Origin of the sequence: Leptolyngbya sp. FACHB-321, assembly GCF_014695975.1 — a bacterium.
GTDB lineage: Bacteria > Cyanobacteriota > Cyanobacteriia > Leptolyngbyales > Leptolyngbyaceae > Stenomitos.
Genome location: NZ_JACJPI010000052.1, coordinates 1 through 57,011, shown reverse-complemented (window position 1 = coordinate 57,011; position 57,011 = coordinate 1). Strand labels below are relative to the sequence as shown.

General features: G+C 49.3%; 56 protein-coding genes, 1 tRNA gene, 1 pseudogene and 1 other annotated feature. Of the genes and pseudogenes, 32 read left to right on the top strand and 26 right to left on the bottom strand.

Going from position 1 to position 57,011, the window contains the following annotated elements:
* Nucleotides 1-225: 225 nt before the first annotated feature.
* A complete protein-coding gene (locus H6F76_RS09635) occupies nt 226-2,700 on the top strand; it encodes a BamA/TamA family outer membrane protein (RefSeq protein ID WP_190507748.1) in 2,475 nt (824 codons plus the stop codon).
* Nucleotides 2,701-2,769: 69 nt separating this feature from the next.
* On the opposite strand, the gene H6F76_RS09630 is transcribed toward H6F76_RS09635, so the two are convergent.
* Nucleotides 2,770-3,912: a glycosyltransferase gene (locus H6F76_RS09630; RefSeq protein WP_190507746.1), complete on the bottom strand. Its 1,143-nt coding sequence runs from the start codon at nt 3,910-3,912 to the stop codon at nt 2,770-2,772.
* Between the two features lie 60 nt (nt 3,913-3,972).
* Entirely contained in the window at nt 3,973-5,586 is a 1,614-nt protein-coding gene (locus H6F76_RS09625) for a cyclic peptide export ABC transporter (RefSeq protein ID WP_190507744.1), read from the bottom strand.
* A gap of 219 nt (nt 5,587-5,805) precedes the next feature.
* Between H6F76_RS09625 and H6F76_RS09620 the strand changes: the two genes are divergently transcribed.
* On the top strand, nt 5,806-6,831 hold the full coding sequence (locus tag H6F76_RS09620; protein WP_190507742.1) for a glycosyltransferase family A protein: 1,026 nt from the start codon (nt 5,806-5,808) through the stop codon (nt 6,829-6,831).
* An 89-nt stretch (nt 6,832-6,920) separates the two neighbouring features.
* On the opposite strand, the gene H6F76_RS09615 is transcribed toward H6F76_RS09620, so the two are convergent.
* Nucleotides 6,921-7,310, bottom strand: a complete 390-nt coding sequence (locus H6F76_RS09615; protein ID WP_190507740.1) for a hypothetical protein — start codon at nt 7,308-7,310, stop codon at nt 6,921-6,923.
* 145 nt (nt 7,311-7,455) lie between these two features.
* Here H6F76_RS09615 and H6F76_RS09610 point away from each other — a divergent pair, with 145 nt between their 5' ends.
* Nucleotides 7,456-8,184, top strand: a complete 729-nt coding sequence (locus tag H6F76_RS09610; protein ID WP_347276002.1) for an HAD family phosphatase — start codon at nt 7,456-7,458, stop codon at nt 8,182-8,184.
* A gap of 309 nt (nt 8,185-8,493) precedes the next feature.
* Here H6F76_RS09610 and H6F76_RS09605 read toward each other — a convergent pair whose 3' ends face one another.
* The 4 genes from H6F76_RS09605 to H6F76_RS09590 all read right to left on the bottom strand — a co-directional run bounded on the left by H6F76_RS09605 (nt 8,494) and on the right by H6F76_RS09590 (nt 12,964).
* Nucleotides 8,494-8,955 (bottom strand): BON domain-containing protein, encoded by a 462-nt coding sequence (locus H6F76_RS09605; protein ID WP_190507738.1) that lies wholly within the window; start codon nt 8,953-8,955, stop codon nt 8,494-8,496.
* Nucleotides 8,956-9,050: 95 nt separating this feature from the next.
* The gene (locus H6F76_RS09600) at nt 9,051-9,704 is read right to left on the bottom strand and encodes a general stress protein (RefSeq protein WP_190507736.1); all 654 of its coding nucleotides are present in this window, start codon (nt 9,702-9,704) and stop codon (nt 9,051-9,053) included.
* A 203-nt stretch (nt 9,705-9,907) separates the two neighbouring features.
* The gene (locus H6F76_RS09595; RefSeq protein WP_190507734.1) at nt 9,908-10,777 is read right to left on the bottom strand and encodes an aldose epimerase; all 870 of its coding nucleotides are present in this window, start codon (nt 10,775-10,777) and stop codon (nt 9,908-9,910) included.
* A 9-nt stretch (nt 10,778-10,786) separates the two neighbouring features.
* On the bottom strand, nt 10,787-12,964 hold the full coding sequence (locus H6F76_RS09590) for a CapA family protein (RefSeq protein ID WP_190507732.1): 2,178 nt from the start codon (nt 12,962-12,964) through the stop codon (nt 10,787-10,789).
* A 276-nt stretch (nt 12,965-13,240) separates the two neighbouring features.
* On the opposite strand from H6F76_RS09590, the gene H6F76_RS09585 reads away from it, so the two are divergent.
* Both H6F76_RS09585 and H6F76_RS09580 read left to right on the top strand, forming a co-directional pair.
* Nucleotides 13,241-14,647 carry a TldD/PmbA family protein gene (locus tag H6F76_RS09585; RefSeq protein WP_190507730.1) on the top strand — a complete coding sequence of 469 codons (1,407 nt, stop codon included), beginning with the start codon at nt 13,241-13,243 and terminating at the stop codon, nt 14,645-14,647.
* Nucleotides 14,648-14,863: 216 nt separating this feature from the next.
* Entirely contained in the window at nt 14,864-15,085 is a 222-nt protein-coding gene (locus H6F76_RS09580; protein ID WP_190448140.1) for a hypothetical protein, read from the top strand.
* Between the two features lie 120 nt (nt 15,086-15,205).
* Here the strand turns inward: H6F76_RS09580 and H6F76_RS09575 are convergent, their stop codons facing one another.
* Together H6F76_RS09575 and coaE are read right to left on the bottom strand one after the other, a co-directional pair.
* Nucleotides 15,206-15,772 carry a hypothetical protein gene (locus H6F76_RS09575; protein WP_190507766.1) on the bottom strand — a complete coding sequence of 189 codons (567 nt, stop codon included), beginning with the start codon at nt 15,770-15,772 and terminating at the stop codon, nt 15,206-15,208.
* Nucleotides 15,773-15,968: 196 nt separating this feature from the next.
* The gene (coaE, locus tag H6F76_RS09570; protein ID WP_190507727.1) at nt 15,969-16,625 is read right to left on the bottom strand and encodes a dephospho-CoA kinase; all 657 of its coding nucleotides are present in this window, start codon (nt 16,623-16,625) and stop codon (nt 15,969-15,971) included.
* A 465-nt stretch (nt 16,626-17,090) separates the two neighbouring features.
* Between coaE and H6F76_RS09565 the strand changes: the two genes are divergently transcribed.
* From H6F76_RS09565 to cobW, 3 genes are all read left to right on the top strand, one after another.
* On the top strand, nt 17,091-17,432 hold the full coding sequence (locus H6F76_RS09565) for an NAD(P)H-quinone oxidoreductase subunit M (protein WP_190507725.1): 342 nt from the start codon (nt 17,091-17,093) through the stop codon (nt 17,430-17,432).
* 297 nt (nt 17,433-17,729) lie between these two features.
* Nucleotides 17,730-18,446, top strand: coding sequence for a heme oxygenase (biliverdin-producing) (locus H6F76_RS09560; RefSeq protein ID WP_190448135.1), 717 nt, complete (start codon nt 17,730-17,732; stop codon nt 18,444-18,446).
* Nucleotides 18,447-18,732: 286 nt separating this feature from the next.
* Nucleotides 18,733-19,815, top strand: a complete 1,083-nt coding sequence (cobW, locus tag H6F76_RS09555) for a cobalamin biosynthesis protein CobW (protein WP_190507723.1) — start codon at nt 18,733-18,735, stop codon at nt 19,813-19,815.
* Nucleotides 19,816-20,011: 196 nt separating this feature from the next.
* Here cobW and H6F76_RS09550 read toward each other — a convergent pair whose 3' ends face one another.
* Entirely contained in the window at nt 20,012-20,326 is a 315-nt protein-coding gene (locus tag H6F76_RS09550; protein ID WP_190448131.1) for a Mo-dependent nitrogenase C-terminal domain-containing protein, read from the bottom strand.
* A gap of 661 nt (nt 20,327-20,987) precedes the next feature.
* Between H6F76_RS09550 and H6F76_RS09545 the strand changes: the two genes are divergently transcribed.
* A complete protein-coding gene (locus H6F76_RS09545; protein ID WP_190507721.1) occupies nt 20,988-21,191 on the top strand; it encodes a hypothetical protein in 204 nt (67 codons plus the stop codon).
* Nucleotides 21,192-21,214: 23 nt separating this feature from the next.
* Here H6F76_RS09545 and crtH read toward each other — a convergent pair whose 3' ends face one another.
* The gene (gene crtH, locus H6F76_RS09540) at nt 21,215-22,774 is read right to left on the bottom strand and encodes a carotenoid isomerase (RefSeq protein ID WP_190507718.1); all 1,560 of its coding nucleotides are present in this window, start codon (nt 22,772-22,774) and stop codon (nt 21,215-21,217) included.
* 433 nt (nt 22,775-23,207) lie between these two features.
* Here crtH and upp (H6F76_RS09535) point away from each other — a divergent pair, with 433 nt between their 5' ends.
* The 3 genes from upp (H6F76_RS09535) to H6F76_RS09525 all read left to right on the top strand — a co-directional run bounded on the left by upp (H6F76_RS09535) (nt 23,208) and on the right by H6F76_RS09525 (nt 24,753).
* Nucleotides 23,208-23,858, top strand: a complete 651-nt coding sequence (upp, locus tag H6F76_RS09535; protein WP_190507716.1) for a uracil phosphoribosyltransferase — start codon at nt 23,208-23,210, stop codon at nt 23,856-23,858.
* 137 nt (nt 23,859-23,995) lie between these two features.
* Entirely contained in the window at nt 23,996-24,328 is a 333-nt protein-coding gene (locus H6F76_RS09530; RefSeq protein ID WP_190448122.1) for a hypothetical protein, read from the top strand.
* Nucleotides 24,329-24,450: 122 nt separating this feature from the next.
* Nucleotides 24,451-24,753: a YggT family protein gene (locus tag H6F76_RS09525; RefSeq protein WP_190448120.1), complete on the top strand. Its 303-nt coding sequence runs from the start codon at nt 24,451-24,453 to the stop codon at nt 24,751-24,753.
* 123 nt (nt 24,754-24,876) lie between these two features.
* Here the strand turns inward: H6F76_RS09525 and H6F76_RS09520 are convergent, their stop codons facing one another.
* A complete protein-coding gene (locus H6F76_RS09520) occupies nt 24,877-25,311 on the bottom strand; it encodes a hypothetical protein (RefSeq protein WP_190507714.1) in 435 nt (144 codons plus the stop codon).
* Nucleotides 25,312-25,472: 161 nt separating this feature from the next.
* On the opposite strand from H6F76_RS09520, the gene H6F76_RS09515 reads away from it, so the two are divergent.
* Nucleotides 25,473-26,174, top strand: a complete 702-nt coding sequence (locus H6F76_RS09515) for a hypothetical protein (protein WP_190507712.1) — start codon at nt 25,473-25,475, stop codon at nt 26,172-26,174.
* An 18-nt stretch (nt 26,175-26,192) separates the two neighbouring features.
* Here H6F76_RS09515 and map read toward each other — a convergent pair whose 3' ends face one another.
* The 6 genes from map to H6F76_RS09485 form a co-directional block, all read right to left on the bottom strand.
* Nucleotides 26,193-27,017 carry a type I methionyl aminopeptidase gene (gene map / locus H6F76_RS09510; RefSeq protein ID WP_190507764.1) on the bottom strand — a complete coding sequence of 275 codons (825 nt, stop codon included), beginning with the start codon at nt 27,015-27,017 and terminating at the stop codon, nt 26,193-26,195.
* A 301-nt stretch (nt 27,018-27,318) separates the two neighbouring features.
* The gene (locus H6F76_RS09505) at nt 27,319-30,156 is read right to left on the bottom strand and encodes a pitrilysin family protein (protein WP_190507710.1); all 2,838 of its coding nucleotides are present in this window, start codon (nt 30,154-30,156) and stop codon (nt 27,319-27,321) included.
* A 174-nt stretch (nt 30,157-30,330) separates the two neighbouring features.
* Complete coding sequence (locus H6F76_RS09500) at nt 30,331-31,140, bottom strand: ATP-binding cassette domain-containing protein (RefSeq protein WP_190507708.1); 810 nt, start codon at nt 31,138-31,140, stop codon at nt 30,331-30,333.
* A 12-nt stretch (nt 31,141-31,152) separates the two neighbouring features.
* A complete protein-coding gene (gene cbiQ, locus H6F76_RS09495; RefSeq protein ID WP_190507706.1) occupies nt 31,153-31,935 on the bottom strand; it encodes a cobalt ECF transporter T component CbiQ in 783 nt (260 codons plus the stop codon).
* 74 nt (nt 31,936-32,009) lie between these two features.
* Complete coding sequence (locus H6F76_RS09490; protein WP_190448107.1) at nt 32,010-32,366, bottom strand: PDGLE domain-containing protein; 357 nt, start codon at nt 32,364-32,366, stop codon at nt 32,010-32,012.
* 66 nt (nt 32,367-32,432) lie between these two features.
* A complete protein-coding gene (locus tag H6F76_RS09485; protein WP_190507704.1) occupies nt 32,433-33,293 on the bottom strand; it encodes an energy-coupling factor ABC transporter permease in 861 nt (286 codons plus the stop codon).
* Nucleotides 33,294-33,575: 282 nt separating this feature from the next.
* Here H6F76_RS09485 and rplS point away from each other — a divergent pair, with 282 nt between their 5' ends.
* From rplS to rplL, 8 genes are all read left to right on the top strand, one after another.
* Nucleotides 33,576-33,941: a 50S ribosomal protein L19 gene (gene rplS, locus H6F76_RS09480; protein ID WP_190448105.1), complete on the top strand. Its 366-nt coding sequence runs from the start codon at nt 33,576-33,578 to the stop codon at nt 33,939-33,941.
* Nucleotides 33,942-34,051: 110 nt separating this feature from the next.
* Nucleotides 34,052-34,124: transfer RNA gene (locus H6F76_RS09475), tRNA-Trp, on the top strand.
* A 240-nt stretch (nt 34,125-34,364) separates the two neighbouring features.
* Nucleotides 34,365-34,589, top strand: coding sequence for a preprotein translocase subunit SecE (gene secE, locus H6F76_RS09470; RefSeq protein WP_190448103.1), 225 nt, complete (start codon nt 34,365-34,367; stop codon nt 34,587-34,589).
* Complete coding sequence (gene nusG / locus H6F76_RS09465; protein ID WP_190448101.1) at nt 34,586-35,218, top strand: transcription termination/antitermination protein NusG; 633 nt, start codon at nt 34,586-34,588, stop codon at nt 35,216-35,218. Before secE ends, nusG begins: the two co-directional genes overlap by 4 nt.
* A gap of 8 nt (nt 35,219-35,226) precedes the next feature.
* Nucleotides 35,227-35,652: a 50S ribosomal protein L11 gene (rplK, locus tag H6F76_RS09460; protein WP_190448099.1), complete on the top strand. Its 426-nt coding sequence runs from the start codon at nt 35,227-35,229 to the stop codon at nt 35,650-35,652.
* 112 nt (nt 35,653-35,764) lie between these two features.
* The gene (rplA, locus tag H6F76_RS09455; protein WP_190448096.1) at nt 35,765-36,478 is read left to right on the top strand and encodes a 50S ribosomal protein L1; all 714 of its coding nucleotides are present in this window, start codon (nt 35,765-35,767) and stop codon (nt 36,476-36,478) included.
* A gap of 110 nt (nt 36,479-36,588) precedes the next feature.
* Nucleotides 36,589-36,750, top strand: a sequence feature (ribosomal protein L10 leader region).
* Between the two features lie 74 nt (nt 36,751-36,824).
* Nucleotides 36,825-37,358: a 50S ribosomal protein L10 gene (gene rplJ / locus H6F76_RS09450; protein WP_190448094.1), complete on the top strand. Its 534-nt coding sequence runs from the start codon at nt 36,825-36,827 to the stop codon at nt 37,356-37,358.
* 109 nt (nt 37,359-37,467) lie between these two features.
* Nucleotides 37,468-37,860 carry a 50S ribosomal protein L7/L12 gene (gene rplL, locus H6F76_RS09445; protein ID WP_190507702.1) on the top strand — a complete coding sequence of 131 codons (393 nt, stop codon included), beginning with the start codon at nt 37,468-37,470 and terminating at the stop codon, nt 37,858-37,860.
* A 231-nt stretch (nt 37,861-38,091) separates the two neighbouring features.
* Here the strand turns inward: rplL and H6F76_RS09440 are convergent, their stop codons facing one another.
* The 3 genes from H6F76_RS09440 to H6F76_RS09430 all read right to left on the bottom strand — a co-directional run bounded on the left by H6F76_RS09440 (nt 38,092) and on the right by H6F76_RS09430 (nt 41,888).
* Entirely contained in the window at nt 38,092-38,712 is a 621-nt protein-coding gene (locus tag H6F76_RS09440; protein ID WP_190507700.1) for a heme-copper oxidase subunit III, read from the bottom strand.
* Between the two features lie 198 nt (nt 38,713-38,910).
* Entirely contained in the window at nt 38,911-40,671 is a 1,761-nt protein-coding gene (ctaD, locus tag H6F76_RS09435; RefSeq protein ID WP_190448365.1) for a cytochrome c oxidase subunit I, read from the bottom strand.
* 113 nt (nt 40,672-40,784) lie between these two features.
* Complete coding sequence (locus H6F76_RS09430) at nt 40,785-41,888, bottom strand: cytochrome c oxidase subunit II (protein ID WP_190507698.1); 1,104 nt, start codon at nt 41,886-41,888, stop codon at nt 40,785-40,787.
* Between the two features lie 450 nt (nt 41,889-42,338).
* Here H6F76_RS09430 and H6F76_RS09425 point away from each other — a divergent pair, with 450 nt between their 5' ends.
* From H6F76_RS09425 to H6F76_RS09405, 5 genes are all read left to right on the top strand, one after another.
* Nucleotides 42,339-43,325 (top strand): heme A synthase, encoded by a 987-nt coding sequence (locus H6F76_RS09425; RefSeq protein ID WP_190507696.1) that lies wholly within the window; start codon nt 42,339-42,341, stop codon nt 43,323-43,325.
* 140 nt (nt 43,326-43,465) lie between these two features.
* Nucleotides 43,466-44,464 (top strand): heme o synthase, encoded by a 999-nt coding sequence (locus H6F76_RS09420; RefSeq protein WP_190507694.1) that lies wholly within the window; start codon nt 43,466-43,468, stop codon nt 44,462-44,464.
* A gap of 239 nt (nt 44,465-44,703) precedes the next feature.
* On the top strand, nt 44,704-45,723 hold the full coding sequence (locus tag H6F76_RS09415; protein WP_190507692.1) for an ATP-binding cassette domain-containing protein: 1,020 nt from the start codon (nt 44,704-44,706) through the stop codon (nt 45,721-45,723).
* Between the two features lie 151 nt (nt 45,724-45,874).
* Nucleotides 45,875-46,750 (top strand): ABC transporter permease, encoded by an 876-nt coding sequence (locus tag H6F76_RS09410; protein WP_190507691.1) that lies wholly within the window; start codon nt 45,875-45,877, stop codon nt 46,748-46,750.
* Nucleotides 46,751-46,905: 155 nt separating this feature from the next.
* The gene (locus H6F76_RS09405) at nt 46,906-47,304 is read left to right on the top strand and encodes a hypothetical protein (RefSeq protein WP_206754357.1); all 399 of its coding nucleotides are present in this window, start codon (nt 46,906-46,908) and stop codon (nt 47,302-47,304) included.
* A gap of 85 nt (nt 47,305-47,389) precedes the next feature.
* On the opposite strand, the gene H6F76_RS09400 is transcribed toward H6F76_RS09405, so the two are convergent.
* Nucleotides 47,390-49,750 carry a bifunctional serine/threonine-protein kinase/ABC transporter substrate-binding protein gene (locus tag H6F76_RS09400; RefSeq protein WP_190507687.1) on the bottom strand — a complete coding sequence of 787 codons (2,361 nt, stop codon included), beginning with the start codon at nt 49,748-49,750 and terminating at the stop codon, nt 47,390-47,392.
* A 243-nt stretch (nt 49,751-49,993) separates the two neighbouring features.
* Complete coding sequence (locus tag H6F76_RS09395) at nt 49,994-50,368, bottom strand: cytochrome c (RefSeq protein WP_190448076.1); 375 nt, start codon at nt 50,366-50,368, stop codon at nt 49,994-49,996.
* A gap of 278 nt (nt 50,369-50,646) precedes the next feature.
* On the opposite strand from H6F76_RS09395, the gene petG reads away from it, so the two are divergent.
* Entirely contained in the window at nt 50,647-50,760 is a 114-nt protein-coding gene (gene petG / locus H6F76_RS09390) for a cytochrome b6-f complex subunit V (protein WP_075600448.1), read from the top strand.
* A 291-nt stretch (nt 50,761-51,051) separates the two neighbouring features.
* Here the strand turns inward: petG and H6F76_RS09385 are convergent, their stop codons facing one another.
* From H6F76_RS09385 to H6F76_RS09375, 3 genes are all read right to left on the bottom strand, one after another.
* On the bottom strand, nt 51,052-51,543 hold the full coding sequence (locus H6F76_RS09385) for an ureidoglycolate lyase (RefSeq protein ID WP_347276000.1): 492 nt from the start codon (nt 51,541-51,543) through the stop codon (nt 51,052-51,054).
* Between the two features lie 162 nt (nt 51,544-51,705).
* Nucleotides 51,706-52,341, bottom strand: coding sequence for a uracil phosphoribosyltransferase (upp, locus tag H6F76_RS09380; RefSeq protein ID WP_190507685.1), 636 nt, complete (start codon nt 52,339-52,341; stop codon nt 51,706-51,708).
* A 182-nt stretch (nt 52,342-52,523) separates the two neighbouring features.
* Nucleotides 52,524-52,958, bottom strand: a complete 435-nt coding sequence (locus tag H6F76_RS09375; RefSeq protein WP_190507683.1) for a DUF4079 domain-containing protein — start codon at nt 52,956-52,958, stop codon at nt 52,524-52,526.
* 732 nt (nt 52,959-53,690) lie between these two features.
* Between H6F76_RS09375 and H6F76_RS31425 the strand changes: the two genes are divergently transcribed.
* The 5 genes and pseudogenes from H6F76_RS31425 to H6F76_RS30980 all read left to right on the top strand — a co-directional run bounded on the left by H6F76_RS31425 (nt 53,691) and on the right by H6F76_RS30980 (nt 57,007).
* On the top strand, nt 53,691-53,969 hold the full coding sequence (locus H6F76_RS31425) for a helix-turn-helix domain-containing protein (protein ID WP_190507681.1): 279 nt from the start codon (nt 53,691-53,693) through the stop codon (nt 53,967-53,969).
* 421 nt (nt 53,970-54,390) lie between these two features.
* Nucleotides 54,391-55,122, top strand: a pseudogene (locus H6F76_RS09365) (IS1 family transposase).
* Between the two features lie 291 nt (nt 55,123-55,413).
* Nucleotides 55,414-55,581 (top strand): hypothetical protein, encoded by a 168-nt coding sequence (locus tag H6F76_RS09360; RefSeq protein WP_190507679.1) that lies wholly within the window; start codon nt 55,414-55,416, stop codon nt 55,579-55,581.
* Between the two features lie 810 nt (nt 55,582-56,391).
* Nucleotides 56,392-56,604: a hypothetical protein gene (locus H6F76_RS09355; RefSeq protein ID WP_190507677.1), complete on the top strand. Its 213-nt coding sequence runs from the start codon at nt 56,392-56,394 to the stop codon at nt 56,602-56,604.
* Nucleotides 56,605-56,878: 274 nt separating this feature from the next.
* Complete coding sequence (locus H6F76_RS30980) at nt 56,879-57,007, top strand: hypothetical protein (protein WP_277881205.1); 129 nt, start codon at nt 56,879-56,881, stop codon at nt 57,005-57,007.
* Nucleotides 57,008-57,011: the final 4 nt, after the last annotated feature.

Below are 57,011 nucleotides of genomic sequence, written 5' to 3'. Positions count from 1 at the left end.
CAGGTGGTATCCATGTAGCATCCCTGGTCAGGTGCATCGACCCAACCCCTCGATTGCACAGTTGCCAGTGCTTTAGCAAAACTTTTCACATTCTTTTGTAAAGAATGTCGTAATTACAGAGCAACCGTGCAAAATGTTAGGGGCTAATCTAGTAGCTTTTCTACTTTGCCAGCCACTGGTGATAGTAGCGGTTTGAACGCCTTATCGGTTTGCAATGTGACGTTAATGCACCTACAGACACTAGCAGCCTGCACACTCGCGGCGATCGCCGCATGCGAGAGCATTCACACTGCTAGTGCAACGGCTAGCCCACGCTCGTCGTTAAGCCATAACGTACCCAGCAACTTCTCTAACAGCAACGTAACAGTTAGCGCATTGCCGCCCAGCGCAATTACAGAACCAGGCGTAGGCGCGATCGCTCAGGCAACACCAGAAACCCTAAGCAGTCTACAAACCCAAAGTAATCAACAAGCATCAAGTAGTTTAGAGACAGCGGCAGCGGTTGATGCCCAGACAAGCAGTACAACTCAGTATTATCAGGACTATCAGCCGATCGTAGCACCAGCTACAGCCCCTCTAGCGGCTCCTACATCGCCACCATCTGACTCAACGCCAGCAGTAGGATCTGATCAACCAGCGATCAATTTTGGTGCGCCTCTGTCGTCTACCGTTGAGCGACCGCCCACGCAAGCGCTGCCTACTAAGACTTCACTGAGCGAGCCTCTACCGACCGAGATGCCTCCTGGAGCGTCACCTGCGTCAATCAATGCTCCCATCTGGGTCGTGCCATCGCAACAAGCTACGACACCAGAAACAGCACCGATACCAGACATTAAACCGGAGACGATACTAGCCCCAGGTGAGAGAGTAACGGTGCCAGCGTTGCCCAGCGCCACACCAGTTACACCTCCCAGCCAGCGCACCCCTGCCCCTAGAGGCACGATCGCGTTACCTGATCTGGTTGTGACAGCAACAGATGTGCAGATCGTGGGCGCTGAGGCAGAGCTACAGCAAGTGGTTCGCAATACGGTCAAAACACAACCAGGTGGCGGCACCAGCAGTAGCCAGCTTAAGCAAGATGTGGCAGATATTCTAGGCACTGGGCTGTTTGCCAATGCCAGCGTTAGCAGTCGCACTAATCCTCAAGGGTTGAGTGTAGTTTTTCAAGTCGAGCCAATCATAGTGCGATCGCTGCGGCTAACAGGGGCACAAGCGCTGACGGTAGACGTTGCAAATCAACTGTTTGGCGAACAGCTTGGTACAGCAGTTAGACCCACCCTGCTCAACGAAAGTGTAAGACGTATTAATGAGTGGTACGCCCAAAACGGTTATTCGCTAGCGCGGGTCTTGACCTTACAGCCAACACGAGAGGGGGTTATCACCGTTGAGGTTGCTGAAGGCTATGTGGGTGATGTGCAAGTGCGCTTTGTCAACAAAGAAGGTAATCCCGTTGATGAGCAAGGACAGCCGATTCGGGGACGGACTCAACCCGGTTTCTTGCGCCGCCAGATCAAGCTACAACCAGGACAGGTCTTTCGCGAAGACGTAGCCCGTACCGACTTGCGGCGGCTTAGTGAATTGGGCATCTTTGATGGTGCCAACGTTTCCTTTGAGGGCGATGCACGACGGGTTGCCGTTATTTATAACGTGGTTGAGGCATCGGCGCGGCGGGTCAACTTTAGCGGTGGGTATAACGATGAGCAGGGTCTTTTTGCGTCAATCAATTTTCAGGACAACAACTTTGGGGGACTGGGACAACGATTTAGCACCAACATTCAGCCAGGAACGCTAGACACACAGTTTGATGCCCGTTTTGACAGCCCGTACCGCGATACGGACCCGAATACACCTGGTTATGGTGCCAATGTTTTCCGGCGACAGGGACTATCGCGCGTGTTTGACGATGACATCAAGCTGCCAAACGGTAGTCGTGCGCGTGAACGCAAAATTGGTGTCGGGATTGATGCCACTAAACCGCTAAGTCCTACCTGGAGAGGAACGTTAGGGTTGAGCTATACCAACGTGAGCCTACGCGATCGTGAGGGTGACGTTTTTGCCAGAGATGAAAGAGGAAATCCACTCTCGCTGAGCGGCACAGGTACTGATGACCTGACAACCCTATCGTTCACAGCCATTCAAGATTTACGCGATAACATCGTTAATCCCAGCCGTGGCTCAGTTGTGACGCTTAGTACCGAACAATCCATTCCGATCGGTCGCGGCGAAGTACTGGGCAATCGCCTACAGGCAAACTATGCCACATTCATCCCAGTCGGTTTAATTAAGCCGAATGCAGATGCCCAACAGCCTCAAGTGGTTGCCTTTAATCTTCAGGGTGGCACTACGATCGGCGATCTGCCTCCCTACAATGCCTATGTGTTAGGCGGACCGAACTCTGTACGCGGCTATGGCGCAGGCGACCTCGCAACCAGCCGCAGTTACTTTCTAGCCTCTGCCGAATATCGCTTTCCCCTTTATCGCTTCATTGGGGGTGTGGTCTTCGCTGATTTCGCCTCCGATTTAGGCTCTAGCGATGAAGTGCTGGGCGAACCAGGCATACAACGAGGCAAACCGGGCACAGGCGCTGGCTTTGGTTTAGGCTTACGAGTTAACTCACCGTTTGGCATTATTCGTGCAGACTTTGGCGTCAGTAATCAAGGCGATAGTCGCTTTCAGCTTGGCTTTGGGCAACGCTTCTAGAGGCGGAGATCGGGAGAGTTTCGCGTTGATTCTTTCCTCTAACAATCAGCCACTCGAACCCTTTACCCCTTACTCCCATTGGGTTAGCAGCCCATCGCCTTCCACTCGTAGCTGTCGTCCACGCCAGTAAACACTCTGACCAAACGCACCCATCAGCCAGACGAAAAAGGTCAGCACATCTCGAAACGGCAAGAGCCAGAGCCAGCGTGAGAGGCTGGGACACTTGATACTGAAGATAGTAGTCGCCATCTGAAGGTAGCGAACGATGAAGGTAACTAGACTAAGGGCGATCACCCAATTAGCAAAACCCGACAGCAACAGCAACGGCAAACAAAACACTGTGCCATAGCAAAACACCATGCTGTAATACTGGGCACCCCGATTAAAGCGAATGGTGCGTGCCCAGCGTAGCTCCCGCTGAAAGACCTGCCCAACAGTTTCGTTCCCAGTGTCTGATTCCACCACGTAGCGCGATAGTTCGATGCGATAGCCCGCCTCAGCGGCTCGTTTGCCAAGGTTATAGTCTGAGCCAATACGGTTAAAGTGCAGACCACCAAAGCTGGCAAGCGTAGTTTTGCGAGTGGCGATCGTCGCACCAACGGCACACCGCAAACCACGATCAAGCACGCGGGCAATGAGCAAGCTAGGAATAAAGTCAAAGCAGCGACCTAATGAGGCGATCGCAGCTCCCAAGGAGTGTGGCTGGTAGCCAATAAACGCACAGGTTACAAGTCCCACCTTTTCGTCTGCCAGCGGTGCCGTAACGGTGCGAATGTAGTCAGCATGAACCCGAATATCGCTGTCAGCAAAAATAATGACCTCGTGCTGTGCCTGCTCCAGCAGATAGCTTAGATTGCTGTCCTTATAGTTAACGCCCCGTGGCTCCAGTCCGTAGAACAAGCGGGCGCGATCGCTATAGGTTGCCACCACTTTTTGCAGCATCGGAATTGCCGGATCGTGCGGATCGGTGACACCGAACAGCACTTCATAGTTGGGATAGTTCTGAAGGCAGAAGGACGACCAGTTCTCCCAGGCTCCAGCATCAACACCACAAGCAGGTACAAGAATAGAGACGGGCAAATCCAGGTTATCTGCCGTACTAGGGAGAGTAGCAGCGTTAAAGAACTGATAGGTAAAAGTGGCACAGGCAAGATAGAAGACGATCGAACCACTGATGAGCAAGACAAGCAAAAGTTCCAGAAGCGTGATCATGGGTGCTGTAGGTTAGACACGATCGACTGACCGTAATGGTGATGAGTGTGGCTCGTGGTGCTAGTGCGATTCTATCTGTCCATAGTTCAGTTTGAGGGCACGATCGCACAAGTGAAAGTATTGGTCATCATGGCTAATCACAAGCACAGTCTTGCCTTGCTTCTGTAATTGGGGCAAAAATTCTGTATAAAACAGATCCTTAAAGCTTGGATCTTGGTCTGCCGCCCATTCATCAAAGACATAAATCGGGCGATTCTCCAGATAGGCAGTCAGTAAGGTAAGCCGCTTGCGCTGCCCCTGAGACAGGGCCGTGGTCGAAAGCTTCCCGTTTAACACTTTCACTTTACGATCGAGACGTAAGCGTTGCAAATAGAGTTGCGCCTGTGCATCCAGATCCTCCTGATCTAACCCCAGCAGGCGATCGAACAGGTAGAAATCGGCAAACACAACCGCAAAGTGCTGACGATACCACTCCTGGCGCTCAGCATCAATCACCTGTCCATCCAGATAAATCTCACCGCTCTCGGGTTGATACAGTCCGGTGATCAGCTTTGCTAGCGTCGATTTACCGCTACCATTGCCACCCACAATGAAGATGATTTCACCACGCTGTAAGGTCAAGTCGATCGGTCCCAACACAAAGCAGGCATCATCTTGATCGGTCTGATAGGTGTAGGCAACACCTTTGAGCGTCAACGTTTGCCAGTTTTGGTTGGGCGGGGCGGGCACTGCTAGCACTTCCGATCGGGTCGCTAGCGACAAGCCTAACGCCTCAATTTTACCGAGCGCAATCCCAGCACGGCTAATCGTTGGCAGTTGGCTCACCAGGCGATCCATCGGCAACATCAGGTAGGTAAACGTCAGTACGTACCCCGAAATTGTTTGGGGATTCAGCGTCATTATCTTTGGTAGGGCAAACAGTACAAACCCGACCGCAAAGAAAAAGATTAGCTTGCCCCAGCTAGCCGTAATTGCAAACATCATCAGCCCACGCACGCTGTAATGCCGAAACGCCGCTGCCGTTGGTTGCAAATCTTCTTGCAAGAATGCTTGCCGCCGCCAGTAGTGCAGCTTCAGTTCCTTCGTGCCTTCCGTCACAGTGCGAAAGTGCTGAAAGAGATGATCCTGCTCTTCGCGGGCGCGTGCCAGCAGTTGCCGACCCTGCCGCAGCAGCCAGCCACAACTACTCAGTGCTGCGATCGTCACGCCCACAACGAGAAAAAATACCTGCCAGGAGAGCCAGGTAATGTAGACCAGGCAACCTGCCACCGTTGCCAGATCGATGCAGAGGAACGGCACCAAGCGTACTGCATCCGTGACAGCCTGCACATCATCTGTCAGGGTAGCCAACAGACGCGGGGCACCCAGCTTTTCGAGATGAGCTAGCTCAGAGGCAAGGATCTGACGACTAAGGCTAAGACGCAGTTGAAACACTGCCTGCTGTGCAAGCTGGATCAGCATCATCTGCGAAATCACGCTGGTGACCAACGCCACTAGCGCCAGACCGCCAAAGATCCAAGCGAATGCAGCGAGCGATCGCGCATTTTCCTGAGTTAGCGATCGGCTAATCAGCGCGATCAAGCTTGCCGTGCTGCCACCGCTAAGAAAACCTGTCAGGACGGCGATCGCCACCATCCGCCAGGACGACCGTAAAAGAAAAACAACCAGACTCATGCGGTGCTATCAAACTCCATCCTGAACAAGCCGCCTGGAAGGAATGAACTTTTTAAAAAACGCTTAGTCATATTATCCTGTCAACTTAGAATTACATAAAGAAAGATGGGCAAAATTAAGTCACGACCGATGCCCAGTAACCGCTCAAGACATTCTTTTGATTAGCAACGTTTAATTAATCTCTTCATCGCAGCCCCTATCCCTTGAACAGGAGTACTAATGCAATCGGCAAAGATGCCGCCAATGGAGCAGTTTCCAAGCTTTTCTTTGGTGCTGGAGACAGAAAATCTAGCCAATGCTCATCTAGACGGTTTATCGCAGTCTTTGGCCTCATTGGCGCAACAAAATCTACCGCTCACAGTTGCTAACGAAGTTTTGATTATTGATACTGGCAATACGCCAGCCCAATTATTAAAGCAACTGTGCGATCGCTATCCCTGGCTAAAAATACAGCAAGCACCCTCTTCCACAGGCTACTACAAGGCAAAAATGCTGGGAGCCGCACTGGTTACGGGGGAAGTAGTTGTCTACTGCGACTCTGATTGTACCTACGAGCCACAATGGCTACAGCACCTTCTGATGCCCTTTGTAGTCAGGAATGATATCCAGATCGTCGCTGGTGAAACAAGCACTCGTGGCGTTGGGCTCTACGGCACTGCAATGGCAATCGCTTACATTTTTCCGCAGTACTCTGGTAGCCACTCTCTGGCTCCAACAACACAATACTTTCTCAACAACGTGGCGTTCCGGCGCGAATTTCTGCTGAAGCAGCCCATTCCAGTCGCGTTACCGTTATATCGTGGTAATTGCGTCATCCATGCTCGTCATCTACAGCAACAGGGCTACACGCTTTGGCGACAGCCTCAAGCAAGAGCAGCCCACGCACCACCGAGCGATCGCTCACATTTTTTTTGGCGGTTTCTGCTGATTGGGCACGACTATTATTGGCAGCAGCAATTGCTAGCCAAACCGACTAGCACAATGCAGCAACCGAATGCCATGCAGAACCTCAGCGACGATCGCGATCCCACTGCTGGCTTCAAGGGCAAGCTAGAGGTCTTTCGCGATCGCCTCCAAAAAATGGCGCGGCACGATCGTCGCCATGTTTTTTACCTGCCCTTTGCACTGCCGATCGTCATCGCCTCTGCACTGCTGGTTCTTGCCGGATACGTTATCACAGCTCGCCGCCCAGACTACTTACTCAAGTCTTATGCCCATGTACTTGATGGCAGGGAGGAGCTTTAAGTTTTTTGCTCCCCGTTTTAGGTTTTAGCCTTTAGCCTTTGTTTTAGGTTGTAGCCTTCAGCCTTTAGCCTTCCACTCTCTTGCTACTTTTACCGTTGAATCGGAATCTTGACTCCACCCTCTAAAGCAGGCGGCTTGAAGAAATCGATCGGGTCAATCGTAGTTGGCTTTCGCTGAGAGGTGGAAAAGCGTTGGATGAGGGAGTCGAGCGAATTGGTCGCTGACGGCGTTGTAGGTTTGGGATTTGCCTGAAGAATACCTAAAACACCGTTCAATTGGTCAGACGTATAGGATGTGACAGGACGACCAGCGCCACTTGGCATCTGGTTGATTGACGCTGGCTGAGTCACCAGAGGCGCACTTTGAGACGTCATAGGTGTAGTGGTTAGATCTGCCGCACTCGCTTGTGCGTAAGCAGCAGTCCCAGAGGAACCGATCGCGATCGCAGTCAATAGCACTCCAGCTAGCAAACCTTTCATCAGCATAGCTCCTTAATACACTCAGAATAAAACGAGCGTTCCCTCAAAGATAATGCATCTATCAAAAGGCACCTCTAATTACGTGCCAGTCGTCTCCTCTCGCTCAGAGGTGTTACTTTAAGGTGAAGAAATCTTAAGCATCGCTGTGGCAACCACCCAACCTAACTTAGAACAAGCTCTCGCTACTATTGCAGAAACTCAACTTTTAGGCATTCTGTACGATCTAGACGGCACGCTAGTGAACACTGACCCGCTGCATTTCCAGGTTTGGCAAGCTATGTTGCGAGAGTGTGGGCTGGACATTGACGAAGCCTTTTACCAAGCCAAAATCAGTGGACGTTTAAAACCGGCGATCGTGCAGGATTTGCTGCCCCACCTGTCGCCATTGCAACAGCAACAGTTTATTGAGCAAAAGGAAGCTCAGTTTCGTGAGCAAGCACCTCAACTAACGCCGTTACCAGGCTTAATGAAGTTGATGCAGTGGGCAATAGAACAAGGGCTAAGACAAGGCGTTGTCACCAATGCACCATCCGAAAATGTTCACCATGTCCTGCGATCGCTACATCTAGAAGAAGCCTTTGATCAGGTTGTAATCGCTGACATGCTTGGCATTGGTAAGCCCGATCCAGCTCCCTATACTTATGCGCTTCAACAATTTGACCTCGCGCCCAAACAGGCTCTAGCCTTTGAAGATTCACCATCGGGGATACGATCGGCAGTTGGTGCAGGCATTCTCACCATTGGCATTGCTACAAGCTACGACCCCCAAACGCTCTATGCCCTAGGAGCCACGCTAGTTATTCCCGATTTCACCGCGCCTGCTCTATGGGAACTGCTAGACGCTACCGCCACAGGTCTAAGGAACGAGAATTAATTAACCTGTACCCGTTCACAATCTGTAAGGGCAGTAGCCTCTAGCATTGCTGCCCTATGCCAAGGTCAGACTTTACGTCCCACTCTCCCCACTTGCGGACAGTAGAAAATAGCAAAAGGCTAAAGGATTAAGTAGAAGCCTTACCAGAAACAGAACTGGGAACCCTAATCTGTCCTAACTCTCTTCAACTGCTATGGCTGGCACTTTGTTCAAAAAGTGGGTTTATACAGATACTTTAAACCTAAGAAAACTAGCAAAAAAGGGAATGTCAGTAGACATTCCCTTTTCACAATTACTGAAGCGTTCCAGCTAGTTTGTTTTAGCTGGTGCTGCCACTTTTGCTTTCACTGCAACACTCTTAACACCCTTAATTTCCTTTGCCAACGGTTCAATTTTGGCAAGCTGTGCTTGAGTCGGTACAGACCCTGCTACCGTTACAACCCCTTCCTTAGAATCTACAGTCAGCTTGCTGTTGGGGATATTTGCCTCTAGCTTGCCACGCACTTCACTTTGCAAATCACCATCGCTTCGCTTGTCCTGATTGCCGCCAGCATCATTGCGCTGCTCACGTGCCCGAATGTCAGATTCGATCTGCTTTTTACGAACGTCATTAGTTGCGTCATTCTTAGCAGTCTGCGCTTCTTGAGCATCTGGCACCTGACCACTCTTGTCAGTAGCATTGGGGGCATCTGACGTAGTCTTAGCATTGTTGCAAGCGACTGTACTGACTAGCAAAAAGCCGCCCAACAGCAAGGGCATAATCTTTTTCATTTTTTTAATCCTTTGATTGAAATATATTGACTAAAAAGGTTTGCAGAGACGAGCTTCTGCCCGTCCCCACAAAGTACTTAAAGCACTAGCAATAACTACAGCAAAGGATCGCGTCTTGTTGTCGTTTCGCTTGCTGTATAGCCAGCGCCAGAAGGATAGGTTGTACGATCGGCGTTTTCGTGAGCTGTTGCGTTATAAACACCCCATTCCTGAATACCGCGATGGCTTAAGATTGCTTCTGCTCGGCGAATCTCGTCTTCAGAACCATCCACGATCACCAAGTAATCGCCTCTAGAAACGCGATCGTTGTACACCTTGGCACGGTCTTCAGGAATACCCAGCCCAACTAAAGCACCAACGAGACCACCTGCTGCTGCACCAATTGCGCCCCCAGTAAGGGTGGTTGCCAATGCAGTTGCCAGCGCTCCGCCTAACATCACTGGACCAATGCCAGGAATAGCGAGTGCGCCTAGACCAACCAGTAAACCTGTTAAACCACCCAAAGCACCCCCTGCTGTGGCACCTTTCTTTGCACCTTCGTCTGCTTGAGTGTCATGAGCCACTTGCTTGCCCTTGTCACCAGCATGGGTGCCTGCACCAGCAATATCAGCCGCACGATCGGTATCACGACCCACAACTGAAACTCGATCCATTGGAAAACCGCTATCTCTCAATTCACGTACGGAGGTTTCTGCATCCTGATAGCTAGAAAAGGTACCCACTGCACGTTTGTGATGTCCTAAAGCCATTTTTCCCTCCTTCCCACTTGCAGGTCTAAAACGCTACAAGTACGGAATAAATTTGTTATCTACGCTACTATTTTGTCTGATGCGCTTAGCGTTTGTCTCATCCCGAAGAGATGACTTGCACTCAGACTCAAGGAGGGGAAGGATAAAGGCTAAGGACTAAAAATTGTCTGTTCGGTTTCTGCTTCAGCCTTATTCAGCTCAAGTTAAAGGAAATCTGCTGTCAGGCTAAAAACGGTTTCCAGGCTGGCTCCTGGTGCAAGGGAAAGCAGCCGCTCGCCTGTATTCAGCGCATTCCGCCCAGCAGTCCAGGGTTCCAGGCAATAGAATGGCTTGCCCTTCACTGTCCAGAACACAATGATGGAAAACTCATCGCTTTGAGTTAATGTTAGGCGGAAGCCTTGGGCGCGATCGGTGACGCTAGCAGAGTGGCGAGACAGATTGGTAAAGGCAACGTCGATTTCATCCCGCTCAAAGTCAAACGTGCCATCAAACGGATGTTCGATCTTAGTCGGTTGGTCTAGCAGGCGATCGGCAGGGATATCAACTTCTAACTGTGCCTTGTCCACAACTTGAAAGTAGGGATGAAACCCAGCAGAGAAAGGCATGGGGCTATCCGAATGATTCACGTAACGCTGATGAGCAATCAGTTTGTTGCCCTCCAGCGTATAGGTAAAAAGAAGCTGAAAGTCGAATGGGTAGACGGCGCGAGTTTGGTCGTTGCTGGTGAGCGAGAGGGTGATGCTGGCACGATCGTCCGTCGCCTGATCCACTACCTCCCAGGGAAGTTCACGGGCAAAGCCATGCTGCTTGAGCGTATAAGACTGCCCATTGTGAGTGTACGTGTTGTCAGGCAGATTGCCACAGATGGGAAACAGAATCGGAATACCGCCCCGCACCGTCAGCGTTGGGTCTGTAAGTCGGGCTGCGTCCAGATAGAAAATTTCCTGCCCTTGTACGCGCCAGCGAGTCACAATGCCCCCACGCTCTGGAATCACCTCTAACGAGGTCTTCGTCGTCTGATCTGAGAGCGTGTAGGTCTTGTATTGACCTTGTTCAACTGCGATCGCAAACATCCAAAGACCTCACCATGCCATCGCTGCCAATAATGACACATCTGGAATTAATTCGGCACCAACGTGTTCGGAAGCAACCCAATCCTGACGGTGCTTTTTGGCGGTTTGGCGACGGGCAGAAGGCTGCTGTGCTGTCTCGTTTTGCGATCGAGCGCTGGATGCCGGAACCGCAGTGCTAGCTGTAACGGGCTGACGAACAGGTTGACGGTGAGCAACTGGCAGTGCGCTTAAGAGCCGTCCTGGTAACGCTGAGTGGTCTAACGTGGCAGGCGTGGCGGCATCTGGCTGTGCAGGTTCAGTCGCAGGCACCATTGCATCCGAGGGTGAGTTCACTGGTGAATCACTAGATTCTGGCTGGCTGGAGTTAAACGGAGTGCGATCGGGCGAAGTGATGAACGAATCAGTCGGATTGGCGAAGCCAGAACGTTTTTTTGCTGGCAAGGGAGCCGCCTGCTCCATCTGACGATCCGTCTCACTGTCAGTTGAAGCTGGCGCAGTTGATTCGACTGGAAGCGACATATCAGGTGCTGATTCGGTCGCTGGTTCAGTTGCGTCAGAGGGCGTAGTAGCAGGTAAATTCGGTGACTCAGTTGTTGTAGCGGCAGTCGCTCCAGCAACGCCTGGTCGGGCATCGAGCGCAATGGGCGATCGCATTGGTTCCTGAAAACCGCTGGAGCGATCGGCAATCTGGTTCAGAATCTCGGCGCTGCGTTCGCTAGCAACTCTCGGCTGGTAGCCCCGCACTTCCACCGGCACAAATTCGACTTTCATTTGCTTGTCTTTAAGAGCAACCTTCAGAACAGCGGTATCATAATCGCTGCGAGGATTGCCGCCAAAGATAAAATTACCCATTGAGTAGGCGATCGGGCGACCTTTGTAAATTTCTGCACCCTGTAGCACATGGGGATGATGCCCCACGACCACATCTGCACCTTGGTCGATCGAAAAATGCGCCAGGTTTATCTGCCAGTCAGCGGGATGGGTCGCTAGTTCTTCACCCCAGTGGTAGTTCACAATCACCCAATCCACCTGGCTACGAACGGCTTTTATATCTTCTGCAATGCGCTGCTCATCCGCATAGTTGGTGCCAGCCCTGGTTTCACTCGCACTTTCAAAATCCGCGCCATAGTAGCCAAAGTAAGCAACCCGCTGACCTTTCACGTCGATGATTTCGGGGCGACGGGCTTCTTTTACGTTTCGTCCTGCGCCAACGTGGGCAATGCCTGCTTGTTTCAGCGTGTCTAGCGTCTCTACTAGCCCAGGTTCTTGATAATCCATCGCGTGATTGTTTGCCAGGTTCACCAGACTAACACCGCCGCTAGTCAAGACCTTTACTGCATCAGGATCAGCTTTGAAGTTAAATTCCTTATCTGGCAGCGGAATCGTAGCCCGCGTCAACGGGTTTTCCAGGTTCACCATACCTAGATCTGCCTTGCGGTACTCATCCATGTTGGCAAAGGTGCGCTCATAGTCTTTTCCAATCGCATCGGCAAAATGGTCCGACAGCGTTACATCACCCGCAAACGTCAGTGTAACGGTAGGGTCTTTAGGGTCGGGAACGCGATCGTGCTTGACAACAGACACCGTTTCTAACGCTGCCTGTACCGTGTTAGGACGAAGAGATGTAGGGCTGGGGTTTGCTTTTGGTAACGAGGAAGAGGCGGTCGCGTTGGTTTGCTCAGAGGGCGCTTTGGAAAAGCCCAGCACACAGCCAAACACGAACGCAAAAATCGGTGGTCCGCTAATCAGCATTGACCGCATGGTTTTAAGCTGCGATCGCTGTTGCGCGGTTTGACGAAGCTGGGTGCGAAGGTGCTGCGATCGTTGTTTGCGGGCACGACGCGCTGGCGAAACTACCCGTACACTTTGCTCCCACACTGGCGCTTGCTCATGCATCAACTTGCCAGCAATGCGAATGCCCTCAATTTGAGCTGAATTCAGCTTCCAGATGCGATGACAGATGAAGTGGATCAGTTCAGTGCGTCCCGACTCAGCAAGCTCGCGCTGTGAGGGCGGCAGCGGTAATTCGATCAACACTCTCAAACAGCCTGGACGAATGCCACCTACATAGGCACGAATACCATGCGGCAGCAACACAGCGTTGAGCCAATGCGCGATCGCCTGAAAATTTCCCGCCCGTGCCAGTTCTACTAGCGATGGGTGGTGAACGCTATCTGTATAAACCATGAATCTCTGACCTCACTCTGCCGCATCACACCGTAACCTTGCAGCATTCTGCTATCACTCAGCATGAATCACCACAATGGTTAGTTCATTAATACTCTATAATCTCTAACTTTCGGCATACGATCGCCAGCAAACTGCCTAAATCTTAAGGATCGTTCCAGTTCCTCCCCTCATGTCCTACATTAAGCCTTGCATTTAGCGGCGACTGTTTTACTTTTTACTAACCAGCCGTAATTGATTGCAGAATGAAGACTGTTACTATCACAACCGTTTGACATGGCTACATTGCCCGCCAATATCAAAGATTTGCTCTCAGACTTAATTGCACGCTATCGCTCTCGCGTCGATTATCTAGCAGTACGCCTCGAAGCTGCTGAAGGAGCAGACATTTTTCTGCGGAGTGACAAAATTGAAACGTTGACAGAAGGGATTGCGATCGGTGGGCAGGTAAGAGCTTGCCACAAAGGCGGCTGGGGTTTTGCCAGTTTCAATCAGCTTTCGACGTTGAGCGATCGCATTGAAGAAGCGATCGTCGCTGCCCGACTAGTTGGCGAAGAAGAAACCTTGCTGGCACCTATTCCTCCCATTCAAACAACCTGCACCCTACCATTAACGGGCACTGATCCCCGCCATATCCCCTTGGCGCAGAAGAAAGCACTCTGTCAGCATTACAGCGACATTCTTCGCAGCATCAGCCCCCATATTACGACCACCTCGATCCGGTATGGTGACAGCGCCCAGCACGTTATCCTTGCCACCTCAGAAGGCACGTTGCTAGAGCAGTCCTGGGTAGATATGGAAATGCGGTTTGCTGCCACCGCGCGTAATGGCGAAACGGTTCAAACCGGACGCGAGACTACTGGTTCCCGCAAGGCGTACGAAGATTTGGTAGGACTGGATGCTCAAGTTCGCAATGCCGCTCAACGAGCGGTTGATTCACTGGCACTGCCACCCGTGCGGGGCAACACCTACACTGTCGTTATTGACCCTGTCCTCACTGGACTGTTTGTGCATGAATCCTTTGGGCACCTTTCGGAAGCCGACATGACCTACGAAAACCCCGATCTGATGGAAGTTATGAGCCTTGGTCGGCAGTTTGGTCCATCGGATCTGCAAATTTTTGACGGTGCGGCACCTGCTGGTCATCGCGGCAGCTATTTTTATGACGATGAGGGCACGCCTGCAACCACCACTCAGTTGATCAAAGATGGCATGTTGGTAGGACGGCTACACTCCCGCGAAACCGCTGGAAAACTGGGCGAGCTTGCAACAGGTAACGCCCGCTGCCTAAATTATCACTATCCACCGATCGTTCGTATGACCAATACGTGGATCGAACGTGGTCAAACCCCTGTCGCCGATCTATTTAACGGCATTCAAGAAGGGGTATACGCCCGCAACTGGCTAGGCGGTATGACCAACGGCGAAATGTTTACCTTTACAGCTGGCGAGGCATGGATGATTCGCAATGGTGAAGTGGCAGAACCGGTGCGTGACGTAACTCTATCCGGTAATGCCTTCACAACCCTGGGCGACATTGAGGCGATCGGCGACGACTTCTTCTGGGACGAATCAGGCGGTTGTGGCAAAGGTGGACAAAGTGGCTTACCCGTTGGTTGCGGTGGTCCCAGTTTACGCATTCGCAACGTTGTTGTTGGTGGAGAAGCATTAGACGAAGAGTAAGGGCAGAAGCGGCTTTTAGCGTCTATTCACGAAACGTTTGCGTCTGTCTCAACGTAGCCAAGTTGGCAGGAGGTGTCTCAAAAGGTAGAGGCGATCGAGCCAGATTATTACACCATTGGGCACAGCACTAAACCTGGGCAAAACGTGACTGGCGATAGACGCTAATCGCTCTAGCTTGATTAAAAATAAGCAAATCGTGTTGATGCATGAGGTCTTATGTTTAACGTTCTAGAGGCTACCGTCCGCCCTTTGATGCTCAACGGTAAAGTCTTAGATGTTGCCTACGAGCTTTACCTGGCAGCACCACCAGCAAGCTACCCTGTCATCAGCCTTCAAGAGCTTTCGCGCAAAACAGGTGCTAGCTTACTAGAATGTCGCAATGCAGTCGTTGAGGCAAATCGGCACGGGCGTTTTCCTCAGTGTGCACTGGAGACTTAGGTATGCTGGAGAATTAAGTGTGCTGGAGACTGTAAGTAGCGCGATCGTCTACTATCCTACTTTTTCAGCTACCTAGCCTTCTTAATCGTTTAGCCACAGTCATTGTTTAGCCGCAGCCGTTTAGTCCTCGTTGGAAGGTGATAAGCGACCGCGACGTTTCCGGGCTTCCATAGCGCGTTCGAGTACGTCTAGCAGCCCTGGCGATTCTTCTTGCAGCTTTAGCAACAGCCGTTCCCCTTCAGTGACATCACCGGGATCTTCACCCGTTTCCATAACGGTTTTCAGACGTGGCAGTGCAATTTCATCAACTAACTCTACCAGGCTATACAAACAGCGATTGAACTGTCGCTCGGTTAGGGTAGAGTCCTCTAACGGAAATTCAATGATGGCGCGAATTTCACCGTCTGAAGGGTCATACTCCCATTGCAGCATTTTGGTTTCCCAGGAAATGCAGAGCATTGTCTGAAGGATGGCTGCTTTATGTGGATGGTTATTAACCCCAGAAAGGACTCGTGGTGCGAAGAGTTCAAAAAACTCACCGTCTTCATCAAGCTGAATCACGATGAGGAATTCGGGAATGTTTTCAGCATAAACGCCAGTGAGGATATGGCATTCATCCTCGTCAAGCTTATATTTCCAGCCTTTGTTGTCTAAATAGCGAGCAATTTGTTGCAGCGTCGCGCCCATATAAAAGTCTCGATAGAAACCTGCAAGCGTTGGTGTATTCCAGGTTAGTGATTTATAAACGGTAGAAGTGGAAAGGGGCAGCCCCACAGTTTTGTCTTCAGTCAATTATCGTCCAAAGTTCAACCCAAAACAGGAACTGTCGCCATACGCTACAATTGCTGGCGATCGCTCGCCCCTTTTACGCCCAAAGACGCTATTACCCGCGTGGTACGGTCAAGCGAACGGGTATTTGTGCCAGTCCAGCATCCACTTGCTGAAACAGATGCTCCAGCGTCGAGGTGTTATCTAGCACCAGATCAGCATAAGTCGCCTTCTTTTGAATCGACATCTGGCTGTCAATACGGGCACGAGCCTGCTGCAAACTCAGGTGATCGCGCTGCATCAGCCGTTCTAGCTGCTGCTCTGGCGGACAACGCACCACCCAGGTTTCAGTCACCAGATCAGTCATGCGCGCCTCAAACAGGAGCGGAATCACCAGGACAATAGTGGGATGCGGCGGTATCTCTGTAGACAGCGTGTGCATACCTGCCACCAAACGATCGCGGACATAAGGGTGAATCCGCTGCTCTAACCACAGTCGCTCTGGTGGACTGCTAAAGATGATATCGCCCAATCGATGTCGATCCAGCGTCTTATCAGGCAGCAACAACCCAGAACCATAGCGCTCTACCACCTCACCAAGTACAGGCGACCCTGGCGCAACAGCCTCTCTAGAGTAGATATCGGCATCCAGAACAGGCAATTGGTGAACTGTTGCCAAATAATTTGAGACAGTTGTTTTACCCATCCCAATGCCCCCTGCAAGACCAATGATGCGTTGAGGGGGGTGAGCTTGATTGCTGTGAGTATTCATAAATTAGACACCTGGAAAGTCTCGAGGTGGTTTGCCAGCAAGTACTCCCTCATTGAAGGGGCGGTTACAAAAGGGGGTTGGTAGTTAAAGCAGCTTGTCTAAAGTTCTAAAAGAGCAATAAGGTCGCAACTGCTGCTGCACCTCTTTGATTCTGCCAGTTTTCTGCTCAAGGAGCTAGAATCTGACGGAATCTGCATGATCGTGCCCTGATTTAAGCAGATGCAATCAGTGATTGCTCTGTTAGTGATCAGTGACGATATGGACTGAGCCAAGCGATCGTATGACAGTTTTCAAGTAGGCTTTTAATGGTACATAGCACCCTTCTATCGATCGCCCTTACTGCATCAGTCAGTTTTGCTTCTCTAAAGCACTCGGCAACTAACAAGACTGCCCCTTACAATAACGTTTAGAACAGTCACCCCCGAAATCAACTCACTACACATCCAGTTCAGCGGAGTTTATGCCATGTTGCTCAAATCTACTACTCGTCACATCCATATCTTTACGGCTGTGGTTGAAAATAACGAGCTAGTCCCCAATGACAATGTTTTGACACTTGACATTGACCCAGACAACGAATTCAACTGGAGTGAAGAAGCAGTACAGAAGGTTTATCGCAAGTTTGACGAGTTAGTCGAATCCTACGGCGGGGCTGACCTGACAGACTACAACCTGCGTCGTATTGGTTCTGATCTAGAGCATTTTGTGCGAGCGCTCCTGCAAAAAGGCGACATTTCTTATAACCTCAACAGCCGCGTGCTCAACTACAGCATGGGCCAGCCCCGTGTAGTGCCGAGTGAAGGCTAATGATGCTTGTTAAGCGATCGCTGAATAGTAATGCAATTTTACGCACCTATCTCTGTTAGAGAACAGACTTGAGGCGCATCTTTCATTCTGCTTACTCTGCGCTTCTTCTCTTTGCAACATCACCTCTTTTTCACTCACAAACGTTTAACAGTAGGCGCATTTGCTTTAGATTTTTTAATAAAAATTCTCATCAAATCAGTCTACCGTAACAAGTGGGTGGCTACTGGCGAGGTTCATCGCGCTCACCGATCGCGCATCAGTTACCATCCAGTCAACGTAAGCTTTAGAAGATTTAGCATGAGCAGTAATTTAGCAACCAAGCTGCGTGAGGGGACGAAAAAGTCTCACTCAATGGCTGAAAACGTCGGTTTTGTAAAATGCTTTTTAAAGGGAGTTGTTGAGAAGAACTCCTACCGCAAGCTGGTTTCAAATCTCTACTTTGTCTATTCCGCCATGGAAGAAGAGATGGAGCGGCATCAACAGCATCCGTTGCTTGCCAAAATTTACTTCCCAGAGCTAAACCGTAAAGCAGCCTTAGAGCAAGACTTGCATTACTACTACGGTCCTAACTGGCGAGATCAAGTAGCCCCTTCTTCGGCTGCTGAAGCTTATATTCAGCGCATTCGTGAAATCTCTAACACTGCTCCCGAACTGCTGATTGCTCACTCCTATACTCGTTACCTAGGCGACCTATCGGGTGGGCAGATTTTGAAAGGCATTGCCGAACGCGGTATGAACCTTTCAGATGGCAACGGTACCGCTTTTTATGAGTTCAAGGGCATTCCTGACGAAAAGCAGTTTAAAGCAACCTATCGGCAGGCAATGAATGATTTGCCGATCGATGATGCTACCGCTGACCGCATTGTGGATGAAGCTAATGCCGCTTTTGGCATGAACATGAAGTTGTTCCAAGAACTAGAAGGCAACCTGATCAAGGCGATCGGAGCCATGCTGTTCAATACCCTTACTCGCCGCCGCAGTCGTGGCAGTACCGAGCTAGCAACGGCAGACTAAGCAGTACCTTTGTCAGATCTCAATCATTTTACTGCATTACCTTTAGAATCCTGGGGGCTTGGTGGTTAAAACGCTATCAAGCCTTCAGGATTCGTAGTTTGAAGACAGAAGGCTAAAGGCAGAAGGCTAAAGGCTAAAAGCTAAAGACTAAAAGCTAAAGACTAAGAAGTCTTAGTTAGAATCAGCTCAAACCTCTCTAGCAACACTACTCAAAACCTAAAACTTCCCCCTCTGCTTCCCTATCTCTCCCGCTTCCTCCTTACTCCTCATTCCTCACCTCCCCCAAATGGCAGCAAAAATCCCCGTCACTATCATCACAGGCTTTCTCGGCAGCGGCAAAACAACGCTGATTCGGCATCTGCTGCAAAATAATCAGGGCAGACGTATTGCCGTACTGGTCAACGAGTTTGGCGAATTGGGGATTGATGGTGACTTACTGCGATCGTGCCAAGTCTGTGATGAAGAAACCCCTGCTGATGAAACGGCTTCACAGACAACTATTACATCTCGCCCACCCGACATCGTGGAATTAACCAATGGTTGTCTCTGCTGTACTGTGCAGGAAGAATTTCTGCCCGTCATGTTAGAGCTACTTAAGCGCAGAGATAGTCTAGACTGCATTCTCATTGAAACTTCTGGGCTTGCACTGCCCAAGCCGCTGATCAAAGCGTTTCGCTGGCACGAAATTAGCCATGCGGTAACAGTTGATGGCGTGATCACAGTAGTCGATTGCGAAGCAGTTTCAACTGGAACGATCGCTACTGACCTCAAAGCCTTAGAAGCGCAACGCCAAGCCGATCCAAGCCTTGATCACGAAACACCGATTCAAGAACTGTTTGAAGACCAGCTTGCTTGCGCCGATCTGGTAATCCTTAACAAAGCCGATTTGGTCGATGCAGCAACCCAAGCCGACGTTGAACAGCTTGTCCTTCAAGAGCTTCCCAGAGCCGTCAAAATTGTGTCTAGTCGTCACGGTCAACTTGATCCAGATATCCTACTTGGCTTTCAAGCGGCGGTCGAAGCAAACTTAGAATCTCGCCCTAGCCACCATGATGAAGAAGAAGACCACGATCACGATGATGAGATTACTTCAGCGCACCTGATCCTTGATCGCGCCTTTGACCCTGCCCTACTGAGAAAGCAACTAGAAACGCTAGTACAAGAGCAAGAAATTTACCGTATCAAAGGCTTTGTCGCTGTGCCCCAAAAACCAATGCGGCTGGTGATGCAAGGTGTAGGCAAGCGCTTTGACCAGTTTTACGATCGCCCCTGGCAGCCTGAAGAAGCAAAACAGACCCGTCTGGTCTTCATCGGTCGCGCGTTGGATGCAAGCCGCATTGAGAGTCAATTAACCGCTTTGCCAGGGTGAAGGGAGGGGATAAGGGATGAAGGATAAGCTACAGCTACTTCCGCTTGCCTAAGCCATACTCTTCACCCCATCACTCTTTCACTCACTGATTACTCACTGATAGAAAACTGTAGCTATCCGTAGAAAATTTCTGTAACTCTGGCTCTCAGCTTCTAACTACTGACCAAACCTTTAGTAGCCTTTAGCCTCCTGCCTTCTAAACCGTCTCCCCGCAGACATCAACCAGATAGCACATCGAACGAAAGCGCAAGCCGACTAACTGGTCGTAAAGAGGGTTCAGTTTGCAGAGAGGTGGAATGTGAGCCAGTTTGCGACCAAAAAGGATGATATCTCGCTCGAAGGGGCACTGACCAGGAATTACTTTGTATAAAAGACGGGCAAGCTTTGGATCGTTAATTGCAAGACGGTCAAGCCACTGGCGAACGGGTTGCAGCACATCGATGCAGAGAGTATGTGGTGCAGCTTTGGCTGAGGGCAGGGTGGAATGAAAGGCTAGTTGTGAATCAGACATCGTAAACCTCACTTGTCTGTATGTTCTCAATCTGTGTCTGCTCTTAATCGTTGATACAGCCACCTACAAGCTTTGATGTTGTAGCTGATTGATTGTTCCTCCCTATAAGATACAAATCAGGAGCTTTTTTTCCGTAAAGCTAAGAATAGAAAGGCTCATTTTCAAATAAATTTCTAGTAAATTTGGTAGAACGATCGCAGAGCTTAAGGCGCTGATTCGCCCCAAGCAAACTTTAATCTCGATAGCAAAGTTAATTAGTGAAAACTACAGTTAAGCCGCGATCGACTTAACAGCACCCTATTATGTTTAGCAAAAGAGACAATTGTAGCGATCGCTACTAAAAAACTCACTGCACAAGGCTTCTGGACATCATGCAGCACAAAGTTAATGCAGAAGGGATGACAGAAAAGAGCCTATAGATTTTTTCAAGCGGCTGATGTTGTGCTGCTTAAGCACAGTTTTTGTAGAACGGCATAACACCTGAAAAGGCACTTTTTCCTAGCTACGCGTAGCAAGCAATCACAAAGCTACTTTTTTAGAAAAAACAAAAAGCGCTAAAACAATTGCACAACTTGTTGTGTGATCGTAATCACAGAAAATAGGCGATCGCGCAGACATAGAGATTTGATAAACTCAGCGTGCGATAGTTCCGGGTGCATCAATGACAAAAGACGTTCATCTACATCGTCCAGATATTGAACAGATGGTGAATCAAATTACAGCCTGTGGCAAAATTAGCCGTGCTGATCAGCAGCAGTTTATGTCCGCCTTACTTTCCCAGAAGAGTATTAACCAGACTGAGCAAGAGTTAATTAATCGGGTGTTTGAACTGCTGCGGAGGGGTCGTTTGCGAGTAGTAGATTGAGGGCGTTAGCGGCTGTAAAAGCCTTAAAATCCCAAATCAGCCGCGACCCGATGAGCGCAGGCAAAGCCAGAAAAGGCAACTGCGTTCAACCCCTGTCCTGGAAAGGTGCTGTCACCAACGCAGTACAAACCAGAAACGGCTGTGCGATTGAAGGGCATACCCAACAAACCCGCCAGCTTGTGACGAGGGATCGGTCCATAAGTGCCGTTGTTGCGCCCAAGAAAGCGGCGATGGGTGCGGGGTGTACCGATCTCCTGATAATCCAGATGGGTAGAGAGATGAGGAAAGATGCGCTCTAGCCGTTGGATGAGGCGATCGGCGGCAGCCTCTTTGCGGTCTTTGTAGGCAGTCGGCGACAAATGCTGCCAATCGTCAAACCAACTGGGTGTAAAAGTGTGAATGATGTGATAACCGGGAGGAGCTAAGGTTGGATCAAGCAGCGTTGGAATCGAGACAAAAATGGTGCCTTCACCGTCTTCCATGCGCTCCCAGTCTTCTAGCAAGATGTGATGGCACTCAGTCCCAGCCGATAGTGCTTCGGCTTTAACACCCAGATGCAGGCTAAGAAAGCTTGGCGACTGCTGATAGCGACGTTGCCATTTTCGTTCTGAAGTTGGCATCTGCGCCGCTGGAATCAGATTCTCGAAGGTATCCCAGCGGGTTGCATTAGAAATGATGCGCTTTGCGGTGTAACGTTTTCCAGAAGCCAGTTCTACCCCTGTAGCACGTCCGTTTGTTTGCAAAATTTTGGTCACTCTAGCTTTGTACTGAATCTGCCCACCGCATTTTTCTAGCCCTTCGACTAGCTTCTGAGCAATCTGCCCTACGCCACCTTTGGGGTAATTAATGCCGCCGTAGTGCCGATCGCTAAACACCATACCCGCATTAATCATCGGTGTACGATCGGCGGGTACAACCGACCAGCAATAGCACTCCATATCAATAAACTTCAGCAACGCGGAATCACTGATATACCGTCGGGCAATGTCTCCAGCATTTTGGGGTAGATATTTGACTAGCCCCAAGCAGGCAAGCGGGTGCTGAAAAAAGACGCGCATAAGGTAACGCGGTTCTTCTAGCGACAGCAGATCCATCACGTTCAGGCAGTTGAACACGCGCCAGCATTCATCGTAAAACTGTCGAATGCCATTCTGTTCATGAGGAAACAGATCCGTTAACTCTTGCAAAAACTTCTCATAGTCTTTGTGTACTTTTAGCTCTAAGCCGTCGGGCAAATGATAGTGAATTTGCACAGGATCAGGAATCGTTTCAAGACTGACGTTCACCGCTTCTAGAGCGCGAGTGAGAAGATTGGTCGTACCCTGTTGACCAAAGCCAAAAATCATCGAAGCGCCAACGTCAAACCGATAACCCTGCCGTTCAAAATAGCCTGCACTGCCGCCAGGAATCAGGTAGCTCTCCAGCACTAAGACGCTGGCTCCCTTTGCTGCTAGCTGTGTGGCAGTCACTAAGCCCCCAATGCCCGAGCCAATCACGATCGCGTCAAAGTCAGTAGAAGCGGCTGGTGACAGCGGCGATTGCCCAGCAACAGGCGTTGAAGCGGATTGAGAAGATGAAGGCATAGAATAGCGCAATCGACACGACGAAGACTTTCACCAGTCTACCGAAGTTGCTGCCTCTAGTAAGCCTTGCGCGGTAAGAGCTAGCCGCCTAATCCTCGCTCTTTAAGCATAGAGAGAAGCGTTAGGGGAAATCGATCCTAGTAATGGATCAAAAAAAAAGGGGATCGGTCTACTGCTGCTGACCAATCCCCCTGCTAATCCTTCAGAGAGGAGAACACTCAGATAACCATAGCTTTGTTGAGAATCTATGTCAACTCTAAGTCATTGCCTTACAGCATGATCGAAAAAGGGCAGTAAGCACCTGCGCGATCGCCTTGGCTTACCGTTTACAAGTGAGCCTAGAAGTGCAAACTGAGTTGTAGTAAGAGAGTATGATGAGTCAAACTTGTGACCGATCGCCGCTGGACTATTCTTTCTCAGATTTTTCTAATCTATGACTCTTCAACTGCGTGTCTATGTGCCGCCACATCCCCTTATCCAGCATTGGTTGGCTGTAGCCCGCGATGTGTCAACCCCTTCAACGCTTTTTCGCAGTGCCATGACTGAGTTAGGTCGCTGGTTGACCTATGAAGCTATTCGCGACTGGCTGCCAATTCAAGAAACTACGATCGATACCCCGCTGGCTCCCTGTCCAGCGACCTTTATTGATCCAACAGTGCCCGTTGTAGTGATGCCAATTCTGAGGGCGGGACTGGCGCTCTTGGATGGTGCCCAAGCACTGCTGCCGTTAGCGTCGATTTACCATATTGGGTTTGTCAGAAATGAAGAAACTCTGGAGCCAAGCTGCTACCTTAACAAGCTGCCAGAGAACTTCGCCCCACAGACGCGGGTTTTAATTACAGAACCGATGCTAGCAACGGGAGGAACAAGCATTGCAGCGATGGCAGAGTTAGTCCAACGAGGAGTTGATCCAGCGCTGGTACGTATTATTTCTGTCGTTGTGGCTCCAACAGCGTTACAGAAGCTGAGTGCAGCGTATCCTAGCCTCACTATTTACGCGGCTGGCATTGATGAAGGTTTAAATGAGAGTGGCTTTATCGTACCGGGGCTGGGTGATGCTGGCGATCGCACCTTTGGCACGTGATGATGTTAATCTAAGGCACTTGCTTGGCTAGGTGTTTAGCCTGTTCACAGTGCTAGCCGTTAGCGGCACTAGCAGTTAAGCTAGGGGTAACAAGGCAAGAGTTAAATTTGGCGATGCAAGTGGGATTTTGAGCAGCGATGAGTCAGCGAGACAATTTTTCGGGCGGCTTTTTACTCGGTGCTATGTTTGGAGGCATCGTTGGCGGTGCGTTGGGTGCTGTAGTTGCCTCCAGGGTACTTAACCCCCAGTCTGAGGAACCGCTGTTAAGTAGCAGTCAGGCTGATCCTCAAGACAGTAGGGCAAAGCGGCGATCGCTGAAGGCAGCCGACGAACAGGCAGAAATGGAAGTTGCCCGCCGCAGCCTGGAAGATAAAATTGCCCAATTAAATGATGCGATCGACGATGTGCGTCAACAACTGGGTGGGGTGAATGGCTCTACCGAAGCGCGATCGACTGCTAGAGAACTGTAGCTACTACCTGGAAATAGCGCGTCTGGTATGAGGTGATAAACTTACCTGGATCGATCGCTGCTGATATTCGTTAAATTAAGTCCAGATGCCAACATCTTTGCTGTAAAAGGAAACATACCTCTATGCTTGACAACCCCATCTTTCTATTGTTTCAAGTAATTCAGAACTGTCTTGGCTTCTACCTGGCTCTACTATTTATCCGGATTCTGTTGAGCTGGTTTCCCAACATTAACTGGTTTGATCCACCGTTTTCTATTCTGAGTCAACTCACTGACCCATACCTGAATATTTTCCGCTCCATCATTCCACCTTTGGGTGGTCTTGACTTCTCAGCAATTCTGGCATTGCTGCTTCTACAAGTAGTTCAATCCACTGTTCTGCCGCTGATCGCTCAGTTACTCGTTGGCTCACAAGTAGGGTATTAGGATATTCCTTGTAGTTGCTTGCTCAAGCGCTTCTAGCATTTGTTCTAGCACTTGAATATGCTGAGTCAAACACATCAAAAGCCTGCTCACATTTTCTTGAATGCGGAGCAGGCTTTTCCAGTCTTAGCGACGAACCGTTCCCGTGAAGCCAGCCGCCTTAAACTGCTCTAGCTTTAGTGGTGTTGGCTGACTTGATGGCACTGAAATTCTCAAATCAAAGGTGCCAATACCAGGCGGCACTTCGTCGATCGCTCCCAAACGAGTACGATTTTGCATCACAGAATCGTTGTTTGCATCGTAGATACGCCCAAAAATGTCGGCGTTGACTACAGGCTTGCCAAATTTATTTTCGGTTTTTCCCGTCACGATGAAGCAGTTGGGGAAGATGCTGGCAACACCACTGTTCTCCTGCTTATCGGACAGTTCAGCAGGGCACTCATGGTAAGAGAGGTCGAACAGCCTAATTTGGGTAAGTGCTAGGGCGGGCGGCGTGCTCAAAGTGGTGAGCAACCACAAAAGACCTGTAGCAAAAAGAGTGGCAAACGCGCGAAATGTCATAGGGTATGGGTCAACAGCTAGACACGGTGGATGGACGACTTCGTTACATCACGCAGAAGCCCTGTCTCAGCTTATCTTGAATCGAACCTCAATAGCCTGGAGGACGCTTTTTGAAACGTTTGTCATAATAGAGAATTCATGTTCGGCGATCGCTGATAGACATGACTCAATCGAAGCTTGAAGCTGCTCTCAACGCAGCGTTTAACCAATGTGCAGACGTTTTGCAGCCTCTAAGTGATCGCCAAAAGCAGATCTTGCTTCAAGTAGTACTGGCGGCGATGCAGTTTGAGCAGGAGGGGCAGCAACTGGATTGCGATCGCAGCGCCGTTGCGGGTGAGACAAATAGTACAAGCAATCCACTAGAGCAACTTACGTCTGATGAAAAGCAAGCCTTTCTGTCGTTCCTTAAACAGCAGGAAAGCCAAAACCAACCCTGGAAAATTACTTTACTGAATGATTGGCTTGAGGGCAGAAGTTCTGGAGGCGTTCAGTTTATTCGTGAACGTTACGGCATTCAGTGGCTAGAGCAGATTACCCCGGCACAAGTAGCAACCTACCTGGAATCAAACAGCAGTGATGGACTCAAACTAAAGCTGGGCGACCGCATTGAAGTCACTAACGGCTTGTGGGAATGGGTACAAGAAAGCGGGCCCTGTAGCCGAGAATGGTTTCCCTGTACAGTAGTCAGCATCCGAGACGCAACTGAAAGTAATGATGCTGGCTCACTACTAAGGGACAGTAGTGTTAACGCATTAGGCAATAGTGAGACAAGTTGCATTCTTCGCTTTGGGGATGGCACCGAATACGAAATGCAAGGAATCTATGACTGGAATCGCCCTAATTGGCGTTGGCTAGACAGTTAATGGCTGCTGGGTCTGCGTTTAAACGTTCGTACGATCGGTTAAGATTTCGTAGCCGTGCTCCGTAACCAGCACTGTATGTTCAAACTGGGCGGAGAGGGTGTTATCGACCGTGACGGCAGTCCAGCGATCAGCAAGGGTACGAGTAAAGCGTGATCCGGCATTAAGAATTGGTTCGATCGCTAGAGTCATGCCTGCCCGCAATTTGACGTTTGGCATACTGTGGGTACGAAAGTTGAACACCGACGGTTCTTCGTGCAGGTTGCGCCCCACGCCATGCCCTGTAAAGTCTTCGACAATTGTGAACCCGTTTGCCTTCACGTGATCTTCGATCGCGCCTGCCAAATCCAGCAAATGAGCACCCGCTTTTACCTGCTCAATGCCTTTATATAGCGCTTCTTCCGCCACACGAATCAGACGTGCCGCGTCGGGCGTAACAGTACCAACGGCGATTGTGATGCAGGAATCGCCGTGAAACCCCTGAAAGTAAGCACCAGTGTCTACCTTCAACACATCACCAGAGCGGATTACTTTTTTACGACTAGGGATGCCATGCACCACTTCGTTGTTGATAGATGAGCAAATGGAAGCAGGAAAGCCGTGATAGCCCTTAAAGCTAGGAGTAGCATCCATTTCACGGATGCGTTTTTCGGCATGGGCATCTAGATCGGCTGTGGTCATACCAGGCTCAACCAGCGCTGCAATTTCCTTCAACACGGTTGCCACAATCCGGGAAGCCTGCCGCATGATCTCAATTTCGCGGGGAGATTTTAGCTCAATGCCGCGACGCTGTTTAGGCGGTGAAGACAGAGCAGGTTTGTTACGCAGTTGGCTAAAAATATTCATGCGATCGCAACCAAAATTAAAGGCGTTACCAACAAAAGTCGCAGCTGACAAAAGACCCAAACCAGACAATTCAAGCCGTAGCCCAACGGTAAGACATTGTTCAAATTAACTCATACAGGTGTGTTGATTACCTGATCTTGAACGCTTACCTTTACTAACAGTAACTCAAATTACTGCATCCTAGGATGGCTGACCCGCTTGCCTCGTTCATAGGTCAGTAACGGTCGATCGTCTCTATAAACAAGATTACTTACGTTTATAGAGACGATCTAAGCCTGGTTGAATCTTCTTTCCGTAAAGCTCACTTTTGGGAAGAAGCTGTACTGCCGGGTCCAGCAGTAACGACAACAACGCGATCGGGGTGGAGCAGCGCCTGAATCGTCTGGTTCACTTGTGCCAGGTTAACAGCATCGATCTTAGCGGTATAGTCGCGAATTTCGTTGATGCCCAGACCATAGACAAAATCCATCAGGATTTCGCTAGAGAGGCTCTCGGGATCTGCCAGTGCCACTGGATAGCTGCTGGTGAGCGATCGTTTGGCGGCTGCGACTTCAGCTTCGGTCACGCCGTTGTCGCGGAGCTGCTTCAAGAGGCTGAGAGTGCTGGCGATCGCTTTGTCTGTATCTTCTGGAGCCGTTTGCATACTAATCATGAAGGGACCAGAGGTGATGCCTGCTTGAAAGACGCTGTAGATGCCATAGGTAAGACCCTGGCGATCGCGAATTTCGGTGCCTAGACGACTCGACAGTGTATCGCCACCGATAATCTGGTTCATGACCTGTGCACTGTAGTATTGGGGATCATTGCGATCAATCCCGTTGTAACCAATGTAGGTAATCGCTTGTGTCTTACCAGGCAAGACTGGATTGACCCGCGTGATGGCTTTTGGCAGTGGCACCTGTGGAAACTCAATGGTCGTCGCTTGAGTCGGGTCTTGCCAAGCACCTAGCTCCTGGTTAAGTAGGGCACGCACCTGGCTGGAGTCAAAATCGCCGACCAAGACAATCACTGTGTTATCAGGGTGATAGCGCTGTTGGTAGAACTGCATTACGGTAGCGCGAGTCACCTGCTTCAGGCTGGCTTCCGTCGGGAAGGAGTGAAAGGGGTGATTTTCGGGGTAAATCGTTTGCTGAAAAATACGTCGTGCCAGACGAGCAGGGGTATCCAACTCCAGTTTGAGACTGGTTAGCGCCCGTTGACGGCTCAATGCCAATTCGTCCTCCGGAAAGCTGGCGTTTTGCAGCACATCGCTCAACACTTGTAACAGCGTTGGTAGGTCGGCTGATAAAGCATTACCGCTGATCGATACGCCTTCGCGATTCGCACTAAAACCCAAACTAGCTCCCCGATTTTCGAGCGTTTTGGCGATCGCCAGCGCATTTCTTGTTTTCGTACCATTCATCAGGTTGGCTGCCGTCAAGCTTGCCAAACCGGCGGTCTCTGCCTTATCAAACGCACTACCCGCATTAACATAGCCGCTGAGAGTAACCGTTGGCGTGCTGCGATCAGGCAGCAGCAAAACGTTCAGCCCATTCGCGAGGGTGAGCTTTTCGGGCAATGTCTGCGCCACTTGCTGATCACTGGCAGTCGGCTTCGGCAAATATTTAGCAAGCTCTGCCGGATCAACTGGGGCACCGGGGCTAAAGTTTTCCATCGTCTGCGAAGGATTGCTGGCGCTAGTGCCTGGTTTACCATCCAACTGTGTGGGTTCAAAAAAGCCAACAGTACGGTTTGCTGGCGTGAGGTAAGTGGTTGCAACCCGTTGCACATCCGCAGGCGTAACAGTAGCAATCGCAGCTTGCAGGCGATCGCTAAATTGGTAGTCGCCTGTACTGGTCTGATCGTCACCTAGCTGCTGTGCCTGACTGGTAATGTCACGATTCCGCAGGGCGATCGACGCTCGTAACTGTGTTTTTGCTCGTTCTAATTCTTCTTGACTAACGGGCTGAGCGCGCAGATCAGCCAACGTTTTTTGGAGTGCGGTATCAATCTGCGTTAGCTCTTTGCCTGGAGCCGCAGTTACAGAGAGTTCGTACCAGCCCGCACCAATCAAATTTGCTGCATAGCCGCTTGCATCACTTGCCAACCCAGACTCAACCAATGACTGATAGAGCCGCGAACTCCGTCCCCCAGTCAAAACATAGTCCATTACCTGCAACGCTGGGACATCAGGATGCTGCACGTTGGGCAGGGGGTAAACCTCGTTCAGCAATGCCGCACTGCCCGATTCTTTTAGAACGATTGGAGCCTTCTTAGTAGGGTTAGGCAATACCTTTGGCTGCGGTGACTCCAGATCAGGTAATGCGCCCGTACCCTTAGGCACAGCACCAAACGTCTCTTTCACCGCTGCTAGAGTGTCATCAGTCTGAAAATTGCCAACCACGACTAACGTTGCGTTGTCAGGTCTATAGAACTTACGGTAATAAGCACGCACTTGCTCTACAGTAAACGCCTGTACGTCTGCCTTTGTACCGCCAACAGGCAAGCCATAGGGACTTTTTGGAAAGGCAGCCTTCATTACCGATCGTCCCAGACGATAGCCAGGATTGTTCTCATATCCTTGCAGTTCCGAAATCACCACTCGCTTTTCGCTGGTAAGCTGTTGCTCATCAATGAGGGCATTCTGCATCCGATCTGCTTCCAGTACCAGCAGAGCCTTTAGCTTGTCTTGCTCAACCGTGCCAAAGTAGGCAGTCTGATCGTAGCTAGTGAAGGCATTTGACTCGCTGCCCAATGCGCTGAAAAAGCGCCCAAACTGAATGGGACGCGCCTTCGTTCCCTTAAACATTAAATGCTCTAATTGATGAGCAATACCGCTGATCCCAGGGGTTTCGTTGCGTGACCCAACGCGGTACCAAACTTGTACTGTCACCACAGGAGCCGTCTTTACTTCTTTAGTCAAAACGGTCAGCCCATTGTCTAGCACCGTTTTACGGACGGTCGCAGTTAGCGCCTCTGAAGGTACGGCAGATGGCTGCGGTTTTGGTAGGGGACTATTCTGAGGGCTTGTTTGAGCAATGACGGCGCTGGGGATCGCCGTTTGACCAACCGCAGGCAGTTTAGACCACAAGACGGCACCCAGACAAAGAGCAAACAGCAGGCTAGGAAGACCGTAGCGACGCAGTAGTGTAGAAAGCATAAATATACGGACAAAGCTCTGAAAAACTGATCTCAGCAAGCCAATCAAGGAAACTAACTTATATTCCCTCAACACTTGCCTCTGCTCTAATCTAATCCATTCGTAGAGCAGCGCAGTGGCGAATTTACGAGGCAGCCCAGAGCAACGGTTTAGGGGTTAGTGATCCGATCAACCTTAGCTTTGAGCAAACGATCCAGCACCTACAGCTTTTTTCACCACTGTTGGAGCGTGTTCAAGCTGGCAATACGGGCGGCTGTAGCTCAACGGCAGTTCCAGTGAATATTGTGCTAGCCGATCAGCATCGCTGAGGATATGTTCAGTAGGTCCATCAAAAACCACCTCACCCTGGCTAAGGACAACGGTACGATCGCATAGTTCCAGCGCTAGATCCAGGTCATGAGTTGCAATTAATTGTGTGAAGGGCAGGCTATCGAGCAGGTGAATCAGTTCACGACGACAGCGGGGATCAAGCTGGGCAGAGGGTTCATCTAACACAAGCACCTGAGGCTGCATAGCAAGAACACCCGCGATCGCCACCCGTTTCTTTTCACCACCCGACAAATTATTGGCATTCCGCGAACCATATTGCTGCGGGTCTAAGCTCACTGCTCTCATTGCTGCCACTGCCCGATGCTCCAGTTCATGCCCTTTGATGCCTTGATTCAACGGACCAAACGTGACATCTTCCCAAACCGTAGGCATAAACAACTGATCGTCTGGGTTTTGAAACACCAAGCCGACAAAGTTGCGAATTGCCTTCAGATTTTTTGGTGCCATCACTAGCTCACCAACCGTGATCGCACCCGTTTGGGGCAGCAGCAGCCCGTTGAAGTGTAGCAACAGCGTCGATTTACCAGAGCCATTTGCACCGACGATCGCGACCCGTTCAGTCGCCTTAATCGAAAGGTTGATCCCTTTAAGTGCCTGTGTTTCATCAGGATAGGCGTAGCTCAAAGCACGGATTTCTATAGGGTTATGGTGCATACGAGCCGCAAGTTAAACAACGTTGAAGAGGTAAATGCCCTGCCCCAGCAGGGTCAAGCTCACAGTGAGCGTTAACGCAAGGTAATCGTGCTGACCAACACCTGTAGCGTCTGGCGCAGGTGGTAAGCCCTCATAGCCACGTGATAGCATCGCTTGGTGCACCCGCTCGCCTCGGTCAAGTGTACGGATAAACAATGAGCCAAACATATTGCCAATGACCAATCGCTGCCAGCGATCGCTCCCCATCAAGTTACGCGAAAGCGCCGCTCGCTGCATCGACTGAAACTCGCTAACCAACACTGCTACATAGCGATACATGGATGCCATGATTGCGACCAGTAGAGGCGGTAGCCGCAACTCAGTCAATGCCTGAAGTAGTGCTGGTACTGAGGTTGTCAGAACTAAAACATTTGCTATTAAAAGCGATAGCAATGCCTTGAACGCCACGCTGCCCAAAACTAGAAGCCCTTCAGTCGTAACTTGCAGCCAACCCCATTGCCACAACACGTTACCACCGCCACGAAACAGCGTACCAAGCAGCACAACGCTAATAAAAACTGACTCAACTGCAACCCGCTGCACCAAGATAGAAAGGGTGACACGGCTGCATAAAATAATCACCCCAACACCAAGGGCATAGGCGAACCAAGTCCACCAGCGTCCATTTGGTGTAAGGGCGATCGCAAATAGCAGTAACAACGTACATACCACGCGAGTCTTGGGCGCTAATCGGTGCCACAACGATACTTGCTGACTATCAATGTCAAGACGAAAAGCACCAATGTGCAGGAGCATTCATGCTGTCCTTCTGGTGAAATAGCACCAATACGAGTTCAATAAGCTATATCAGCAGTCAGGCAAGCTAAAAATCACTCTTCTGACAGAGAATCGTCAGAGGGTGTCCCTGACTTCCGCACAAGCAACTTGCCTGCCCCCCAAGCCAGACCAAACGTGACCAGTGTACCAACCAGTCCGGCTAGTGGTGTAGCAATCTGTTCGGGCACTCCCCTCACAGCATATTCATCAAAAACAGCATGGAACGGCAGCTTCTGGGCTGGCTGCTCCTCAAGTGCCTTATCGCTAAACTTAAGATCTTCTGAAACTCGATCCAGACCATCTGGGTCTGAGCTTGCAAAGGGCGATAAAACGATCGCGATTAGCAGTGCAATACCCAGACCAGAAAGCACAAACGCGCGGTTCCGCTGCTGGTAACGACGGTTGCTCATAGTGAAACCTTTTAAAAATGTGAGCTTCTCAGCAAATATCTAACGTAAGCTTCTGACAAAAATGAGTTAGCGCGGTAAAAGTGACTTCGATGCTAGTGAATGCGCTTTACGCGGTGCATCGTAAAGTAAGTCAGGGCGCGATCGCCAGATAAAACTAATAGTTGTTACAGAAATAATTGCCTCACCGACACCGATCAGAATGTGCCAGGATAGCATCGCGGTCAGAGCTACAGCAAGAGGTACCGTACCAGACAAAGCCAGTTGAATTGCTGTAGTAACCGCAGCAACGATGACACTGAGCCAGGCAGCAATTGCTACACCAATCAGTGTTCCACGCAGAGAGTTGCGTCCTAAGGCAAAGCGAACGGCTCGATACAGGTAGTAGCCCCCAAAGGTGCCAATCAAGCCCATGTTAAAAACATTGGCACCCAGAACGGTTAAACCACCATCCTGGAAAAGAATACTCTGGACGATAAATACGACTGTCATCACGAGCGATCCCGCCCACGGTCCCAGTAAAGCACCTGCCAATGTACCGCCAAGCAAATGACCTGACGTTCCACCTGGGATCGGAAAATTAATCATCTGTGCCGCAAAAATAAAGGCTGCACAAACGCCCATTAAAGGAACTGTTCGATCCTTGTATTCGGATTCCACTCGCTTTAGCGCTACTGCAATCAGAGCGACTGCCACAACCCAGGTAGCTAAGCTAACTGGCAAACTGAGAAACCCATCTGGAATATGTAGTGCCAGATGAGACGGCAGTGCCCATCGCCATAGAGGGGAGGACAGTAGGTGCAAGAAAACAACTCCGACTGTAATCAAAACAAAGTCCTCATTGAGATACAAGTAGATACAGAACAGAAAAGCTGGAATAGTAGAGAAACGAGTGACCCAACGACTACCCAGATGGCGCAATCTGCCCATCCTGGACTAGCCCCAACACTTTCCAACAAACAGAGCTGAAAATTCAATCCTCCACGGGGGCATACTGAGAGAGGGTACTAGCTAGATTTGACTGCTTTTTGCTTAGGGAGAACATCTTGCTTACGCAGCTACGAATTTAAAAAAGATCCTGAAAGACCTTTCCCTATGGCGAAAGCCTCCCCCTGTTAAGTTCAAGCAGCATTTTAGTTATTTCATCAGTGTCTCTAGACTGAAGTGGCTAGCATGGTCTATGATTGTAGACTGTGAGTTTTCACTTAACCTATGCACGCCCAAGAGATTATCCGCTCCATTGAAGCGGAGCAAATGAAGTCGGATCTGCCAGTTCTTTACATTGGTGACACTGTTAAAGTTGGTGTCATCATTCAAGAGGGTGGTAAAGAGCGGACACAGCCTTACGAAGGTGTTATCATCGCCCGTCGGGGTGCTGGTCTCAATCAAAACATCACGGTTCGCAAAACGTTTCAGGGTGTTGGTGTAGAGCGGGTTTTTCTAATCCATTCGCCTCGTATTGAAAGTATTAAGGTGTTGCGACGTGCTAAGGTGCGCCGCGCTAAACTATACTTCCTACGTGATCGTATTGGTAAGGCAACTCGTCTTAAGCAGCGCTTTGATCGTCCCCTTCAGTGAGTCGTTAGCGTGCCCGGTTACTAATTGCTGGCAGCCGTGCCTTTAGCTACTAGTAACCGACAAACTAACAGTCAAACTGATAGACTGATGATGCTAATGCTAAAGCACTGGCGCTCTTAGTTCAGTTGGTAGAACGCAGGTCTCCAAAACCTGATGTCGGGGGTTCAAGTCCTCCAGGGCGCGCTTGGTGAACGGCGATCGTGAGTAAGGTTTGATACTGGTCTAGCGATCGCCTTTTGCTGTTTTACCAGAGGCTGTAAAAAGTCATTCATTTTAATGGACTGGACAAGCAGCACGAAGCGTTAAACGACAGCGATGGGATACATTGGTAGTACGGTCGCCAACTTCTAAGATGGTTTCCACCATGGAGACAGGAAAGAAGTGATCTAGTTTAACGCTGCACTGAAAGGGAGATGAGGAACTGTGGCAAAAAAAGAAGCTACCGAGGTGCAAGAGGCAAAGCCTGGCTTTAATGCTTCAGCCTTCTTGCAAGAGACAAAGGATGAGCTTGATAAGGTTGTCTGGCCTAGTCGTCAGCAGCTTATTAGTGAATCGATCGCTGTAGTTTTGATGGTGATCCTTTCCGCAACCCTCATTTACCTGGTTGATAATTTCTTCGCTTGGGGAGCCCAGCAGGTGTTCGGATGACTTTTGCATCAGACGACTTTCAACAAAATTCGGCACCAGAGGAACAGTCAGAAGAAACATCGGCTAAAAACGGTCGCTGGTATGCTGTGCAGGTTGCCTCTGGTTGCGAAAAGCGTGTCAAGGCAAATTTGGAACAACGCATTGAAACACTGGATGTTGTCAATCGCATCTTCCAGATCGAGATTCCTCAGACTCCTGCTATCAGGCTTCGCAAAGATGGCAGTCGGCAGAGTACAGAAGAAAAAGTATTTCCTGGCTACGTGCTCGTCAATATGCTGATGGATGATGACACCTGGCAGGTTATTAAAAATACACCTAACGTCATCAACTTTGTGGGGGCGGAGCAAAAGCGCCGTTATGGTCGCGGTCGCGGTCATGTTAAGCCACTGCCGTTGGGCAATGCTGAAGTCGAGCGCATCTTTAAGCAAGCTCAAGAGCAAGAGCCTATTGTCAAAATTGACATGGCTCCTGGAGACAAAATTTTGGTGCTGTCGGGTCCCTTTAAAGACTTTGAAGGCGAGGTGATTGAGGTCAGCCCAGAGCGCAGTAAGCTGAAAGCGCTGTTGTCTATTTTTGGGCGTGATACACCAGTGGAGTTAGAGTTCAATCAGGTTCAGAAAGAGAGTTAGTAGAGTCAATGGCAAAGAAAGTTGCTGCGGTCATTAAGTTGGCAATCACCGCTGGGAAAGCAAACCCGGCTCCCCCTATTGGTCCCGCGCTTGGTCAGCACGGGGTCAACATCATGATGTTCTGCAAGGAATACAATGCGCGAACTGCTGACCAAGCAGGCATGGTGGTTCCTGTCGAAATTTCGGTTTATGAAGATCGCAGTTTCACTTTTATTCTCAAGACACCGCCTGCATCTAAGCTTATTGCAAAAGCAGCAGGCATTGAGCGAGGCTCAGGCGAAGCAAATCGTAAGAAGGTGGGTTCAATCACTCGCTCTCAGCTTCAAGAAATCGCTCAAGCTAAACTACCTGACCTGAATGCAAATGACATTGAGGCAGCAATGCGAATTGTTGAGGGAACGGCGCGCAATATGGGCGTGACAGTTAAGGATTAGCTTAAGAGTTCAGTTTGCACGTTGTCTAAGTGTTCTTAGACAAGGGATTGCAGTTTTTGTAAACCGTTAGCGGGGGAGAGGCAATGCTTCGTTAGCACCCCAAGAGGAAACTATGGTCAAAATATCTCGTAGACTGCAAGAATTAAACAAAAAGGTTGAGGATCGTGCGTACGAACCGCTTGAAGCCTTAAACCTGCTGAAAGAAACAGCGACCGCTAAATTTCCAGAATCCGCAGAGGCTCATATTCGTTTAGGGATTGATCCTAAGTATGCCGATCAACAGTTGCGGACGACTGTTGCACTCCCCAAAGGCACGGGGCAATCGATTCGAGTTGCTGTCATTGCTCGTGGTGAGAAAGTGACTGAGGCAACGAATGCAGGTGCAGACTTAGCTGGCTCAGAAGAACTGATTACCGAGATCCAAAAGGGCACAATCGACTTTGATTTGCTGATTGCGACACCAGACATGATGCCTCAAGTGGCAAAGCTGGGTAAGTTGCTTGGTCCACGCGGTTTAATGCCATCGCCTAAGGGTGGTACGGTTACCTTTGACTTACCGCAAGCGATCGCTGAATTTAAGGCAGGGAAACTGGAGTTTCGTGCAGATAAAACGGGCATTGTTCACGTGATGTTTGGTAAAGCAGCGTTTCCAGCCGAAGATTTGATGATTAATCTTAAGGCGTTGCAAGAAACGATCGATCGCAATCGCCCTTCTGGTGCAAAAGGTCGCTACTGGCGTACTGTCTACGTTGCTTCAACGATGGGACCATCGATTGAAGTTGACGTAAGCCTCCTGCGAGATCTAAAGGTGGGAGACGCAGCCTAAGTTTTCCGTTAGTGACAGTTAGTTGGTAGACTAATGTTTAAGCACTTAAGCAAGCAACTGCACCTCATTACTGTTGCGATCATAGGATTACTAGACGTTAACTAAGTACCAACAATTTCATAGCAAAGCCAGAGACAGCGGGTGCCCAGAGCTTAATTTCCTGCCGAGGTTTTCGTCTTGTATTTTCGGAGTGTCAGTGTTGCCTTGTACAGCACTGATAGCCAATTTACAGCGTGACCCCGGCTTCGAGTCCGGGGTTTTTTGATCTTACCTGGCTTTATCTAATGAACTGAATGAGCAGTGTTTAAGTTTGACCAAACCATCCAACAAAAGGAGGTGAAGATAAATGGGTAGAACGTTAGAGGGTAAAAAAGCGCTTGTAGCTGAACTCAAAGAAACATTGAGTTCGTCTCAGTTGGCAGTTGTCATCAACTACAAGGGGCTAACGGTTGCCGAAATTACAGATTTGCGTAGACGGCTTCTGCCGAGTGGCGCAACCTGTAAAGTGGCTAAGAATACCCTCATGCGAATCGCTGTTACAGGTGATTCTGCTTGGGAGCCAATGACAACCCTGTTGTCAGAGTCATCAGCCTTTCTATTAATTAAAGATGACGTTGGCGGTGCGCTCAAAGCGTATCAGGATTTCCAGAAAGCGACCAAGAAGACAGAACTTCGTGGCGGCGTGATGGAAGGACGTGCGTTAACGGAAGCTGAGGTGAAAGCGATCGCTGACCTGCCATCCAAGGAGCAGCTTATTGCTCAAGTGGCTGGAGCAATCAATGGCGTGGCTGCCAAGTTGGCGATCGGGATCAATCAGGTACCGTCTTCGCTGGCTCGTGCTATTCAAGCGGTTGCCGATAAAGATCAAGAAGCCGCTTGAATCAGCTTTTAGTGCTTAGTTTTTAGAACTAAACCCCTCAAAACTAGCAATTTTTCTTGCCTGCCCAGTAGGCTTGACAACCGAAAACCAAAAACTTAGGAGACTACAAATGTCTGCAACCACTGATGGAATTTTAGAACAGTTGAAAACTCTGACGCTATTGGAAGCGTCAGAACTGGTTAAGCAAATTGAAGAAGCCTTTGGCGTAAGCGCAGCGGCTCCTGTGGGCGGCATGATGATGGCAGCTCCTAGCGGTGCCGCTGCTCCGGCAGAAGAAGCGGAAGAGCAAACCGAATTTAATGTCATGCTGGAAGAGTTTCCGGCTGACAAGAAGATTGCAATTCTGAAAGTCGTACGAACCCTAACAGGTCTAGGGCTGAAAGAAGCGAAAGATTTGGTTGAAGCAGCGCCTAAAGCCGTCAAAGAAGGCGTTTCTAAGGGTGATGCCGAAGATGCTAAGAAGCAACTAGAAGAAGCTGGTGCGAAAGTAGCAATTAAGTAGATCGATTAGCTCCACTGCTGCCGCAATAAAAATAAAAGGGGAGACGAAAACGTCTCCCCTTTTATTTTCGTACCTTTAAACCCAGACTCATGCTATGGGGTTCAACTTTTTAGAGCTTTAGAGCAATCAGGATACTAGTTTTCTAGCCCTATTTACCATTTACTGTAGCTTGCTTCTCTGTAGAATTTGGCTAACCGCGTCGCAAAACATCAGCCTAGCCTTTGCAAGCGCTTACAGAATGTAGAGCAGTAGAAAGAGAAAGATCCAAACAACATCGACGAAGTGCCAGTAGATTTCAGCAGCTTCGACACCAAAATGATTCTCGCTGCTGTAATGCCCTTGCTTAAGCGATCGCCACAGCACCCCTAGCATTAGCACTAAGCCAAACGCAACGTGTAGTCCATGAAATCCAGTCAACACATAAAATGTGCTGGCAAACAAGTTGGTAGTTAGCCCAAACTCCAAATGAAAATACTCATAGAGCTGACCGACTAAAAAGACTGCTCCCATAGCAGCCGTAATTGCAAACCACTTTTGCAAGCCCTTTACGTCGTTTTTCTTAATTGCAGTGTCAGCATTATGGATTACAAAGCTGCTGGAAATAAGAATGATGGTGTTGATACCTGGCAGCAGCAGTTCTAGTTTTGGTGTGCCTTCTGGGGGCCAACTCGGTGCGACAGCGCGAAAGGTTAAGTAAGCAGTAAACAGACCCAGGAAAATCATTGCTTCTGCAATCAGAAAGATGATGATGCCGAAAATCCTGTAGTCGTGATGTTCTGCGTGGGGTGCTTCAACTTCAGCATGGTGATAGTTGAGCGCAGTTTTAGCGGAATCTAAAGTTGAACCTGTCATGAGTAGAAAGTTTCCGTTAGGTGGCTCTTTGGTGATTGGCGATGACTGGCTGCGAACGATAACTCATCAAAAATTTGAGGGGTATTGGTCTAGTCAGTTCCTACTTAGCTAAGTTTCTTCAATCGCGCTCAATCCACCGCTGCGGAAGGTGAAGCGAAAACGAAACTTAATTGACTGGTACTTTTTTCATGTCAATCCCTAATGGTTATTACTATCGCCACGATCGTCAGGCGAAACAGCAACAGCAGGGTCAGGCGTCGCTCTCAGTGAAGAGTTGGGACCAGCAGCAAGTGCGGGATCTCTTGAATCGGAAAAGGGTACATCGACTGGAGTAGCACGATCGCCAAACCCATAATCATAAGGACCTGTTGCTAATACAGGATCAGCATCAAAGTTCTCGACGGGCGGCGGTGAACTGGTCATCCACTCCAACGTTAGACCTTTCCACGGGTTGTCACCGGCTTTCGGACCATACATCCAGCTCCAGATCACATTCACAATGAAGGGAATGGTTGACACTGCCAGGATATAAGCGCCGATCGAGCAAATCAAGTTAAGGAAAGCAAAACGAGGCTCATATTCCGCAATTCGACGGTTCATACCCTCCAGCCCTAGCTTATGCATGGGCAAAAACGCCAAGTTAAAGCCAACTAGATTGAGCCAAAAATGCACTTGCCCCCAAGTCTCATTCAGCATCCGTCCAGTCATTTTAGGGAACCAGTGGTAGAACCCAGCGTATAGACCAAAGACGCTGCCACCAAACAAAACATAGTGGATGTGCGCCACGATGAAATAGGTATCGTGAACGTGAATGTCGAACGGTACAGCCGCAACCATAACACCGCTAATGCCGCCAATCACGAACATTGACAAAAACCCAAGCGCGAACAGCATGGCGCTGTTTAGACGCAGCTTGCCACCCCAAATCGTTGCTAGCCAACTAAAGACCTTGATTCCCGTTGGTACAGCAATGACCATCGTCGTGATCATAAAAAACATCCGCAACCAGGGCGGGGTGCCACTGGTAAACATATGGTGAGCCCAAACAATCAGCCCCAAAAAGCAAATGGCGAGACTTGAATAGGCGATCGCCTTGTAACCAAAAATTGGTTTGCGCGCGTGGACTGGAAGGATCTCCGAGATCATGCCAAATACAGGCAAGATCATGATGTACACGGCAGGATGCGAGTAAAACCAGAACATATGCTGGTAGACGATCGGATTGCCGCCACCAGTCGGGTTAAAGAATGCCGTACCCACTAGCAAATCAAAGGCAAGCAAAATCAGCGCCCCTGCAAGCACTGGAGTCGCCAATAAAGCCAGTGTTGAGGTTGCCAGCATTGCCCAGCAAAAAAGCGGCATCTGGTTAAAACCCATCCCCGCCACACGCATCTTAAAGATTGTAGCAATGAAATTTACTGCTGCCAGAATCGATGACGTACCGAGAATCAAGACGCTAAGAATCCAAATCGCCTCACCCGCTTTATCAGTAACGAGACTCAGCGGTGGATACGAGGTCCAACCAGCACCAGGAGCGCCAACGAAAAAACTGCAAAGCAGCAGAATGCCTGCAGGCGGGATCATCCAAAAAGCAAGGGCATTCAGCTTAGGAAATGCCATGTCTCGTGCCCCAATGAGCAGTGGCACCAGGTAGTTGCCAAAGCCGCCCGTTGTAGCAGGCACGATCCACAGAAAGATCATCACCGTCGCGTGAACCGTGAACAGGCTGTTGTAAACCTCTCGGCTCACAAAATCTACTTCTGGCGTTGCAAGTTCTGTACGAACCGCCGTTGCCAGGGCACCGCCAATCAAATAGAAAACAAATGTTGTAACCAGGTACTGAATCCCGATCACTTTATGGTCAGTGCTAAAGCTGAAGTAAGTGCGCCAGTTATTACCGCTTGGTTCGACACCGTGAGCGGGAATATTAGCCGTCTCTTGTAGCTGTGCTTGGGTCATAAGAGCTAAGTCCATTGCGATCAGCTAATCGCGTTGCTTTTACAGGTTGCGTTACAGATGGTGTTGCTTTGTCGAAGGCGCTTTTAGAGCTAGGGTGACGGACGAATCGCGTCCTAGCTTGCAGAGTAAGCGTGCCCAGACTCTGAATGGAGCTGCTGGAGAAGATTGGGGTGAATGCCCATTCGGTCGGCATAGGGAGCCAAAAATTCAGCCGGTGCTTTGTCTGCAGGGTTAACGGCGATCGTCTGCTCCAAACCTTGAGCACTCGCAACTTTTTGCTCGTCAACCCAGGTAGCAAAATCAGCAGGCGATTCCGCAACCACTTTCGTTCTCATAGCACCGTGATACGGACCGCAAAGTTCGGCACAAATTACTGGGTACTCACCAATCCGATTGGGCGTGAACCGTAATTCAGTCGGTTGACCGGGAACGGCATCTTGCTTCAGCCGAAACTCCGGCACCCAAAAAGCGTGCAGCACATCACTAGCAGAAATCTCAAGGAGAACCTCACGCCCAACGGGGACATGCAGTTCACCTGCGACAACACCACTATTGGGGTAAGTGAAAATCCAGGCGTACTGCAATCCATTTGCCTGGATCACAAAGGGTTTCGATGGGTCATCTTTTGTTGGCATAGCCCCAACGCCAGGAGTGATAGAGGTTTCAGACCCATCCTCTTTTTTGGTGATCCCGCCAGGCGCTCCAGCCTCAGCTTGAGTTGGTCCATCTGATCCAGCATCTGCCATAAGCATCTGGGATGCCATTGCTTGATCAGGTGGCAACGTTGCCGCGATCGCCGCCCCCGGAATCGTTGCCATTTGCTGGGTCGATTGCCCATGTGCTACCGAATGTTCCATAGGGTTCAACCCGCCAATCTGGGTATAAACCTCAAAGCTGTAGATTGCCAAGCCTAAAACAATGACAGCCGGAATAGAAGTCCAAAGAATCTCCAAAGGAATGTTGCCATGAACGGGAGAGCCATCCGTCTCATCACCCGGTTGACGGCGGAACTTGACCACAGCAACCAAAATGACCCCCATGACCAGCAGGAATAATCCGGTACCGATCGTCATCATCGTGTCGAACAGCCCATCAATCAAAGGAGCGGCTTCAGAGGCTTCAACTGGCATCAAACCATGGTTTTGACCAACCCAAAGGCTAACCAGGGTAAGCAGAATGCCAGCAAGCATTGTTGTAATGGAACTTGGAATATTCACAATTCAGATTCGCCTAAAGATGTCGATCGCCAACACAAGTCACTCAAGCTAGCCAAAATAAGCCTTACCTACCTTACAAGGTAAAGCAGTGCTTATAGAAAAGGAGTAATCGTTAAACATCCTTATGATTTTCTTCAGGATTGCTCTTCGGACCTCAGTTCTCGATCTCTAGCATAGAACCTGGGTACTGTAAGCGTCAGCTCCAAGATACAAAGAGCTTTAAAGCTAAAAGCCATTACGGCATCTTGCTTTTGCAACGCTTGATACCGCACGAAAGATGTAATCCGAAGAAATTCCAAAGGGGGAGGCTATGAGGCAACAGCATCACTAAAGTAATAGCTAGTAAAGTAGGCAGACCCGCTTTTGAGTCTAGAGTGCTAGGTTTGAAGTGAGCACTCACTCCTGTGTTGTATTTAGTTACATTTAGTTTTGTGATTTAAGGATAAGCCGATGGCTGATGCAATCTCCCATCAATCTGCTCCTGAAGCATCCCAACATCGATCGCGGATTAGTCACTTTGCGCTGGCGATGGCAGCAGAAACCTTGTTTCTTATGGCACTGGGCAGTGCAACGCGCGTGATGAATGCTGGTCTTGCGTGCCCCGACTGGCCGCTTTGCTATGGCGAATTACTGCCGCGACAGCAGATGAACTTCCAGGTCTTTCTGGAGTGGTTTCATCGTTTAACTGCATCCTCTATGGGCTTGTTTGCGATCGGGCTATTTGGGCTTGCTTGGTGGTACCGCCGCTCCCTTCCTGGTTGGACACCCTGGGCAACCGCGTTGGCGCTGGTGTTGGTACTCTTTCAAGGGCTTTTAGGCGGGCTTACTGTGACTGAGTTGCTCCGCTTCGACATTGTGACGGCACATTTAGGTACGGCGCTGCTGTTTTTTGTGACGCTGCTGGCAATCGGCGTGGCGCTGATGCCGCACCAAGGCATGGGCACTGCTGGGAAACTGCCCTGGGTTGGTCTCATCGCGGGATTTTTGGTTTATCTCCAAAGCATCTTAGGCGCGCTAGTTGCGTCCCGTTGGGCGCTGCATCAATGCCTGAACGATTCTGGACTTTGTGTGGTGATGCACAGCCATATTGCAGGCGTAGTGCCACCAACGCTGGCAGTTTTGACACTGGCAGTTCTGGCATGGCGCACTCCAGCCCTGCATCCCACGCTACGCAAGCTGGCAAAAGTGGCAAGCAGCTTAGTGGTGCTTCAGATTCTTTTGGGCGTAGCAACGTTTAAGCTCAGGTTGCAGGTGGAACCACTAACGGTTTCGCATCAGGCGATCGGGGCTGCCTTGCTAGGAACGTTGGTTGCCTTTACAGTACTGGCGTGGCGCGATTTGCCAACAGCGGCGATCGACGAAACGTTGTCCCCTTTAGCACCAGCGGCTACAGACGAGACCTTTCCTGGCGATCGTGCCAATGGTCAACCGGCTTGACTTCAAGCCAGTCCAACTGATTTCGGTGAAGTGGGTTTGGCAACGTACGGCTTGAGCAAGTCCTACAGGTAAGAGGCTCATCACTTTCATCACTGCGGTTCGAGTTTGTTTTTAGGTCTGTCTTCTTTAGGAAAGGGCGAATGCAAGAAACTGTCTTAACTGGTATCCCCCGCCAACACGAAAACGTTCTACAGGTTCTTCAAAGCTATTATCAACTCACAAAACCTCGTATTATTCTGCTGCTGCTGATTACGACTGCTGGCGGTATGTGGATTGCAGCCAAGGGTGAGGTCGATTCCGTTCTCTTGCTGGTCACGCTAATCAGTGGTGCTTGTGCAGCTGGGTCAGCCAACACCATCAATTGCTTCTACGATCGCGATATCGACTACATCATGGAGCGCACCCGCCATCGCCCCTTGCCATCGGGTCGCATACAGCCGCGTGATGCACTGATCTTTGCGATCGCTCTTGCCACACTCTCCTTTACGCTGTTAGCGGTCTTTGCCAATTTGTTGAGCGCCTGCCTCGCAATGTCGGGCATTGTCTTTTACGTGCTGATTTATACCCACTGGCTCAAGCGTCACAGCACGCTAAATATCGTCATTGGCGGTGCTGCTGGAGCGATTCCACCACTGGTTGGTTGGGCAGCCGTAACGGGTGATTTGAGCTGGGCAGCGTGGGTGCTGTTTGCCATTATCTTCTTCTGGACACCGCCACATTTCTGGGCACTAGCAGTCTTAATTCGAGAAGACTATGCCAAAGTTGGTGTGCCGATGCTGCCTGTAGTCGTTGGTAATGAGCCGACCGCTCGCCAAATCTTCTACTACACGCTGATACTGCTTCCAGTAACGTTGCTGCTGGTCTACCCCTTGCATGTCATGGGTGCGGTCTACTGCGGCATTGCTTTACTCTTAGGCGGCATTTTTGTTCAGAAAGCATGGCAGCTTATGCAAGCACCGTCAGATTTGCAAGTAGCGCGATCGGTCTTCAAGTATTCCATTCTGTACCTGATGTTGCTTTGCGCTGGTATGGGCTTAGATAGTTTGCCGTTCACCCATGAGTTCGTCAGCGTGGTAGCAGGCAATTTACAGACGATCGCCGCGAATGTGCAGACAATGTTTGGTTCCTTAAGCGCTTAAATGTGCAGACGCTGAACTGGTAAAAAGCCCTAAAGCGCCAAAAAGCCCCGGTTTGGACCTAAGATCCCCGACTTCTTGAGGCAACATTGATGAGTTTAGTGCCCCTATTTCAGAAGTTGGGGATCTAGAGACGTTTAATGCCCCTGTTTCAGAAGCCGGGGCTCTAGATACGACTCCTTCGCTTCAACAAGTGCGATAGGATGAGTGTATTGAGATTTGTATATCTTTGGGGCGGTGCTATGGCTCCTGCAGTGTTCATCGAAAACCTGAAAAAGCATTATGGCTCTGTGGCGGCTGTTAAGGACGTGTCGCTACAAGTCGAACCAGGTGAGATCTTTGGTCTTTTAGGTCCGAATGGGTCTGGCAAAACAACGACGTTGCGTTGCCTTTGTACCCTGGCTGAACCCGATACTGGCAAAGTAGAAGTTGCTGGCATCTCTGTAATTGAGCAGCCTCGCCTTGCCCGACAGCATTTGGGCTACATTGCCCAAGAAGTAGCGCTAGATAAGGTGTTGACGGGGCGAGAGTTACTTCAGCTTCAAGCGGCGCTGTATCACCTCCCACGATCGATCGCCCAAGAACGCATCGGGATCGTCCTTAAGCTACTGGATCTAGAAAGCTACGCTGATAAAAAAACGGGCACCTATTCGGGTGGGCTGAAGAAGCGTCTAGATCTAGCAGCGGGACTCTTACACCAACCGCAAGTATTGGTTTTAGATGAGCCAACTGTTGGGCTAGACATCGAAAGCCGGATTGCTGTTTGGGACTTTCTCCGAGGACTGCGAGAACAGGGCACAACTGTCTTGCTTACCAGCCACTATCTTGAAGAAGTAGATGCACTCGCTGATCGAGTTGCCATTATTGATCAGGGCATGGTCATTGCATCCGGCAAGCCCTCAGCCCTGAAGGACAACGTAGGCGGCGATCGCATCACCCTCCGCATTCGTGAGTTTTCGCCTTTGGAAGAAGCTGAAAAAGCGAAGGCGCTGCTGCAAGACCTACCATCTGTACAGGAAGTCATCATCAACAGCGCTCAGGGCAACTCGCTTAACTTAGTTGTTCATCCTCAGAGCGATGCCCTTGCTATGGTTCAACAGGCACTCCAAACCGTCGGCTTACCCATCTTTGGCATTGCTCAAGCACGTCCTAGTCTGGATGATGTTTATCTTGCTGCAACCGGACGCACCCTGTTAGACGCTGAAATTGCGGCAGCTGGTAGTCGAGACACCAAGGCAGAACGAAAGCAGAATATGCGGTAATTGAGACGCAGTACTTGAGATGCAATAGAGGCAAGGAAATCAACAGAGGCAACGAAATGGATGTAGCCATCAACATTGACATCGACCTTGCCCATCTAGCTTTCCGCTCCTTCACCCCTTTACAGAGCCACGGTTGAACCGTCTTATACCTATGAGCACAACTATTACGCCGTCCAAAACTAATCCCAAGCCAATCCCGGCGATACAAACCTCCTCAGCGTTAAGCGACTTTTTACAAGAAACTGGAGCGCTGACCCGTCGCCTTTTCATCCAACTGCAACGTCGCCCCTCAACACTTATTGCAGGGATCGTGCAGCCAATTATGTGGTTGGTACTCTTTGGTGCACTGTTTCAGAATGCACCACAGGGTTTGTTTGGCACCGATGTTAGCTACGGGCAATTTTTGGGCGCAGGTGTAATTGTTTTCACAGCCTTTGGTGGAGCGCTGAATGCTGGTTTACCCGTGATGTTCGATCGCGAGTTTGGTTTCCTTAATCGCCTGCTTGTGGCTCCACTGGCATCTAGATTCTCGATCGTGATGGCATCAGCTATTTTTATCACCACACTGAGCTTAATTCAAACGGTGGCGATCGTGACAGTCAGCGCTCTGCTAGGGGCAGGTCTACCAAACGCACTTGGCTTAGGGCTTGTAGGTCTGATTGTGCTCCTGCTTGTGCTAGGCGTAACCGCCCTCAGCCTGGGACTATCGTTCTCCTTACCAGGTCATATCGAACTCATTGCCGTGATTTTTGTGACCAACCTGCCGCTGCTGTTTGCTAGTACGGCACTAGTACCGCTGTCATTCATGCCAACCTGGTTACAGTGGATTGCAACGCTTAATCCCCTCAGCTACGCGATTGAGCCGATCCGGTATGTCTATTTGCACAGCGATTGGTCATTAAGTAGCATTGTGATGCATGCTCCCTGGGGTTCTGTCACACTAGGAGCGTCCCTCTTGCTGCTACTTAGCTTTGATGTGGTCGCGCTAGTGCTGATTCAACCAAAACTACGTCGATCGCTCGCTTAACAGCCCCTTAAAGCTGCCAAAGCGATCGCCAAAATTTCTCTTGGCTTTGGGTGTTAAAATCTCAAGATGGAACTATTTGCCTGGTAGGTGCAGTCTTAGCGTATAGAAGGGTTAGGAATTCTCTTAATTAAGGTGTGTTGGGTAAAGGACGCTTTATGGCTAGAACAATGAACATTTCAACCATGTATACACGCAAGCTCACCCAGATAACTCTGAGCCTTACGGCTGCGATCGGTTTAGTAGCTGGGTTAGCTCAGTCTGCATCAGCAGAACAGGTAGATGTTGCTCAACCTCAGGATATCTTCCAGGACCAGCAAAATAACGATCCTTTTTCGGGTCGGAGTGGCAATCAGGCTGGTAGCGTTATGGATCTGGTGCATCGAGCCCAGCAGGCAGGCTCTCTTAGCTACGAAGACTTTCAAAGCCAGCAGCAAGAAAATCTTGATTCGGCAACAGCTGGTTTTCGGGAAGCCCAGAAGAAACGCTTGAGTGGTTCACAAACCCCACCTGTGGTTACTCCAAGCCCAGCGCCAACAAGCCAATCGCCTTTGTAAAAAGCTACCTTGCTGTGAAGGCACGAGTTAGCGTTCAGCGTGATGAGTTGGTTAAACGTTCTTTAGCTTCTTTCCCTTTCAGCTCTTACTTTTTAGGCGTTGACTTCAGACCAATTGGTTGAAATTCATAGAGTACGCGATTGCCAGAACGAAGCGGCGCGACAGTCATCAGGCGTACCCCGCCCTGTCGATCGCCAGATGACAAAAAGCGAACTGGCTCGGTTGCCCCTGATGCCATGAAATCGGTTTGAGCTAAAACCCTCTGAATACCATTGCGGCTAGGTTCGCGTCTCATTGCTACGACTAGCGCTTGCGTCGCGTCATATGAAAGTGCTGTACGCCAGCTAATGGCAGCATTTCGTCCCCAAAGCTGCTCTGACTGCTGCTGAAACGGGAGCCTAGCTAGATCAGCCGGTACAGCAACAACCATATCAACTGCTTCCCTCCCCGCAACTTTCAGCACCTTAGCAGTAGAGATACTGTCACCTGCTAACACCTTTAAGCGACGACGATTAAGCTGCACAATCTGAATTGCTCGGTCAGAAACATTGCTATCGGGTGCCAGCATCATGACTTCAGCACCACTTGCGATCGCCATCTCAACACTATCAGCCGCATCAAAATCAGGTCGAGAGAGGTCAAACTCGTCCATAATCTCGACACCGTTGTAAAACAGCGCATTTTTGAATTCGGTTTTGAGCGATAGACTGTAGGCGCTGGCAGCATTAAAAAAAACAACCACTTTACGCTTCTTCATTTGATTGAGCATATGGCTACTCAGAGCCTTCGCCGTCAAACGATCGCTCGGCATAGTGCGAAAAATATAGCTACCCACATTTGATAGCTGTACGGCTGAACTCAGCGGTGATACCAAAACAAGCTGATTGGCTTGATAGACAGCAGCAGCAGACAGAGTTGTATCGCTGATCCCATGCCCAACTACACCCAAAATTTCTGGTTGGTTTACCAGAAGCTTTGCTAGCTGTTGAGCTGTTTCCGGCTGATTGTCATCGTTAACGATCGTCACCTTGAGACGTGTTCCACCAATGCCACCCGCTTGATTCACATCGTCTTGCGCCTTGGCAACCCCTCGCAGAATTTCGAGCGCCGACCCGAAGGTATCGCCTAGCGGCACAGCAGCTGCAATCGTATAAGACTTTTCCGTGCCAATACGGGCGTTGTTGAGATAAATCAAGGTCTCAGGATCACTACGATCACTCCTTCGCGCTGCCTCCAAGGCTACGACTGCTTTTGTATAGTTCTTGGCAGCAAGCTGCTCAACGCCTTCTTGCTTTTTAGGATTCGCTTGCCAATCACTAAGCAACTTTTCGCCTGTACTCATGCGATCGTTCAACGCCTTCTGTACTGGGTTGATCGCTAGCTCAGTGGTGGGCGGTAGCGGAGTGGGCGAGAAACCACGTACTAGAAAGACTAGGGCAAGGGCAGTGACAATTGTTCCACCCGCGATCGCCAGCACTTTCACACTCTTACGATTGGGGTCTGAGCGTAAAGCATGATGATCAGGCTGAAACTGTGTTTGCTTAGTAGGCGTTACCGTCAGTGACTTTGCCGTGTGTCTGACGGTCAAGGCATTTGCAGCGCGAACAGGAGGCGGCATTAGACCAGTAGCAACTTGCTGGAGCGCCTGCCGAGCTTCCAAAGCGGACTGATAGCGGTGGATATAGTGGTAACAAATCGTCTGATCCAGAAATGCCGCCAACGGCTCACCCACTTGCACCTGGTCACGCCAAATAATCTCAGAGGTATTAAAGTCCTGAGGCAACTGAGATGGGCGCATCCCCGTTAAAGTCTGAATCGCCACCATGCCTAAAGAATAGAGATCGCTGCTAAACTGCGGTCTACCTAAACATTGTTCACTCGCACCGTAACCCGAGGTGTAAATCGGGATGCTGAAGCTGGTTTCACCTGTTGCCTCAGCGATCGTGTTGCCAAGGGTTTTCACCGCACCAAAATCAATCAGCACAAAGTGCCCATCGCGATCGCGGCGAATCAGGTTTTCTGGCTTAATATCCCGATGAATTACTCCTTGAGCATGGACAAACTCCAAAACACTCAGGACATCATCTAATAGCGCTATCACCTGACTCTCAGTAAAGCGAACACCCTCTGTCAACTCATCGCTTAACGGATGTCCCTCGATAAACTCTTGAACTAAGTAAAACTCCTGCTCCTCTTCAAAATAGGCAAGCAGTTGCGGAATCTGATCATGCCGACCCAAGCGCTCTAATGTTTCTGCCTCTGTTTGAAAGAGCCGCCGCACTTGTTGAAGCACTAACGCATTAGAACTAGCAAAGGTCAGATGTTTAAGCACACAGCGCGGCTTACCAGGACGCTGAGTGTCTTCGGCAATATAAGTATGACCAAAGCCTCCCGATCCCAGGACATTGATCACTCTATAGCGCGCACCGAGAAGTTCACCCAGCATTGCATCCACAGCCTGACGTAATCTTGCCCCACTTCTTGCAACAAAATTACTTTTCCTTGACTCTACCGTGATGCTGCTGATCCTGCCAGAGGGCGTACAGGCAAGTGTCAAAAGAAACCCTTAAGGAAAGAGAAGACTTGAAGAACGCCATTATCTAAAACAACGTGATCGAAGATCAACAGCTACATTGCTTTAGAAACTTATGCCAGTAAAAGTGGCGGCAACTGTAAAAGCGCTGCCAGACTAAAGGCTTTCCAGGTAACTCAACAAATCTGCCATTTCTTGCGGACTAGGCTGAAACTGCGGCATAGGGGGGGTTTGCCCGCTAATCACCTGATGGATCATACTAACCTTAGACTTCCGATTGGATATCTCTCGCAGGCTTGGTCCAACCCGACCCGCTGCCTCCGTACCATGGCAGCCAGCGCAATTCATCAAAAAAATGGCATGACCCTGTACAGAATCACCCTTGATTGCTAAAACATCCTGCATATAAGGCGAAGACGCACGAAACTGATAAACCCCTAGAACAGCTAAGAAGGCTGCAAAACAGAGGGCTAACAGCATAAGAGCAATCCGCTGAATCAACCTTTCGTTAGTAGGAAGCTGATTATCCAAAAGTTTTCAAGCTGCACAAAAGAGTGTTGTCGAATCAAGATAGCAATCCATCGACTTCTCTATTTTAAAGCTTCTTCAGATAACTTTGCAATTCTCTCAGACTCTAAAAGTGCAAGCAACAAACGTAGCGCTTTCATCTTTAGTCCAAAGCTGTCAAGACTGCACCTTCTGTCCCCCAAAACCTATCTGTCTTTGCTGCGCTTTGGTCATGAACCTAGTACGATGAGAAGAGAATATGCAACTCACGTAAAAATTACTGATTCAAAAGGAGCTGTAACTTGGTAGAGCCACTTCTTTCAGGTATTGTGCTTGGGCTAATCCCCATCACCCTTGCCGGACTATTCGTCGCTGCCTATCTTCAGTATAAGCGTGGCAACCAACTCGGTCTTTAGCCTGCTAAAGCGTTCTCTTCAAGTACCGAAGCCCAGTTATATACTGGGCTTTTTCGATCGCCAAACTTTTTCTGTGCTGCATGGGTTAGTGAAAAAACACCTCTTCGCCTTTAAGACTTGTAGAGGATAGGTCAAGCTTTATCGTGCTTGTAATGCACACAATAACTCCGAAGGCTTCCCTCATAGAGAGTACCGCAACGTTATTCAAAAGCTGCTTGATCGCTTCAGACGCTACTTGGCGGCCAGGGTGACCTACACAGCACGCCTTTTGTCTAAAGAAGCTCGAAGCCATCAAACAAGCTCACATTCCACTCCGTAATGCTCCAGCAAACTGCAAGTATCGTGATCAACAAGATTGGTATCACTTAATTCGAGGTTGTAAAAATCAACCCAGGGATCATCAAAATATGGTCCTGCGTGCCAGGTGCCGACCTCTAACTTGATAAAGCAATTACCAGGAATGCGGAACGCCACAATATCCTCCAAGCGAGGAAGTGCTGCTTGACTTGGCGGCGCAACTGCCAGCAACCATTCCTTACCTTCTAAAGACCCTAAGCACTGTGTACAGAGCTGATGCCGCGTGATCTGATGAAACTTCCGCCCGCGTTGATGTAGCCGCATGATGTAGAAGTGAGGAATCCCATTTTGCAGCTGTAACTGTGCAGCCTCCAAGCCAAAAGGTCTATGGTCACTTGAAGCGATGATCACCTGACCAAAAGGGTGAAAAGACTCTGAAGTAATCAACTGGGCACGAATTGTTTGCAGCAGTTTAGCTTCCATCATTGAACGCAGTGATCTTGGAGTTAATTGTAAGGTGCAAAAAGAGGCAAGTCAGTTATCTTCAGCAGAACGTTGATATCTGACCCCACAGCCAAGCTGTACCGAAAGCTTCAAGCAGAAGCACTCTAATGCCAACGCAAAGTGCTTTGTATCCAACAAGGTTAGCTATTTTGTACCAAACAGTCGATCGCCAGCATCACCTAACCCAGGCACAATATACCCATGCTCGTCCAGCTTTTCATCAATTGCAGCTGTAAAAATTGGTACATCTGGATGCTGCTCATGAAAATTATGAATACCTTCAGGTGCCGCTAACAAGCACACTAACTTTAGCGATCGTGGATTAGTCTGCTTCAATCGTTGAACAGCCGCAGCTGCCGAGTTACCCGTGGCTACCATAGGGTCAACTACTAACATATCGCGCTCTTCGATGTCATGTGGCACCTTAAAGTAATATTCCACTGGCACCAAAGTTGTCGGCTCTCGATACAAACCAATATGTCCCACTCTTGCAGACGGCATTAGCTGTAGCATGCCATCCAAAATGCCCTGACCGGCACGCATAATGGAGACAATGACAAGTTTTTTGTCAGGAGCCAAAACTGGGGCAGACATCTCGCAAATCGGCGTTTTAATTAATTCCTGTTTGAGCGGCAAATCGCGTGTTACTTCATAAGCTAGCAACATACTAACCTCGGTCATGAGCGATCGAAACTTAGCAGTACTAGTCTCTACACGCCGCATAAGTGTAAGTTTATGTTGAATTAAGGGATGATTGATAACTGTGACGCTATATGCCATAGGTAGAACTCTTTATGGATGCAACAGTAATACATAGCATCGTTTAGTTAGTAGCCCTTCAACTATAGCGATCCTATCTGGATGGTGAGCAAGGCTTCCAGTGGAATTCTTGCTCACCAAGCCTCTCAATCTCACAACTAATTTGGGACTGTTATAGAAACATTTGCTGTGCCCAAAGCACACTAAGGTAGGTATTTCTGCACTACGTCCCAGCCTGTCAATGAAACCCAGCATAGCCCTATAAAAAGTACAGCATTAGTACTGACATGCAGCCACCGAGCCCAAGGCTTCAAGAGCTTTATCTGTACAGCGCTCCAAGCAGAAAGAAACACTAAACTTACTACAATTAACCCTGCTAGCAAGTGCCATGAATGACCTAAACTGCCAAAATGACCTAATGTACCGACAATACCAATCCCTAAAAGAAGCAGTACTAATACAACAAGTATTCCGCCCGTCAAAAAGTGTAAGGTACGAAGCCAATAAGAATAGACCTTCTGCTGACGCTGAACAGCTATACCCACACCTGATGCTGCCAACAAAAAATAAGCAGCAATCGTAAAACCCATCGACCATGCTGCAATCTTCCACAACCAAAGAAAAGATGGTAAAGGCATACTTCAAACTCCAGCTAGCCTTAATGGTTTGCCCCGTATCTATTAAGCAAAATTACATAGCCGAGCAACGAACAGTATAGCTTTTCCAGGTTTTAGCTGTGGAAGAGTAATACTGTCTCAGGCTCTGTGAATATAGTTGATTTTTTTAACCACGTAATCGTACTGCAACTGCAAACAAATCTTGGGTGAAGGCAATCGAAATTAAAATGAGTGTGAACATTCCGAAGGTTTTCAACCCTAACCTTGGGTGGAGAACAGAGATGAGCAGAGCGTCGTCGAAAGCAGCACCAACACTTGAAAAACTCGTTGCGTTGCCAACGGTAGCTTGCGGAACGAATACTCCAGAAACAGGTTTTGCACCCTTTCATTCTGTTATTTTGTAGAACTGATAGAGTCAGCCCCTTATCCAGGGCTATTTCACTTTAAATAGAGACATTAGTGTGCCTAGTCCAAAGCCTCATAGCTTCTGTGCTTAAGCCATGTTAGCAAAACCATGGTCACGATAAAGATTGAGCGCGTAATTTCGCGCTAGAGCCCAACTCTGTATCAACGGGGGGTGCAGATGCGAGAAGCATCTTTGCCTTGAGTCACATAATGCACTTTGTTCTCCACCGCCCAGAGCCCTGAATCTGGTCGGCAAATGACTGTGCTGTCTCGGTAAAGGGACAATGTAATACCAAATTGAAAAAAGAGAGTGACAGATGAGATACTAGCTTCTAGCGTGTTGAGGAAGTGGCAATAGCAGGCATCACTCGGATTAAAATTCGAGAAACGATAGCAGAGCTAGAAGCATTGCTCCAACAGTACTCGAACCCCCACCTGAAAGAGCGGTTGCAAGTGTTGTACTTGCTGCAATTACCGAATGCGATGAGCGTCAGTGCGATTGCGAAAGTCATTGAACGGCATCAGGGCAGTGTGCAGCGATGGTTGAGCCAGTATTGCGACAACAGGTTGACGGGATTGCTAGAAACACGACAGAGTTCCGGCCGACCGATCGTCATTCCAGCCTAGGCAGTGACTCGCTTGAACCGGCACTTGGATGACCCAAAAGGTAGCTTTGACAGCTACATGCAAGTGCGGCAAGGTGGTCTAAGACCTTGAACATTGAAGCGGAATATGCAACGGTGCATCACCTTGTGCGCTATCGCTTGGATGCAAAGCTCAAAGCTGCCCGTCCGGTTCATATCCCTCTTCTGTCACTTTCGTAGGAGTAAATTCTAGAAGCCTTATCTAGCCTCACTTTCTCAATAAGACTGCCAAAACTCATCCGAGAAGCGAAACCGCTGTGCAGCGTAGCTTGTGGATTTCTATTCAACTAGAGTGACAGAAGAGGGATACAAAGGGTAGTAGCCTTCTAAAAAGGATTGTAAAGGATAGGGGATAATAGCCAGAGCTTGCTCTTTTCATTGCTATGTCAACTATCCCTCCTTTCGTGCGCTGTCCTAACTGTGGCTTAGAAGACATCATGAAAAATGGCACCACCCGACGCGGCAAACAAAATTACAAATGTCGTGATTGTGGTCGCCAATTTGTTAAGCATCCCCAGTGGAAACGTTGGGGGCCCGATAAGAGCGCTTTGGTTAACCGCTTACCGCTAGAGAAAATCCCGTTGGCAGGCATCGTCCGTGTCCTCAAGCTCTCGCCATTCTGGTTCCACCAGTATGTGAGCCAATGCTACGAAGCAGTGCCACGTCAAGTGCAAGTGTTACCCAAGCCGAAAGGAACACTCACTGTACAAATGGACGAATTGTGGTCCTTTGTCGATAACAAGGGCAACCAGCAGTGGGTTTAGCTTGCCCTCGACGTAACGACGCATGAGATTGTCGGTTGCTACAGCGGTGACCGTTCGAGTGACTCGGCTCTCGCTTTGTGGCACTCAATATCAGCGGTGTATTGCCAATCTGCCATGATTTATACCGACTATTGGGAAGCATATAAGGCGGTACTGCCATGTCAACGGCATTGGGCCGTGGGCAAAGAAACTGGATTGACCAGTTACATTGAACGATTGAACAACACCTTACAACAACGAGTTTCCCGTTTGGTCCGTTGGGTCAGAAAGACCTTAGCGTTCTCCAAGAAGCTCGATAATCACAGCGGTGCCATTTGGACTTTCATTCATTACTACAACCAACTGATTCGTTTGAAGCATTCAAGTTGTTAAAAGTGTCCTCTTTTCCCCATCCTTTACTAAATAGAACTACCGATGCGAAGCAGGACCTGGAAGCCTTAAAGGCATTTCAGCAAATCTTAGTGAGGACCTGCTCCTGCTCAAGCAGTATGCTGCGCTCACAAAACCCAAGTATCAACTCAAAGCGACTTTCCTCAAGACGAAAATCGCTTTAGGTTGAAGACGACTGTTATGCACTTAATTACTAGTTTGGAAGTCAAACCATTAGACAGCTGACAATGGCAGTTCAAAGCTTTTTGGATCTATGGTGCGGTAGAACCAACGATGGGAGAGCAGTTCTTTTTGCAGTTTACGCCTGTTGATAGCGACTGCTATCAGCTTTTTCCCAATCAGTTCTCTCAAGCCTATCCTGGTACGCTTAATATTCTGAAAGGCGATAACGGGACGTTTCACAAAGCCAAAAACCTCGTGTTTCCCGACAGTATCATCTGATACTCATTATTTCAACCACCTTACTGTCCTAAGTTGAACCCGTACGCTTTTCCTTTAGCGGGGTAAAGCCCTATGAACCCTTGTGACAGCACTTGAAGAGAGACCTACACTAGGGATTGTTCAAGAAATTAACCCAACTCCAAACCCAAGTAGACAACCTCATTGCTGCATTGATACCCAAAACGGTTGCTTCTGTTACTGGCTTTCGCTTTATTGTAGAAGCCCTATCTATCGCAGAGATTTTTTGATTTGGTATAACTTGATCAGGTTAAGCCGAAGGCTAAAACTCCTACTATGACTAGCCTGAGTCAAGCAAGCAGCCAGTCATTTTTCTCGATAAGACCTGCTACTGAAAGTATTTGCAACTGTGGATCTTATCAGAACCTGACCGAGAGCATGGTAGCAAGTCACGGAAAGCCAGGACTTCTGGCGATTCCTTATCCGAACTAATATTTAGAACAGTCTCCATTGCCTTAGGCAATGTGTTGCAGTAGCGTAACTGTTTGCAAATGTGACTTTTCAACCATGCTCAGCATTTCTCAATGCGATTGAGGTCAGGCGAATAAGGGGGCAGATAGACGACTTGAGCACCTGCCGGCTGCAAGTGGTTAAGCAATACGTCTACCATGATAAAAGGTGGCATTATTTACAATCACCCACTCTCTAGGCTGGAGTACTGGAGTCAAGGCATCCAGTCAGCAAAAATGGCTTATGCACACTTGCCAAAGCATGAACGCAAATAGGCGCACATCCGTACTCACGTGTCGGGAACCCATCCGATGAATTACGGGTAACTAACGAATACGAGAAATGCCTTTTCCCACTCAGTCTGCAACTTTTCAGGTAGTAGGTTTTAAAACTGCGGCAGCACTACTGATAGAATTCAATCAAGACCGTCATGATTTCGCTCAATCTCAGGCTTTAAGGTCGATTGCGAAGATGCAACCCAAAGCTCAAAAGCTGCTGTTTCCAGAACGGTTCAAAGCTCTTACAGAAATCGACGGAGCAGAACAGGTCTTCTAGACTAAGTGTGGGGCAAACTGGGCATGAAATTTTAGCATTTTCAGCCTATCAGGTTTGCCCCTTTCTTATCCTAATTCTTATCCCGAACTAAGTTAGTTTAAGCCCTAATCGAACTAGCAACAGCTATAATACCAACGCACACGACTATTGTGAAGATATTTATATCTGTTTTATTAAGACTGGCTGAACAAGTTTTACAGTGCCCCTAGGTCTATATTTAATAAGCGCTATTAAGGCGATTGCCCCAACCTTCCCTTCAGCAGCAGCGATGGCTATGATAGGGATTTACTTAACAGAACGGTGGGATAGCCGCATTGGACTACCCCACCGTTTGCCGAAGAATCAACCTGGCACCGAGCTATTTTTGCAGGGAGCTACCCCCCAACTATCTTTGCCGCTGTAATGTT

Coding starts and splice junctions, on each gene's coding strand:
- H6F76_RS09600 (WP_190507736.1), bottom strand. CDS start 9,704: ATGGCTTTAGGACATCACAAACGTGCAGTGGGTACCTTTTCTAGCTAT.
- H6F76_RS09420 (WP_190507694.1), top strand. CDS start 43,466: ATGCAAGAAACTGTCTTAACTGGTATCCCCCGCCAACACGAAAACGTT.
- map (WP_190507764.1), bottom strand. CDS start 27,017: ATGAATATTTTTAGCCAACTGCGTAACAAACCTGCTCTGTCTTCACCG.
- H6F76_RS09375 (WP_190507683.1), bottom strand. CDS start 52,958: ATGCCTTTACCATCTTTTCTTTGGTTGTGGAAGATTGCAGCATGGTCG.
- rplJ (WP_190448094.1), top strand. CDS start 36,825: ATGGGTAGAACGTTAGAGGGTAAAAAAGCGCTTGTAGCTGAACTCAAA.
- H6F76_RS09590 (WP_190507732.1), bottom strand. CDS start 12,964: ATGGTTTATACAGATAGCGTTCACCACCCATCGCTAGTAGAACTGGCA.
- ctaD (WP_190448365.1), bottom strand. CDS start 40,671: ATGACCCAAGCACAGCTACAAGAGACGGCTAATATTCCCGCTCACGGT.
- H6F76_RS09630 (WP_190507746.1), bottom strand. CDS start 3,912: ATGATCACGCTTCTGGAACTTTTGCTTGTCTTGCTCATCAGTGGTTCG.
- H6F76_RS09580 (WP_190448140.1), top strand. CDS start 14,864: ATGTTTAACGTTCTAGAGGCTACCGTCCGCCCTTTGATGCTCAACGGT.
- crtH (WP_190507718.1), bottom strand. CDS start 22,774: ATGCCTTCATCTTCTCAATCCGCTTCAACGCCTGTTGCTGGGCAATCG.
- cobW (WP_190507723.1), top strand. CDS start 18,733: ATGGCAGCAAAAATCCCCGTCACTATCATCACAGGCTTTCTCGGCAGC.
- H6F76_RS09620 (WP_190507742.1), top strand. CDS start 5,806: ATGCAATCGGCAAAGATGCCGCCAATGGAGCAGTTTCCAAGCTTTTCT.
- H6F76_RS09525 (WP_190448120.1), top strand. CDS start 24,451: ATGCTTGACAACCCCATCTTTCTATTGTTTCAAGTAATTCAGAACTGT.
- H6F76_RS09500 (WP_190507708.1), bottom strand. CDS start 31,140: ATGCACCATAACCCTATAGAAATCCGTGCTTTGAGCTACGCCTATCCT.
- H6F76_RS09385 (WP_347276000.1), bottom strand. CDS start 51,543: ATGATGGAAGCTAAACTGCTGCAAACAATTCGTGCCCAGTTGATTACT.
- H6F76_RS09635 (WP_190507748.1), top strand. CDS start 226: ATGCACCTACAGACACTAGCAGCCTGCACACTCGCGGCGATCGCCGCA.
- upp (WP_190507716.1), top strand. CDS start 23,208: ATGACTCTTCAACTGCGTGTCTATGTGCCGCCACATCCCCTTATCCAG.
- H6F76_RS09485 (WP_190507704.1), bottom strand. CDS start 33,293: ATGGGCAGATTGCGCCATCTGGGTAGTCGTTGGGTCACTCGTTTCTCT.
- H6F76_RS09410 (WP_190507691.1), top strand. CDS start 45,875: ATGAGCACAACTATTACGCCGTCCAAAACTAATCCCAAGCCAATCCCG.
- H6F76_RS09490 (WP_190448107.1), bottom strand. CDS start 32,366: ATGAGCAACCGTCGTTACCAGCAGCGGAACCGCGCGTTTGTGCTTTCT.
- nusG (WP_190448101.1), top strand. CDS start 34,586: ATGACTTTTGCATCAGACGACTTTCAACAAAATTCGGCACCAGAGGAA.
- rplK (WP_190448099.1), top strand. CDS start 35,227: ATGGCAAAGAAAGTTGCTGCGGTCATTAAGTTGGCAATCACCGCTGGG.
- H6F76_RS09545 (WP_190507721.1), top strand. CDS start 20,988: ATGACAAAAGACGTTCATCTACATCGTCCAGATATTGAACAGATGGTG.
- H6F76_RS09400 (WP_190507687.1), bottom strand. CDS start 49,750: ATGCTGGGTGAACTTCTCGGTGCGCGCTATAGAGTGATCAATGTCCTG.
- H6F76_RS09530 (WP_190448122.1), top strand. CDS start 23,996: ATGAGTCAGCGAGACAATTTTTCGGGCGGCTTTTTACTCGGTGCTATG.
- H6F76_RS09585 (WP_190507730.1), top strand. CDS start 13,241: ATGGCTACATTGCCCGCCAATATCAAAGATTTGCTCTCAGACTTAATT.
- H6F76_RS09405 (WP_206754357.1), top strand. CDS start 46,906: ATGGCTAGAACAATGAACATTTCAACCATGTATACACGCAAGCTCACC.
- H6F76_RS09415 (WP_190507692.1), top strand. CDS start 44,704: ATGGCTCCTGCAGTGTTCATCGAAAACCTGAAAAAGCATTATGGCTCT.
- H6F76_RS30980 (WP_277881205.1), top strand. CDS start 56,879: ATGATAGGGATTTACTTAACAGAACGGTGGGATAGCCGCATTGGACTA.
- H6F76_RS09605 (WP_190507738.1), bottom strand. CDS start 8,955: ATGAAAAAGATTATGCCCTTGCTGTTGGGCGGCTTTTTGCTAGTCAGT.
- H6F76_RS09560 (WP_190448135.1), top strand. CDS start 17,730: ATGAGCAGTAATTTAGCAACCAAGCTGCGTGAGGGGACGAAAAAGTCT.
- H6F76_RS09515 (WP_190507712.1), top strand. CDS start 25,473: ATGACTCAATCGAAGCTTGAAGCTGCTCTCAACGCAGCGTTTAACCAA.
- H6F76_RS09565 (WP_190507725.1), top strand. CDS start 17,091: ATGTTGCTCAAATCTACTACTCGTCACATCCATATCTTTACGGCTGTG.
- rplL (WP_190507702.1), top strand. CDS start 37,468: ATGTCTGCAACCACTGATGGAATTTTAGAACAGTTGAAAACTCTGACG.
- H6F76_RS09625 (WP_190507744.1), bottom strand. CDS start 5,586: ATGAGTCTGGTTGTTTTTCTTTTACGGTCGTCCTGGCGGATGGTGGCG.
- upp (WP_190507685.1), bottom strand. CDS start 52,341: ATGGCATATAGCGTCACAGTTATCAATCATCCCTTAATTCAACATAAA.
- H6F76_RS09595 (WP_190507734.1), bottom strand. CDS start 10,777: ATGTTTGCGATCGCAGTTGAACAAGGTCAATACAAGACCTACACGCTC.
- H6F76_RS09550 (WP_190448131.1), bottom strand. CDS start 20,326: ATGTCTGATTCACAACTAGCCTTTCATTCCACCCTGCCCTCAGCCAAA.
- rplA (WP_190448096.1), top strand. CDS start 35,765: ATGGTCAAAATATCTCGTAGACTGCAAGAATTAAACAAAAAGGTTGAG.
- H6F76_RS09425 (WP_190507696.1), top strand. CDS start 42,339: ATGGCTGATGCAATCTCCCATCAATCTGCTCCTGAAGCATCCCAACAT.
- cbiQ (WP_190507706.1), bottom strand. CDS start 31,935: ATGCTCCTGCACATTGGTGCTTTTCGTCTTGACATTGATAGTCAGCAA.
- H6F76_RS09575 (WP_190507766.1), bottom strand. CDS start 15,772: ATGGGCGCGACGCTGCAACAAATTGCTCGCTATTTAGACAACAAAGGC.
- H6F76_RS09440 (WP_190507700.1), bottom strand. CDS start 38,712: ATGACAGGTTCAACTTTAGATTCCGCTAAAACTGCGCTCAACTATCAC.
- H6F76_RS09520 (WP_190507714.1), bottom strand. CDS start 25,311: ATGACATTTCGCGCGTTTGCCACTCTTTTTGCTACAGGTCTTTTGTGG.
- coaE (WP_190507727.1), bottom strand. CDS start 16,625: ATGAATACTCACAGCAATCAAGCTCACCCCCCTCAACGCATCATTGGT.
- H6F76_RS09360 (WP_190507679.1), top strand. CDS start 55,414: ATGGGAGAGCAGTTCTTTTTGCAGTTTACGCCTGTTGATAGCGACTGC.
- rplS (WP_190448105.1), top strand. CDS start 33,576: ATGCACGCCCAAGAGATTATCCGCTCCATTGAAGCGGAGCAAATGAAG.
- H6F76_RS09615 (WP_190507740.1), bottom strand. CDS start 7,310: ATGAAAGGTTTGCTAGCTGGAGTGCTATTGACTGCGATCGCGATCGGT.
- H6F76_RS09505 (WP_190507710.1), bottom strand. CDS start 30,156: ATGCTTTCTACACTACTGCGTCGCTACGGTCTTCCTAGCCTGCTGTTT.
- H6F76_RS09355 (WP_190507677.1), top strand. CDS start 56,392: ATGCCTTTTCCCACTCAGTCTGCAACTTTTCAGGTAGTAGGTTTTAAA.